Here is a 57,671-nt window from a genome sequence, read left to right on the forward strand (position 1 = left end):
ACAGTTTTTTGGATATTGCCTATAAAAAGGATTTTGTTTTAAAAATCCTTTTTTTATATCTATCAAATTGATAAAATTAGTTTATTAATCGACCCTATTACGTGTTGAATAAAAGTATTGGCAACTGTGTTCGTTTGTCAATTCATTCTTCTTCCATCATTTGTTTCATCTTGATTTGGAAATCCTAAAAAAAATACAGTATAAGAAAAGGTATAAGACTTATTTATCTTAACATGATGAAAGGAATAAGAAATCATTTTTCAAATAGAAAATAAACAATATTTACATTATTAAGGTCTATTAAACATAATCATTATTATACACCAAAGATTTTTAGGTTAAAACACTGATTGCGTGAGAGTGCAGTTTTGAATAAACAAATTTGTAATTTAAAATGCTCTGAAAGACGCATTTTATCGTTGAGTGAAGGTATTCATATCAGACAAAATTATTTTTCTTTCGTACTAATTTTTTACTGCAACATTATTATTTTTTTTTATAAATCTCTACAGAGTTTATTCGTGTTTTCTTCGACCGTTCTTCGACCATTGTCCTCGCAAAGGTGCATTTTTCCGCAAGTTTGTCGAACGATGGTCGAACAAGAGTAAAATGAGCTATTTTTCGAGATGATGTGAAACATAGATATACAGAGGTTTGTATAGGAGTTTCAATTAACTAAAACATATTGTTGATAAAAATACTGGAGGACAGAAGTGGACAAAACCGGACATTTGTGGTCACTTTTTGTAAAAAATGTAATTTGTATTGTTTAAATGATTAAATTACAAATATTTGATTAATTTAAGTATTTTTTTTTTGAATAAAAAATATTTTTGATAAGAATGATGAAATACGATTATCTGTAAATTGTTTAAAATATAAAATAGTGAAGAGTTTTTCGTTTATATGAACGATTATAATGGATTATTCGAGGAAATGTGTTATTTGAGAAAATAGAATTGTTTATATTTGATTGTTTGAACTCACATGATTAGAAAATTAATATGAAAAAATTTATTTTAAGTTTGGCTGTCCTTGCGATGGGCGCTTATTCTTATGCACAACAAATAACCATTGAAGGGATATATGGCGGAAAATACCGCGAAAATTCATTGTACGGTGTGAACTCATTGAACGATGGAGAAAATTATACTATTCTGACAAAAGACGGATTGGTAAAACGTTCGTACGAATCGACATTGAAAAAAGGTCAGACTTCTGATATTGTTGTCGTTCCAGGAAAGTTTGAAGGTTATGAATTTAGTTCTGATGAGCGTTACGTTTTATTGCAAACTAATCCGCACCAAATTTATCGTCATTCGTTTACAGCAAAGTTTGAGGTGTATGATACGCAAACAAAATCGAAAGTATTGTTATTTGATGGAAAAGGAATTCAAGAGCCTTTGTTTTCGCCAGATGCTTCTAAGGTAGCTTTTGCTTTTGAGAATAATTTATACATTCAAGACTTAAAATCGAACAAGGTAACGCAAGTTACGACTGATGGTAAAAAGAATAATATTATCAACGGGATTAATGATTGGGTTTATGAAGAAGAATTTGGTTTCGTAAGAAATTTTGATTGGAATGCTGATGGAACATCTTTGGCTTATGTTCGTTTTGACGAATCGAAAGTGAAAGAAATTAATATTCCGATTTACCACAACAATCTTTATCCACAAGAATTACGTTACAAATATCCAAAGGCAGGGCAAGATAATTCGGAAGTTTCGTTACATGTTTTTGATACGAAGAATAACTCAACTGCAAATGTTAATTTAGGCGGAGTTCAGAATTATTATATTCCTAAAATTAAGTTCTCTACAAAAGCGAATTTATTAACGGTTGTAACGTCTAACCGTCATCAAAATAATGTAGATGTTTCGTTTTATGATATCAACACGAAAAAAGTAAATAAATTATTTACTGAAACAAATAAAGCGTGGATAGAAACGGATAATTTAACGTTAGAGTTTTTAGCAGATAATTCGTTCTTATGGACTTCTGAGCGCGATGGAAATAACCATATTTACCATTATGCAGATAACGGAAAGCTAATTAACCAAGTGACGAAAGGAGATTGGGAGGTAACGAATTACTATGGGTATAATCCTGGTAATAAAACACTTTATTATCAATCTAACTCGAATAATGGAAAACGTATTTCGACAGAAAGACAAATTTCTTCGGTTAGTTTAGATGGTAAGAAAACTACAATGTTGACGAAAAATAATGGAACAAATTCGGCTGCTTTCAGTAAGAATTTTACTTATTTCATTAATACTTTTTCGAATACAACGACTCCAAAAACAATTAGTTTAGTAGAATCTAAATCTGGAAAAGATTTGGGTGTTATCGTTGACAATACTTCTTTAAAAGATAAATTGACTACAGATAATATTGGAACAAAAGAATTATTTGTGTTGAAAACTGCAGCAGGAAATGAATTGAATGCGTATGTAATCAAACCAAAAAACTTTGATCCAAACAAAAAATACCCAGTTTTGATGTATCAATATTCTGGACCAGGTTCTCAGAATGTAAACAATGCTTATTTCAACTCGAATGATTATTGGCACATGATGTTGGCGCAAGAAGGTTACATCGTTTTTTGTGTTGACGGTCGTGGAACGGGATACAAAGGAGAAGCTTTCAAGAAACAAACATATTTGCAATTAGGGAAATATGAGGTAGAGGATCAAATTGCTGCGGCGAAAGAGATTGGTAATTTACCTTATGTAGATAAATCTCGTATCGGAATTTGGGGTTGGTCTTACGGAGGATTCATGGCTTCGAATGTATTATTCAAAGGGAATGATGTGTTCAAAGCGGCGATTGCAGTTGCTCCTGTAACGAATTGGCGTTATTATGATTCTGTTTATACAGAGCGTTTTATGCGTACACCAGAAGAAAATGCAGCTGGTTATGACGATAATTCACCAATTAATTATGCAAATGACTTAAAAGGTAATTTCTTATTAATTTCTGGTTCTGCTGATGATAATGTGCATCCACAAAACACATTCGAATTATCGGAAGCGTTGGTACAAGCGAACAAAGATTTTGATATGGCAATTTATACCGATAAAGATCACGGGATTTATGGTGGAAACACGCGTATTCAGCTTTACCGTAAAATGACAAACTTTATCAAGAAGAATTTGTAAGAAAAAAGCTGTATTTATTAGAATACGCCAATGAATAAGATGAAACATTATTCAAATTGACAAAAATCATACATTAAACAAAAAAAACCTCTGCATTGTCGGAGGTTTTTTTTATTTTCGTTGATTGCTAATAAAATCTAAATGATATATTAGCGCTTAGTTAAAGAAATTATGAGTCAAAAATTAACTTTAGAGCAAATTCAAAACTTTGAAGGGAAATACCCAAAACAGCTTTGGCATTTGTTTATGGTAGAAATGTGGGAGCGTTTCTGCTTCTACGGAATGAGAGGAGTTCTTGCCATTTTTATGGTAGATATGTTGGGATTAACGGATGCAGAATCAAATTTAAAATATGGAGCAATCCAAGCTTTTGTTTATGCATTTACTTTTATCGGAGGTATTTTTGCAGATAGAATCTTAGGATTCAAAAAATCATTAATCTTCGGAGGGTTGGTAATGGTTGCAGGAAACTTATTAATTGCAACAGATCCTCATCAATTTTTCTATTACGGAATTACATTAAGTATTATTGGAACAGGTTTTTTCAAACCAAATATTTCTTCGATGGTTGGAGAACTGTACAAAGCTGATGATCCAAGACGTGATGCTGGATTCGGTTTATTTTATTCAGGGATTAATATAGGTGCATTTTTAGGAGGTATAGTTTGTGTTTATTTAGGTAAACAAGTTGGTTGGAATTATGCTTTCTTAGCGGCTGGTATCGTAATGATAATTGGAGTTGTTTTATTCTTATTTATCCGTAACGAGCTGGGACCAATTGGAGATTCTCCACTTGAAAAAATGGATCCTAAGAAAAGATTAATTAGAGAAGTAGCCGTATATGTAGGAGCATTGGTTTGTATTCCTTTAATTTTTATCATGATTCATAATACAGCATACACAGATATGTTTATGTTTATTGTAGGACCATTGGCAATTATTTATTATTTAATTCAATTATATAAAATACCAAGTTCTAAAGAAAAAAGTAAGTTTATCGCTGCTTTTATCATGATTACGTTCTCTATTTTATTCTTTGCAATTTTTGAGCAAGCAGGAGGTTCTTTAGCTTTGTTTGCAAACAAAAACTTACATTCAACTTTATTTAGCGTTCCATTAGATCCAAACATTGTGAATAATAGTGCAAACTCATTGTATGTTATTATTTTCTCACCTTTATTAGGTTTAGTTTGGTTATGGATGGCGAAAAAGAAAATTGAGCCAAACACAGTTGTAAAATTTGGTTTAGCTTTCTTGATGTTAGCAGGGGCTTATTATATCTTCTATTCTTTAAGATTTTTTGCTGACGAAAATGGATTATCATCATTAGAAATATTTGCATTAGCATATTTTGCAGTTACAATTGCAGAGTTGTGTTTATCACCAATTGGATTATCAATGGTAACAAAATTATCTCCAAAACACTTAGGAGGAATGATGATGGGATTATGGTTCTTAGCATCTGCTTACGGGCAATATTTAGCAGGAATCTTAGGAGCTGGAATGTCAGACCCAAGTCCAACAGCATCTTTAACAGATAAATTAATGGCTTATACAGATGGTTATCAACAATTGGCAATTTACTCTTTAGTTGCAGGTGTTGTTGTCATCGTATTGTCTCCATTTATTCGTAAATTAATGCAAGACGTAAAATAACTTTTAAGATATACTTTTAACAAACAAACATGAGTTCAAAATCAGAAAATTTCTTTGATTCAAAAGTACTTGGGCATCCGTCAGGGTTGTTCGTGCTTTTCTTTACAGAGATGTGGGAGCGTTTTTCATTCTACGGAATGCGCGTTTTATTAATTCAGTTTTTAACAGCTGCAGTTATTGGGTTAAATCCAGGTTGGGAATGGTCTATAGAAAAAGCAACTGCTTTATATGGAACATACGCAATGTTATTATACATTACGCCCATCTTTGGAGGTATTATTGCCGATAAATACATAGGTTATAGATGGGCAGTTGTAATTGGTGCGATTATTATGACTCTTGGTCATGCATTCATGGCCTTTGATACACCTATCTTTTTATATTTAGGATTGGCGTGTTTGGTTATTGGAACAGGATTCTTTAAACCAAATATGACATCTATCTTATCAGAAATGTACAAAGACTTTCCTGAGAAAAAGGATGGTGCTTATACAATTTTCTACATGGGAGTTAACGCTGGTGCATTCTTCGGAATGATGTTGTGTGGATTCTTAGCAGAAAAAGTAGGATGGCACTGGGGATTTGGTTTAGCTGGAATCTTCATGTTATTAGGAACATTACAGTTCTGGTTAGCAAAACCATTATTTGGGTATATCGGTGAGGTTCCTTCAAAAACAGGAAATCAAATTACTGCTGATGATGATACACCAAAATACGAACCAGGAGAAAAACCAAATCCTTTTACAGTATTAGATCAAGTATTGATCGTTATTATGACGCTTTTAGGATTAGGATATGCGTTCAATGATCCGTTAAATGCAATTGGTGGAATTAACTTATTCCCATTCTCTATCGGAGGATTATCAGGACAAAATGTCGTTATTTTAGTAGCACTATTCTTGTTCTTCTTTGTGGTAATTCGTCGTTTGGCAAATTATACAAAAGTGGTTCGTGATCGTATGATTGCGGTAATTATTTTTGCTTTCTTCGTTATCTTCTTCTGGATGTCTTTCGAACAAGGAGCTACATCATTAGTAATCTTTGCGCGTGATAATACAGAACGTAACTTAATTGGAGGTGCTGCAATGGCATTCAACGTTTTCAATACATTATTAACAGTTGTTCCATTATTGTTCATCTCGTATGTATTGATTTTATTAGCAAAACAAACATTTAAAAAAGCGGCTTTATCTAATGTTGTTTTAGCGTTTACTTTCTTAGGAATTTGGGCTGCTGCAATTTGGATGTTAAACTATAACTGGACTTCTCACTCTTACGATGTTTCTTACCAAGCAATTGAAACGGCTAAATTAGACGACGCTGGTAAACAAGTGATGAACGAAGAAGGACAACCTGTTTTTGATAAAACACCAGTTACGGCTTCTTATGTGGCAAACTCTACAGATAAAATTGTAACTGAAACAATTAATTTAGCTTCTCAAGACGCTTTAACAAAAGGATCTGATATTAATATTCACAAAGAAGGAGATAAATTTGTATTAGTTTCTCCAGAAAGTTTAGTGAAATTAGATACTGAATATAAAAATCAAAATAAACCATCTGAAGTTGTTCCTGCGAAAGTAGCAGAGATTAAAGATTCTCAAGTAGAAATTACCGTTTCTTGGTTCTCTACATTAAACTCTTTCTTCATCATTGCATTAGCTTCGTTAGTTTCTCGTGTTTGGGATTCTAAATACAACCCATCAGCTTCTGTAAAATATGGTTTAGGATTAATCATTATGGCAATCGGATTCGGATTCTTAGCTTTCGGTTCTTACGGAATTTCAGAAGGTGTTAGAGTTTCTATCATCTGGTTAGTATTAGCTTATTTATTCCATACATTGGGCGAACTCTGCTTATCTCCAGTTGGACTTTCGTACGTATCGAAATTAGTTCCAGCACGTATGATTGCATTTATGTTCGGAATGTGGTACCTTGCAATTGCAATTGGTAACAAATTGGCAGCCATTTTAGGAGGTCAAATCGAAAATATTACCAAAGAATATTCGTTATCAACTTTCTTCTTAATCTTTACAATTGTACCAATTGTAGCAGGTTTAATCGTTATCGCATTAAATCCAGTCATGAAAAAATTGATGCACGGAGTTAAATAATAAAGATTGAAATTTATGAAATCAAGCTTAGCAATCGCTGCCCTAATTTTATCATCATTTCTTTTTGGACAAGAAATTAAATGGTTATCATTAGACGAAGCAACAAAGGAAATGAAAGCACATCCAGAAAAACCTGTATTGATTAATTTTTATACAACTTGGTGTGGATTCTGTAAGCGTTTGGACAAAGAAACTTTTACAGATAATAAAGTCGCAGATTATGTAAACAAAAATTACATTGCGGTAAAATTTGATGCGGAAACAAAGGATATGGTAAAATTTATGGGAATTCAGTACACCTATATTGCACCTGCTAAAGCGAATTACATGGCGTATGCCTTTACAAACGGACAATTGAGCTATCCTGCAACTGTTTTGATGAACGGAAAAGGAGATGTTAACAAAATTGTTTTGGGCTATCGTAATTCAACAGATTTCATAAACGATATCAAAATTTAATCGAGAAATAACCTTGTTGAGAGGTTTTCAATAAAACAGAATCAGAAGTTTCTTCAAGTTCTCTAACAATAGAAGGGTAGTTGCTGGCATCAGCAATTACCCTTTTTAAATTTTCATTATTTTCGAAAGAATAAAGCTTCGATTGATGAATTAACACATAAAAAGGAGTATCAGAATGTTCTTCATTTAATAAAAGGTTAAATGACTTCGTTTCAATAAAATTTGGATGTTTGATAAAATGTTGATGTTTAAAGTCTGAATCATAAGAGTAGAAACTAACATCTTTGATTCGTTCGTGAATTTTATATGGTTTAATCGTAAAATTATATGTTTTTTCATCCAAAGGATTTTCACTTAAAATGCTTAAACTTCGTTGATTTCTTATGCCGATAATACTATTCTTGTATTGATTAAAAACAATTAATTCATTCGAATGATTGAGTTGATAAACTTGATAATATCGTTCAGATTCCATTAGAAATAAAGAAATTAAACAAACAAATAATGCTAGTTTAGATTTTTTTAGGAATAAAGGTTTCGATGCATATAAAATAACGCCAATCAAAATCGCGGTAAATAAACTGATGTAAACATCTTTCGCAATAAACTTGAAGTTTGCTAACCAATAAATATATTGATTTGAATAATAAATAAAATGATTGAAAATCCACGTATAGATTGGAATATTAAGATCAAAAATGATGAGAAGAATGCTAATTATACCGCCACAAATCATAAAAAAGGAAGCAGGAATCAAGACTAAATTTCCAAATAAAAACAATCCTGAAAATTGATTAAAATACAAGACCGAAATTGGTAAAGTTCCTAATTGAGCAGATAAACTTGTTTCAATCATAATCTTGATTTTCTTCAGGAAACTATTTTTAACTTTCCAATAATACTCAAAAATTGGATTGAGCCAAACAATGAAAAAGACCGCTGAAAAACTCAATTGAAAGCCAACATCAAACAAATAATTAGGTTGAAAAACTAGAATGATAAAAGCAGAAAGTGAAAGTGTGTGGAAAATATTTTTTGGTCGGTTGAGTAATTCGCTAATATAATAAATGGTAATCATCAACGCAGAACGAAAAACTGGCGGTTGTAATTCGACATAAAAAGCAAAGATCCAGATAAATATTAAGCTAATAATTATTCTAATTTTTCGACCTTGTTTTAGCTTTAATAATGGTTGTAAAACGAATTGTAAAATCATGTAAATCATCATCACATGTAAACCAGAAATGGATAAAATATGCACAACTCCTGTTGCTACATAACTTTGATTGAGTTCTTGCGAAAGCTCTGTTCTATCACCCAAAAGCATAGACGAAATAATCGCTCTACTTTCAAGGGAATAACCTTGTTCTGTTAGTTCTTTTCGAATCTTGACTTTCGATTTGGCAACCCAATTTCGAAATCCATTTCCTTCTTTGTGAATAGAAATAATTTCATTTGTAAAGATTTGAGAATAAATTCGTTTTCTGTTTAAGAAACGTTTATAATCAAATTGATATGGATTTAACGGTTCTTGGATTTCTCTTTTTTCTCCTAAAATTATGATTTCATCATTGGGATATAAAATTTGTTGTTGAGGTTTGATATGAAGTAAAATTTGCTCATTCGTTTCAATATCTTTTACAACGTAATTGGTATATTTTTCGGTAGAATTAGAACTATAAACGACTTTTAGTAAATGAATTCTCGAAACAGATTCGAAATCAATTTTTGAATGTCTATTATAATTTTGATGAATATAATAGCCTAAAATCATCGAAATGCCTAAAAAAGTGATTATATTTTGACGATTATTATTTTTTAACAAAGAGATAAAAAGTAGAATAATTAATGAAAAAAATATAATTCGTAAATTTGTAGCAGGAATTAATAATTCGGATAAAATTATTCCGATTGAGAAACAAATTGTTAGGGTAAAAAAGAGATACTTTTTCATCCTAATAATTTATAAATTTTTTTACAAATAGTAGGTTTTAATTATTTGTAAATGAATTGATTAAAAAAATAAAAAAATGAAGAAGATTCTTATATTAATTGTGTTATTTTTTACTCAAATGGCAATGGCTCAAATTGATGTAAAACTATCAATCACAAACCTTAAGAAAATGAAAGGAAATTTGGCTATAGAGTTTTATAGAAATGTAGAAAATTATACAAAAGGTCAAAATGCATTCAAAAAATTGTACGTTCCAGTTGCTGATATAGACAAGTATGAAACGGTTTTTAAAGATATTGAGCCAACATTTTATGCGGTAAAAGTGTATTTGGATACGAACAATAATAAACAGCTTGATAAAAGTTTTTTGGGTGTGCGTAAAGAACCGTATGGTTTTTCTAAGAATTTAGATCCTATTTTGCGTGAGCCAACTTTTGAGGAAGCCAAAGTGGATATGACTGAAGAAAATAATACAATTGTAATCAAATTAAACAATAACAAAGGCGAAGAATAATCTTCGTCTTTTTTTGTTAAAATTTAATTGAAAAACCTATATTCAATCCTAATAAAGAAGGATTTTTAGCATCTACATTTTTCAATGGATTTAGCATATATCTATAATTTGGTTCCAAATTTATACTTGATTTATTTGATAAATTATACTCTAACTTAACTCCAGCGTTAGCGCTATAACTCGAATTATTTAAGTTATTTGCTTCGCCTAATTTATAATTTGATCTTGTATTAGTATCAGCTAATGAAATAGAATTTTTCGTTACAGCAAAATAACTTCCTCCCGCTATTGCTATAATATTGAATTTATCAAAACTTGCCAATTTATATTCAACTTCTAATGGAACTTCGATGTAATGAACTTTTTGTTCCATAGTATTGGTTTCAGAAGACAACATGGTCATTGTTGTATGTGATATATTATCACCTACAACTCGAATATTCGAATGATATGTGATATTGTTAGATGATTTTGGCATGCTTGCAGAAAGTGCATAAACACCTGTATTGATTCCCGAATTTATATTGGTTGTATTTTGTTCCAACTCAACTTTTGCAATTCCCGAACGAACATTTATCTTATCATTTAATCGAACAGAAACTTTTGCGCCATAAGCAACTGTAATGTTATTTTTGATGTTGTAATCATTAAATTCATTTGCTAAAATAGATTTTGATTCTAACACTTTTGTTGGATTGATGTACGAAGAAATCGTCAGAAGTGGAGATTTCTGTTTGATTTCTACTTTCTCTTTCTTTTTTTCCTCTTCTTGAAGAACTAATTCTAATGGTTTTTCTTCTAAAATTTTAGGATTAGTTTCTTTTTCAGAAACTTCATTTTTTGGATTGATTGAAGAATTATTTTGTACAAAATTATCTTTTTGAGTTGAATTCTTTTGAGATAATTCTAGTGTTTTATCTTCTTTTTGATTTGGAATTGTATTCGAAAATAAAGTTGATTCTCCAATTATATTTTCAAAATATGAACTTGAACTTTGAATTGTTTTTTGATTTGATTTAGAAGATTTTTTTACAGAAGAAACAATCTTATTATCAAAAGACTTTTCATTTGTATGTTCAATATTATTCCAATCTTTTTTGATAGATTCTTTAGAAGTCGATTTTGTTTTTACAACTTCATTAGTCGGCATATGATTAACGTTAATTGTATCATTTTGATTAAAATAATAGATAGAAATTCCCACAACTAAACATGCCGCAGTAGAACCAATCCAATAAAATAAAGGAATGATTCGTTTTTTCTTTTCTTTCTCGTCTAATTTCTCCTGAATATTTTTCCAAGCATCCAAAGGAGGAAGTTGTGGTTGCGAGAGTTTATCTTTAATATGTTGATCAAATTTGTTCATCTTCTGTGACAGTTTTTAATTGATTGAGTTTTTGTTTTAATAAATTTCGTGCTCTTGATAAGTTTGATTTTGAAGTTCCAACCGAAATGGTCAGCATTTCTGCAATTTCTTGGTGCGAATATTCTTCAAAAACGTAGAGGTTAAAAACTTGCCTATATTGTGGTGGAAGATTATGAACGGCTTCTAACAACTGTTGATAATCAAAATCTTCTTCAACTTCGTCGTCATCTTCCTGTGTGATAATGAGATTTTCGAAATCTTCAAAAGGTAAATTATTCTTCTTTTTTAGTTTTTCTAAATTAAGATTTACCATTATCCGTTTCATCCAACCTTCAAAAGATCCTTCGAATTTGAATTGATTTATTTTATTGAAGATATGAATAAAACCCTCTTGAAAAATATCTTGCGCATCTTCATAATTTTCGGCATAACGAAGACAGATCGAGAACAAAACAGGTGAAAACTCAACATAAATTTCTTCTTGAGCTTTTCTATTTTGTTCTTGACATTGCTTGATTAAAATTTCAAGAGAGTCACTATTCAAAACTTATTGGACTTTATTTTTCTTTGATATTTAACACAATTGAGTCATAAATTGGTTCAGTTGAATTTGGTTTATTTCCCGTCCAAAATCTTAATGTGTACTCACCAGCTTCTTTAGGTGTAAACTTCAAAGTTTTTGTTTCGTACGAAGTATTTTGCGTGCAGTTTCCATTACTTTGACTTGCATAAACACCAATGTTGTGTTTAAAAGTTGTACTTCCTTGTAAAGAGCTAAATTGAATAAAATTTTGACAAGAATTTGTTTTTTCGTACGTTACTCGAATATTTGTAGTTTTTCCTACTGGCTGAATAGAGTCTTCATGAACATTAATTGCCGTTGTTGCTAAAAAACCATAATTCATATAATCTGAGTCATCATTATTTAAACAACTAAATGTTGATAAACCTAAAATACCTACCAAAGCAAACATGCTTAATCTTTTCATTAATTTCATTGTATGAGTTTTAATCGTTATAAAAATAAGATATAGATTTTAGAAAAGGTTGCGTGAAAGAATAAGAAATTAATATATAGAATAAGAAAACCCCTTGAAAATCAAGAGGATTACTTTGTTAGAATAGGTGTAAACTTTAATTAAGTCAATCCTGAAACATTTTAATAATTAGATCTGAATGACATCTATAGCTTACAAGATTAAAAAAACAATAAAAGGTTGCGTCAAACTTTTACTTTTTTTTAATTATTTTTTTAAGTCCTCAGTAATTAGTGAAGCGGTTCTTTCTGAAGCGCCAATTCCACCAAGTTTATGATACAATTCTTCGTAGCTTTTCATGATTTTTTCACGTTTAGGAGAATTTAAAATTAAATCTAATTCTCGTTTGATATTTTCGTAAGTTAAATCATATTGAATTAACTCTTTCACTACTTCTTCGTCCATAATCAAGTTTACCAACGAAATAAAACGAATGTTTTTTACAACACGTTTTCCGATTTCGTACGAAATAGCATTTCCTTTGTAACAAACAACTTCTGGAACTTTCAGTAAAGCAGTTTCTAATGTTGCTGTTCCTGATGTAACCAAGGCTGCATGAGAAACTCGTAATAAATCATAGGTTCTATTCTCAACAATTTTCAAGTTGTTGCCTGCAATTTTTTTATAATTTTCGATTGGTTGAGATGGTGCACCAGCCACAACAAATTGATAATCGGGAAAATCTTTTTCCACTGAAAGCATCAAAGGTAATTTGACTTTAATTTCTTGTGTTCGACTTCCAGGAAGTAAAGCAATAATTGGTCTTTCGTCTAAATTATGATCTTTTCTAAATTGTTGTTCATCAATTGGCGGAAGATTATTCAACGAATCTAATAATGGATTTCCGACAAAATCTACTTTGTAATTGTAACGTTGATAAAATTCTTCTTCGAACGGAAGAATCACAAACATTTTGTCGACAACTTTTTTGATTTTATGAACTCGACCAGTTTTCCAAGCCCAAATTTGTGGCGAAATATAATAGTAAATTTTAATTCCAAGACTTTTTACAAATTCAGCAATTCTGAGATTAAAACCAGGATAATCAACTAAAATAACTGCATCTGGCTGATAAGCTTCGATGTCTTTTTTAGCAACCGAAATATTTCCTAAAATCGTTCTCAAATTCATTACAACTTCAGCAAAACCCATAAACGCCAAATCTCTGTAATGTTTGACTAAAGTTCCGCCTTGCGTTTGCATCAAATCTCCTCCCCAAAATCTGAATTCAGCTTGTGGATCTTTTAATTTTAATTCTTTCATTAAGTTCGATGCGTGCAAATCGCCCGAAGCTTCACCTGCAATGATATAGTATTTCAATGGAAATCATTTTTCTTCTTACAAAGATAGGAGAAATCTATAAGTGGAGTAGATTTCAATGTTTTTTATTGCGTAAATTTACTCTTTCAAACAAAGAAAAATGTCAGACGAAATTATAAATAAAGTTGCCAATAGTAGTTTAGTAACAATTGATTTACAGGATTATTATCCTGATGGAGATCGTGTTGTTTTTGACTTGAAAGATTGGTTATATGAAGAATTGATTCTTAGAGAAAAGGATTTTAGAGAAAATCTTAAAAATCATGATTGGACACAATATCAAGATAAATATGTAGCGTTAACGTGTACTGCGGATGCGATTGTTCCGTCTTGGGCTTATTTGTTGGTTGCAACCTATTTGTCGCCAATTGCGAAACGAATTGTACATGGAAGTTTGCAAGATTTGGATACGATTTTGTACACAGAAATTGTAGATCATTTGCCTTATGAAGATTATGTTGATGGAAAAATAATAGTGAAAGGTTGCTCTCACAAACCTGTGCCAGAATCGGCTTATATTCAGTTAATTGAACGTTTACAACCAATTGTAAGCTCGTTAATGTTTGGTGAAGCGTGTAGCACTGTTCCGCTTTATAAAAAGAAGAAATAAAAAAATCCGCTCAACGAGCGGATTTTTTACACATGAATAAAATCGTAAAATACTTATTGATTAGTTCTGAAAACTAATTTATTATCTCCAGGTTTTTCTTCGAAATAATCGATTAAAACCGCATCATTATCATTTATTGTTCCTTTTAAAATTTCTTTTGAAAGTTCATTTAATACATCTTGTTGAATAACTCGTTTCAATGGTCTTGCTCCGAATTGAGGATCGTAGCCTTTTCTTGCTAAATAATCGACAGCTTCTGGCGTAATATCTAATGTAATATCGCGTTGTGCTAATTTCTTCGCAACTCCGCTTAAATAGATATTCACGATTCCAGAAATTTGATTTTCACTCAATGGACGGAACAAAATAATTTCATCAATACGATTCAAAAATTCTGGTCTAAAGTTTTGTTTCAATTCCTCAAAAACGACATCTTTTGTTTCATCATAAACTTGTGCCACATTATTTTCGTCAATGTTTGAGAATTTATCCAAAATCGTATGAGAACCAAAATTCGATGTCATAATGATAATCGTATTTTTAAAGTTAACCACACGACCTTTGTTGTCTGTCAAACGTCCGTCATCCAAAACTTGTAACAAAATATTGAAAACATCTGGATGTGCCTTCTCAATTTCGTCCAACAAAATAACTGAATAAGGACGGCGACGAACCGCTTCTGTTAACTGACCACCTTCGTCGTAACCAACGTAACCCGGAGGTGCCCCAACCAAGCGAGAAACTGCATGACGCTCCTGATATTCGGACATGTCGATACGAGTCATTGCATTTTCATCATCGAATAAGAACTCGGCTAAGGCTTTTGCCAACTCAGTTTTCCCAACACCAGTTGAACCTAAGAATAAGAACGAACCGATTGGTTTTCCTTCGTCACTAAGACCTGCACGAGAACGACGAATGGCATCAGAAACTGCTATAATTGCTTCTTCTTGACCTAAAACACGTTTGTGTAATTCGTTTTCTAAATTCAATAATTTTTCGCGATCAGATTGCATCATTTTCTGAGCCGGAACTCCTGTCCATTTCGATACAACTTCTGCAATATCATCCGCATCAACAAACTCTTTTACCAGTTTATTTTGTTTATTTTCTTCTAGATTATGTTCAGCTTCTTCTAAATTATTTTTTGCATTAACTAAATCTTCAAACTCTAATTTGGAAGCTTTTGCATAGTCGTAATCTCGTTTTGCACGCTCAATTTCGAATTTGATATTTTCGATAGATTTTCTTAAATCTTGAACTTCATCGGCACGATTTCTTTCCGCTTCCCATTTCGAATTCAATTGATTTCTTTCATCTTGAAGATTAGATAATTCTTCTTTTAAAAGATTCAATTTTTTCTCGTCATTTTCGCGTTTTATCGCTTCAATTTCGATTTCTAATTGAATAATTCTACGATCTAATTTATCTAAATCTTCTGGTTTAGAATTCATTTCCATTCTCAACTTAGAAGCTGCTTCGTCCATCAAATCGATGGCTTTATCTGGTAAAAAACGATCTGTAATATAACGTGTTGATAATTTTACAGCCGCAATAATTGCTTCGTCTTTAATTCCAATTTTATGGTGTTGCTCGTATTTATCTTTGATTCCACGCAAAATAGAAATAGCCGATTCTTCATCTGGTTCTTCTACCATTACTTTCTGGAAACGACGTTCTAAAGCTTTATCTTTTTCAAAATATTTTTGATATTCATTCAAAGTTGTAGCACCAATCGAACGTAATTCGCCACGAGCCAAAGCAGGTTTCAAGATATTTGCAGCATCCATTGCACCTTCTCCGCCGCCGCCAGCACCAACAAGCGTGTGAATCTCATCGATGAACAAAATTATTTCTCCATTCGAAGCGGTTACTTCTTTCACAACGGCTTTCAAACGCTCTTCGAACTCACCTTTGTATTTTGCACCAGCAACCAAAGCTCCCATATCCAATGAAAAAATTTGTTTATTCAAAAGATTTTCAGGAACATCTCCATTGATGATACGATGTGCTAAACCTTCTGCTATAGCGGTTTTACCAACACCTGGTTCACCAATAAGGATTGGGTTATTTTTTGTACGACGTGATAGAATTTGTAAAACACGACGAATTTCTTCATCACGTCCAATTACAGGATCTAATTTTCCTTCTTTTGCTAAATCTGTTAAGTTTTTAGCGTATTTGTTTAATGAATTATATGTTCCTTCCGCGTTTTCAGAAGTTACTCTTTCTCCGTTTCTCAATTCTGTTACTAATTTTTTTGTGTTGTCGAATGTTACACCTCTATTTTTTAATAATTGACTTACAGGCGATACATTCTTGATTATACCTAATAATAAATGCTCTAAGGTGATAAAATCATCGTTCATCTCTTTTGCAATTTCTTGTGCAGATTGCAAAATTTGGTTAGATGAATTGGAAAGATGATTTCCTTGTTGACCTTCTATTTTTGGATATTTATTGATTTCTAAATCCAACTCAGGTTTCAACATATCCATTTTTACACCTTGTTTTTCTAAGATTAATGATAACACGTTTTCATCAACATCTATCATTCCACCTAAAATATGAGCTGGTTCTATTGCTTGATTTTTTTGTGCAACTGCAATTTGCTGCGCTGCTTGAATCGCTTCACGACCCTTTATTGTAAATTGATTAAAATCCATTGGTTTTTAGTTTTTTATATTGGTTTTGTTTGGTGTATTTCATCAAAAAAAATTCCAAAGTAGAAATAAAACCTAAAAACTGACTTTTTGACTTTGTTGAATAAAAAAAGGAGACATTTTGTCAATATCTCCTTTCGTTTAAAAATTTTTATAGTATTTAAAATAAACCTTCTACTGATAAATAGCGTTCGCCAGTATCGTAGTTGACAGTTAATATTTTCGTGTTTTTGTCTACTTCATTCAAAGTTTTAGCAACTGCAGCCAATGAAGCACCTGTAGAAATTCCGACAAATATACCTTCTACTTTAGCCACTTTTTTTGCAAATTCAAATGCTTCTTCTTTTGTAATCTGAGTAGAAGAATCAACGATTGAAGTATCTAAATTAGTAGGAATAAATCCTGCTCCAATTCCTTGAATCGCGTGTGGACCAGGATTTCCTCCTGAAATGACAGGAGAATCTGTTGGTTCTACAGCGATAACTTTTGTTGAAGAGTTAACTTCTTTTAATGCTTTTCCAATTCCAGAAAGATGTCCGCCTGTTCCAACTCCTGTAATTAAATAATCAACTCCTTGTGGAAAATCTTCAAGGATTTCTTTTGCTGTTGTATTGTAATGGACTGTCGGATTCGAATTATTCTCAAATTGTTGCGGAACCCAAGCGCCTTCTATTGTTTCGGCTAATTCTTGTGCTTTTGCAATAGCGCCTTTCATTCCTAATTCTTTTGGAGTTAAAACAAATTCAGCACCATAAGCTTCCATAATTTTACGACGTTCAATTGACATCGATTCTGGCATTGTGATAATCATTTTGTAACCTTTTACAGCCGCAACAAATGATAAGCCAATTCCTGTATTACCCGAAGTAGGTTCTATAATTGTTCCTCCAGGTTTTAAAATTCCAGCTTTTTCAGCATCTTCAATCATTGCCAAAGCAATACGATCTTTTATTGATCCACCCGGATTTTGTTTTTCTACTTTAATATAAACGTTATGGTTAGGAAATAATTTATTCAGTTTAATAATTGGTGTATTTCCTATGGTTTCTAATACATTATTGTAAATCATTGTTGTAAGGTTTTAGATGATATAATTGATATGTTGTTCTTTTTTTTGTTTTTTTATTTGTGGTTGATTCTCTTGATAGACAACAGAATCTTCTTCTATACTTTCTGTAATCCAAACATTTCCGCCGACTACAGAATTTTTTCCAATAATTGTTGTTCCTCCCAAAATAGTTGCTCCAGCATAAATTGTGACATTATTTTCTATTGTTGGATGACGTTTTTTATTAGCCAAATTCTTCGAAACATAAAACGCTCCTAATGTTACGCCTTGGTAAATTTTCACATTATCACCAATCAATGTTGTTTCTCCAATGACAATTCCTGTACCATGATCGATATAAAAGTTTTTTCCAATTGAAGCACCAGGATGAATATCAATTCCAGTTTTAGAATGTGCATATTCGGAAAAAAAACGAGGAAGAATAGGCGTATTTAAATTGTAGAGAATATGTGCTAAACGATGAATTGCAATTGCAAAAAAACCAGGATAGGCTAAAATGATTTCAATTTCCGATTTAGATGCAGGATCATTTGCATAAAAAACAAAAATTAGTTCCTCTAATTCTTGTCTAAGTTGTGCAAATTGTTCAAAAAAATATAAACTAATTTGATTCGATTTCTCCTCAGGAACAATTTTTAACAAAATAGAATTGAATTGATTGAGTAAATCTTCTTTCTTGTACAAAGGATTTGGTTGTTGAAAAATCTCATCATAAATAATGGATTCTATCAAAGGTTCTACTTCTTGTTTTCTAAATGGTAAACTGTATTTCGTAAGCTGATTCATTCTTCAATCTATAAACTCTATAAAAATAGTAGACAAATGTATTCATTTTTTTATTCTTGAAGAAGAAATTGTCATAAAAATGACAAAAACCATAAAAATGCCTTCGTTTTTATTATTGCTATGTAAGCATAATAATACACTATTTTGACTTTTATGAATAAAATTTATAATTATTTATTTAAAAATATTTATTGAATTAAATGATTGATAATTAATGTTATAAATGAATTTTTATGTTTAAAAGAGATTATTTTTATAAAAAATAAAGCGTAGTGTTTTATTTACACTAAAAAATAGTTATTTTAGTGAAATAAATTTTAAAGGATAAAAATATGAAAAAATCAATTTTATTCGGATTATTCTTTATGTTGACATCTTTAATGTATGCGCAATCACCAATAGGAACTTGGAAAACAATTGATGATGAGACAAAACAGGCGAAGTCTTACGTAGAGATTTTCGAGAAAGATGGAAAACTTTATGGTAAAGTCACTAAGATTTTAACGAAAGGAAAAGAAGATGCAAAATGTACAGATTGTTCAGGAGCATTAAAAAATAAACCAATTTTAGGAATGCAAATTCTTTCTGGTCTTAAAAAAGATGGAAAAGAATGGAATGGTGGAAAAATCATTGATCCTAATAGTGGAAAGGAATACAAAGCAAAAATGTCTCTTAACGGAAATGATAAATTAGACGTAAGAGGTTTTATCGGGATTTCTCTTGTAGGAAGAACGCAAACTTGGCAACGAGTTAAATAAAAATCAAAACAAAAACGAAAAGGTTACTCTGAGTAATCAAACCCACAAAATTTTACTCTATAATGACTATTTCTAAAAGAATAGTCATTATTTTTTTTACGTAAATTTGTAACTTCAAAACTAAGGTTTTGATTTTCTAAAATACATCAATGAGTTTAATTAAAAGAGCGTTCTCATACGCAAAACCATATAGAACTTCGTTTGTTACAGCGATTATATTCAATTTACTCTATGCACTTTTCAATGTAATTGCATTGGCTTTTATGATGCCAATTTTGAGTGTTTTGTTTGGTGAAAAAACAACTGGAGTTATCGCAAAACCTATTTATTCTGGTGATTTGGGTAATCTGAAACAATTTTTTTCAGATTATTCAGCTTATTATATGAATGAGCTTTCTCAAACTCAAGGACCAGTTTATGTGTTAGCGATTTCGTGTGTGATATTTATTATTGCATTTTTATTTCGAAATATTTTCAGTTTTCTTTCAGAAACTTGTTTGGTAGATTTACGTTCGGGTGTGACACGTGATTTACGTGTTGATATTCATAACAAAATTATTGATTTGCCAGTTGCTTATTTTACTGAAAAACGAAAAGGAGATATGTTAAATCGTATTTCTAGTGATGTAAATGAGGTTGAATCTAATATTTTAAATTCAGTCGTAGAAATCATACGTTCACCAATTATGATTATCTTTTTCGTTGTAGTATTATTTACAGTTAGCTATCAATTAACAATTTTCGCTATTTTGGTTTTTCCGATTATGGGAACAATTATTTCGTTGATTGGAAAAAGTCTGAAAAAAGCTGCTGCTCATGCGCAAGACGAATTATCTAACATTATTACTTATGTAGACGAAACACTTTCTTCGCTTAAGATTATCAAAATTTTTAACGCAGAAGATCAAGTAAAAGGTCGTTTTGATGAATCGATTAATCGTTATCGAAAATATCTTCAAAAAGTAATGAAAAAACGTGCTTTGGCTTCACCAACAAGTGAATTTTTAGGTGCTGTTACAATTGGATTAATTGTTTTTTTTGGTGGTAAATTATCGTTAGAAGGAAATGGTTTAACAGGATCACAATTTATTTTTTATATCGCAACATTTTATACATTATTAGATCCGATTAAACGCTTTTCGAAAGCATTATCAGATGTACAAAAAGGAGAGGTTTCTGCAAAGAGAATTTTTGAGGTTTTGGATGCTGATGTTTCGATAAAAGATGTTCCAGATGCAAAAGGAATTGAAGCTTTTGAAGATAAAATTGAGTTTAGAAATGTGACATTTGCTTATGGTAAACATAATGTAATTGAGAATTTTAATTTAACAATTAACAAAGGAGAAACCGTTGCTTTTGTTGGGCAATCTGGTTCTGGAAAATCGACTTTGGCGAATTTAATTACTCGTTTTTGGGATGTGAAATCAGGTCAAATTTTGATTGATGGAATTGATATTAAACATATAAAATTAAATGATTATCGCTTGTTATTTGGTTTGGTTACGCAAGATTCTATTTTGTTTAATGATACAATTTTTAATAATATTTCATTAGGTGATAAATGTCCAAATTTGGAAAAAGTAGAATATGCTGCGCAAATTGCAAATGCGGAAGAGTTTATTGTAAAAATGCCAGAAAAGTATCAAGAGTCAGTAGGAGAGGGAGGTAGCAAGCTTTCTGGTGGACAAAAACAACGTTTAAGTATTGCGCGTGCGGTTTATAAAAATCCACCGATTATGGTTTTGGATGAAGCGACTTCTGCTTTGGATACGAAATCTGAAAAATTGGTACAAGTTGCCTTGAATAATATGATGCAAAATCGTACTTCTTTGGTTATTGCGCACCGTTTATCAACAATTCAGAATGCGGATAAAATTGTAGTAATGGAAGCAGGTAAAATTATTGAACAAGGAAATCATCATTCACTTATTGAGAAAAAAGGCGTTTATGCCAATTTGGTAAATATGCAGAATTTTGAATAAATGAAGTATATACAAACTAAAAAAATCCGCTTATTAAGCGGATTTTTTTGTTATATTTTAAATCGATTTAATTTCAAAACCTAATTGTTTCCAGTCTTCCCAAAATGTTGGGTAAGATTTTTCTACGACCATTTCATTCTCAATTCGAATTGGGTAAATTTGTGCTAAAGGCGCCATACACATTGCCATTCTGTGGTCGTTATATGTTGCTAAAGTTGGCGTTTTTTCAAAATTATTATAACCTTCTATCGTTAATGAATCGTTTGTAATTGTTATAATTGCTCCAAATTTTTCCAACTCATTTTTAAGTGCGACTAAACGGTCTGTTTCCTTGATTTTTAGTGTTTCTAAACCAGTTAAATGACATTTTGTTTTCAATCCCACACAAGTTGCAGAAATCGTCTGTGCAATATCTGGAGTATTGATTAAATTTAATTCGATGATAGATTTTGGTATGAAATTATCTTCATTTTTTAATGTTAAAACTCCATTTTCAAAAGTTGAAATTACACCAAAATTTTCTGCATAAATATGTTTTAAAGCTGAATCTCCTTGTAAAGAATCTTCGAAATAAGTTGAGATTTTAATTTCAGAATTCTGCGATAAAGCAATCAAACTATAATAATATGAAGCTGAACTCCAATCAGATTCTACTTGTAATGTTTGAGCTTTGATGTTTTCAGTAAAAGGAATTTTGATTGTATTTCCTTCGAAAATTGCATTAATTCCAACTTTATTCAATAATTGAATTGTCATTTGAATATAAGGAACAGAAATAATTTTTCCATCCAACTTTATCGTTAATCCATTTTCTAATTTCGTTCCGATCAAACATAAAGCCGAGATATATTGAGAACTAATGTTAGAAGGGATTGTAATAGAATCTTTCGTTATTTTTTTTCCAACAATCGATAAAGGCGGATAACCTTCGTTTTCTTGATACGAAATTTCTGCACCCAACTCATTCAAGGAGTCAACTAAAACTTTTATTGGACGTTGTTTCATTCTTTCAGAACCTGTCAACGTTATTTTTCGTCCATCTTGAATAGAAAAATAAGCCGTTAAAAATCGCATGGCAGTTCCCGCGTGGTGAATATCAACTAAATCACTTTTGTTCGCTAACGCTTTTTGCATTAATTGAGAATCTTCTGAATTTGAAACATTTTCTAATGTCAAAACATTCTCAAATAATTGACTTAATAACAACAAACGATTGCTTTCGCTTTTAGAACCTGTGATGGCTAATTGATTGTTTATCGGAGATTTTAGAGCAGAAATTTCAATCATATTTATTTTAATTTATCATTATTTTGATGACGATCGTGGTCACGTTTTGTTTTATAATCTAATTTTTTGTAAAAAGCTGATTCTAAATCAACACCTGTTTGATTTGCCAAACAAAGCGCTACAAAAATAACATCTGCCAATTCTTCGCCAAGATCTTTGTTTTTATCAGATTCTTTCTCCGATTGTTCACCGTAACGACGTGCAATAATACGTGCAACTTCTCCTACCTCTTCAGTTAATTGTGCCATATTTGTTAATTCGTTAAAATAACGAACACCATGTTCTTTTATCCAATTATCAACGTCTGTTTGTGCTTGTTTAAGGCTCATCTTATTTTAAATTTTAAAAGTTAAAGGTACAAAAATAAAAAGCCAACTCGTATTTGGAGTTGGCTTTATTCGATGTTTAGAATATTTTTTATTATTTTACCAAAATCACTTGCTGACTTTCTGCATTAATGATATTTGTTAAAAATTCTTTCAATGGTTTATAGTATTGTGCAGGTAAAATACTGTATGGAATAACTTTTTGGGCTTGAGCGATAATAAAACCATCTTTTTCAATTACTTTATATGCATATCCACCAGCTTGATCAGGCATTGTAAATTGCTTTTCAGTTGGTAAAGATTCGACTTTGTAACCTTCTGGAATTTTAATTTTAACTGTATTTGTATTCGTAGTTGGTGCACCAAACTCAATATTGTAATTACGTTGATCTAGATTTAAATTATGTTTTGTATTCGCAACAAATAAAAATGGATTGAATAATATTTTATTTCCAGCCACATCTACTTTTACATCATCAAATTTGAATTGATGACGAATTACATTTTGTTTATTATCTTGTGTTTTAAATTCTGAAATTTCAAAATTGTAATCTTCTACAAATTCTTTTTCAAACGCTTTTGGATCATCTGCGATTTCACTTTTATCAAACATATAAAAATAATTATCACGAACATTAGAAAATAAACCTTTCAAATTTCCATCAGCTTTTAAATCTGCCGTAATTGATATTTTATCATTGGTCATAACCGAATTACGAAGAGGAACTTCTTTTATTCCTTTGTCATTTACCATAAACCCACGATCGTTAATTGCCCGAATTGGTAATAAATTAATTTGAGCATTTTTATCAGTTGCATCCATTAAATAAAACTCATTATCTATTGTTGCTCCAACAATCACATAATTCAATTTACTACGAGAAGGAAACGAATAATTGATTAAACCATTTTGCAACGTACTCAAAACAATTGGATTTGCGTCTAATCCAGCTTTACGCAACATAGCTGTTAGCATAAGATTGATATCCGCTGAATTTCCTGATTTTTCGTTAAATGCTTTTCGAATTCCTTTATCTGTATATTGACCTAAATAATCATTCCAAGCCATGTTGTTTTTTACATAATTGTAAATTGCTTGAGCTTTTTCAATATTTGTAGATTTTCCAACAATTGTAGCGTTTACAGTTTCATCTAAAAAATTATTCCCATTTAATTGTCGACCAAATTCTTCGTGATCCATCAAATCTTTTCCAATACGTTCCCAAGTTGTAGAGAAACTTTCTGAAGTTCTACCTGGAGCAACAAAAGAAGCTAACTCAAACTGAATACTTGCTAACATATTTCTCGGATTAAGCACATAAGCTTCGCGAGAATAAGAAGGTAAATTAACTAATGAATAAGTTTGTGTATTGATTTTCATTTTAGCATTATCAATACTTGAATTTTGAGTTGTCCTTCCGTAGATATCACTTTCTCTTTTATTGTGAATTGTATAATTATCTTCTTTAGAATTTGTAGAAATTTTTGGAGCGAAACCGCCTCTCAAATCTTGTTGATAATTAAAATATTCTTGATTTTGCATCGTGAAATTACTTGCAACCACAGGAATCGATTGTTGAAAATACCACGTATCAGTATTTCCATAGAAAGGGGAAATAATTTCGTATGTATATTCTAAGATTGATCCATTTTTTACATTAGGAAATGTAAACGTTTGTTTATCCATAAAACGATGGACTTTATCTAAGAAAATATCTTTTTTCTCAACTTTTTGTTCAACAATTTTTCCATTTTCAAGGTTATAGGTAACCGCTTTTAAAGTAATCAATTTATCTTGATCTGATCCTGAGCTTTTGTAAAGAGGAATTTCTATTTTCAAAACATCATCAGGTGTTTTATCCTTATCAAAAACAATTACTCTATAAAAAACTTTTTTTGTTTGCTCAACACCTCCTTGATTGGTATTAAAACTAACTTTATAATTTCCGTCAGCATATAAAACTTCTGCAGGAGCGTCAGCTTGAATTGTACTTTTTGTTTTCTCGAAATCTTGTTTAGATAGTTTTCCAAATTTTACATCTTGTGCAAAACTCGAAACAGTTGCAACTGTCGCAACAATCGTAAATATTGTTTTCATATTAGTGTTATAATTTTTCTAAAAGTAGTTTTGTGTTGTCGTAACCCGAAATTTGTCTTCTAAATTCTACATATTCGTTGTATTTTTCTTTCGAAAAAGTTCCAGAAAATTGTTTGTAAATACGTTTTATTTCGAATGCATTATTTTCTTTTGGATTGATTTCTAATTGATATTCTCCAAAAGCAGATTTCACAGTTATAGCATCAAATTTTTGTGGTAATTTATAACCAGAAGGAAGTGTCAATGTATACGAAACTTCGTCAACATATCCTGTCTCGATGTTGAAATCAAACTTTCTATCTTTCATTTTTTTGACAGAAGTCTCTTCTTTATTCACTGGAATAATATTCAGAATGATGTTATTTCCTTGAATTTTAGCATAATTTGGTGCTGAAAACTCGAAATTTGAAGTAAAAACAGCATTTTTCCAATCATTATTAAATTCTTTCTTTTTGAATGATATTCCTTGTAAGTAAGAAAATCGATTTTTTAAACGAACATCAAGATCTTTCTCGCTTAATTGATTAAATCTTGCAAAATTCTCATAAATCAAACCTTTGGAAGTTTCAGAAAAATCAAAATTTAATGTTCCATCTGCTAAAAGTGTTGCATTTCCATTGACGAATAATTGATTATCTTCTGTATTGAATTGTTGCGAAGGAATAATTTTTCCGCCTTTTTCATCAACAATTAATACTTTTCTATTTCCTGCAAAATCACCTAAATAATTATAAGGAGCTGTTTGACTTGTTGCTTCTAACCAAATATCTTTTCCATTTAGAGGTATATAAACAATCATGTGATTCCCTTGTTGATACATCATTTGTTCATCAATATCAATTGGATTTCCAGCAAATAATATGGTGTGATACGATTTGATATTCACTGCATCTAACATTCCAATCATATAATTAGATAAGGCTTTGCAATCGCCATAACTTTTGCTCTCAACATAAGAATTCGGAAAAGGCGAAAGTCCTCCAATTCCCAGTTGTACACCAATATATCGAACTTTATTTTGCAAATGTTTGTACAAAATCTGAACTTTTTCTTCATCCGACTTTGCATCTTTTACCATGTTTTGAAAAGTTGATTTTTGAGCTGGAGTAAAATCTAATTTTGTACGAATTAAATTATCAAAAGTCCATTTTCCGTAATCATTCCAATTGTCAAAATTTCCTTTAACACCATCGATATTGATCTGATTTGAAGCTAAAATAGCGCGAGGAAATATTTTTTGACTTCCAACCATTTGATCTTCTTCATTAAATGCCAAAACATTGTTTAATGAATAGCTCAAATTATTGTTATCTCCTGTTTTTGCAATGTCAAAATCTTTAAAATTATCTTCTTTCAATCGAATAGTTGAAGATGTTTTATTTACAAATTGATAAGACGATTTTTCGATTGATAAATTTGCTGCTCGTATAGGTGACCAACGCGGAATCCAAAGTGTATTTTTGTTCGTTGTAACAATTTTATAATGTATCGTGTAAGGATAATTTGTTGGAGTATAATTCAAATATTTTATGCGATCATCCGTGTACATTTGTCCACCTGTAACATAACTTTGGTCACCAAAATCTTTGGTCTTGAATTTTTTAATTTCTTTTCCATTTGCATCATACAAAGTTGCCTCGAATAAGTCAATTTTCGTATTTGCATCATAATTCGCTTGCGCACCAACATAATTATCGCCTGCTTTACTCAAAACTGTTACGACAACGTCTTCCGTATATTTTAATTCATCAACTTTTAGAAGTTCTATTTTTTCTTCATTTTTTCGTACAACAGCATAAGCATCTTTTATCAAATCGGCTGGAATTTGATCGACTGCATAGTTTTGCGCAAAAGAAAATGAACTAATCAAAAAAGTTGAAAAAAGTAGAGTTTGTTTCATTCAATATCTGTTAATCAAGTTATTCTTTATTTTTTGAATCGATAAAAATGGTTACAGGACCATCATTCAATAATTCGACTTTCATATCTGCACCAAAAATTCCTCTTTGTACAGGCTTGAAATTTGATTCTAAAACGTTCAAAAATGTTTCATATTGTACGTTTGCTATGTCCGGTTTTGACGCTTTGATATATGACGGACGATTTCCTTTTTTCGTAGACGCATGCAACGTAAATTGAGACACAACCAAAATATCTCCATTTGTTTGCTGTACATCCAAATTCATCACATCATTTTCATCATTGAAAATTCGGAGTTTAATTATTTTTTTCGAAATCCATTCAAAATCTTCCTTCGTATCATCAGGTTCAAAACCAACCAAGGCCAAAATTCCGCTTTCAATTTTTCCTGTTATTTCTCCATCTACCATTACAGAAGCATGTTGCACACGCTGTAAAATCACTCGCATAATTCTAGTTTTATTGATTTAAAATCGATTTGAATTTAAGAAATTATTAACAAATAAAAAAACGTTACAACTCATCTTTTAAATGTGTTATAACGTTTGTTGTAATTTAAGTTTAGAAAGCAATCGCTATAGGTTTAAGTTAGTTGGTTAAAATAGATTTCCTCATCTGCAATTATCGCATAATATAACTCATAGAGCTTTGACATTTTTTTTGCATTGATGATTTCTTGTTCTATATTTTTTATTCTGTTTTCTTTATTTTCAGAATTATCAAATTCAGCAATCCACAATTTATTTGGATTTAATGGTTTCCAATTTAAATCTTCTAAATGCAATAAAAATCTTTCTTTTTGTTCCTTTGTACATTCCTCAAAATCTAAAGCGATTTTTACGGATAAATTGCTCATTCAATTAATTTTAACAAAAATAAAATGAGAAATTGAATTATTTTTACGTGAAACCGTAATTTGAGAAAATAAAAAAGCCATTTCATAAGAAACGGCTTTTTTATTATTTTTCGGTATAAATATCTTCTTCTAAAAAAGTGAGATAATTTTCGTAGCGAGAAACTGCGATTTCACCAATTTCTACTGCATAACGTACAGCACATTTTGGCTCGTTAACGTGAATACAATTATCAAATTTACAATTGTGTTTCAGTTCTAAAATTTCAGGAAAATAACCTTGTAATTCGGTTTTGTCGATATGAACCAAACCAAATTCCTTAATTCCAGGCGTATCGATAATGAAACCTCCAAAAGGCCATTCGTACATCTGTGCAAAAGTTGTGGTATGTTGTCCTTTGCTATTAAAATCAGAAACTTCGTGCGTTTTTAGGTTCAAATCAGGGTTTAAAGTATTCAACAACGTTGATTTTCCAACGCCAGAATGTCCCGAAACCAAACTCACTTTATCTTTCATTCGATTTTTTACAAGATCTAAATTTAGACCAGTTTCAGCAGAAATATCAAGACTTTCGTAACCGATAGAATTGTAAATTGATTTATAAATTTCTAACTCAGCCATTTCATCTTCCGTGTATGAATCCATTTTGTTGAATAAAATTACAACAGGAATATGATAAGCTTCGGCAGTAATCAAAAAACGGTCAATAAAACCAAACGAAGTTTTGGGATTAGAAAGCGTTACAACCAAAAAAGCAACATCAATGTTAGAGGCAATAATATGCGTTTTTTTGGATAGATTAACAGATTTTCGTATGATGTAATTTTTGCGATCATGAATTTTTGTAATGACTGCAATATCATCTTTGTCAATCTCAAACTCAACCTCATCTCCAACAGCAATTGGATTGGTATGTTTGATATTGGCTATTCTAAATTTTCCCCTAATTCTTGCCTGATAGGTTGCACCATCTTCGGTTAAAAGATGATACCAACTACCAGTAGATTTTATGACAATTCCTTTCAATATTGTTTAAATTTTTTCTTCTTTTTTTACCATAATTTGGTTTTGTTGCGCAACAGATTCTTGGTGAATTGCTTGCAATAATTTGTCAACAAAATCTTCAGATAAACCTAAAGAAACTCCTGCTTTTACAGAATTATCTTTGATTTGTTTCCAACGATCTGGCTGAAAAACTGCCACATTATGTTCTTTTTTCAATTCTCCGATAGAGTTTGCAACTTTCATACGTTGAGCAATTGCATCTAAAATAGAGTTATCTAATTCATCAATTTGATGACGTAAATTCTGAATTCCAGTTTTGTAAATTGCATCTGGATCATCAGAAACACGAATTTCTAAATCTTTTAAGATTTCTAATAAACGAGCTGGTGTTACTTGTTGAGCTGCATCAGACCAAGCTTCATCAGGATTATTGTGTGTTTCGATCATCAATCCATTGTATTCAAAGTTGAAAGCTTGCTGTGCAACATCAAATAATCCTGTTCTGTTTCCGCAAATGTGTGATGGGTCACAAATAATTGGCACGTTTGGTAATTTGTTTTTGAAATCTAATGCAATTTGCCATTGTGGATTGTTACGGTATTTTGTCTTTTTGTACGTTGAAAAACCACGGTGAATAGCACCTAAGTTTTTGATTCCTTGACCTTCTAAACGCTCCAAAGCACCAATCCATAAATCTAAATCTGGATTTACAGGATTTTTAACCAAAACTGTTTTGTCTGTATCACGTAAAGCTTCAGCAATTTCTTGTACTGTAAAAGGGTTTACCGTAGAACGAGCACCAATCCATAAAACGTCAACATCATATTCTAACGCTAATTTTGCGTGATTTGCATTGGCGATTTCAGTTGCGATTTTCATTCCGAATTCGTCTTTTACTTTTTTCAACCAGTTTAATCCGATTGCACCAACTCCTTCGAAACAATTTGGTTTAGTACGAGGCTTCCAAATTCCCGCACGGAAAACTTGCACATAATCTTTGTCCAAATCTTCAGCGATTGTCATCATTTGTTTTTCACTTTCTGCACTACAAGGTCCAGCGATGATCATTGGTTTATCGTATTCTTTTATCCAGTTATTGTTTTCCATAACATTTACAAATTTAAGATTTAATATTTATTTTATTTGAGAGTAATTATTTATTTAATATTCGACGTATGTCGTTTGTGTTTTTTAAATATTGATGAATATCTTCGGCGTCTTTTTCTTCGATCATTTTTCTGATTTTAGAAATTTGAGTTTGATAAGCATCAATAGCATTGAGTAAATTTTCTCGATTCTGAATCAAAATTGGTGTCCACATATCTGGTGAACTTTTTGCTAAACGAACCGTAGATTCGAAACCAGATCCAGCCATGTCAAAAATTGCATCTTCATTCTTTTCTTCTTCCAAAACTGTTTGTCCTAAAGCGAAAGATGTAATGTGCGAAAGATGAGAAACGTACGCAATGTGCGCATCATGCGCTTCCGAAGTCATTGTTTTAACATTCATCCAGAGCGATTGATAAATTTTTCTTACTTTTTTTACTGCTTCTTTTTCGCTTTCTTCAATATCACACAAAATCGCAACTTTGTTTAAAAACAACTCAGGAAAAGCAGCTTTTGGTCCAGAATTTTCCGTTCCTGCGATTGGGTGTGTGGCAACAAATTGTTTTCTTTTGGGATGACTTAAAACTTTTTTACAAATTCCAGCTTTTGTTGATCCCATGTCCATTACAATCGTTTTATCATTAATTTGATCTAAAATCTCTGGTAAAACTTTTTGAATTGAATTAATTGGAACCGCAATCACTACTAAATCTGATTGAGAAAGTGCTTCATTCAAAGGAGCGATTTCATCCACAATTCCTAATTCTAAAGCTTGAATTTGATGTTCAATATTTTGATCAACACCGATTATTTTTTCGGCAACACCAACTTTTTTTAATGCTAAAGCAAAAGAACCTCCGATTAATCCTAAACCGATTACTGAAATTATTTTCATGCTTCTAATCTTCTCTTTACTTCAATCAACTTCTCGACAGGTGCGCAAAGTGAAAATCTTATAAATCCTTCACCATTGCTTCCGAAAATACTTCCTGGTGTAATAAATACTTTTTTATTGTATAAAATTTCATCAATAAATTTTTTATCATCTTTTCCTTCTGGAAGCTTCGCCCAAATAAACATTCCTGCTGCATTGGGATTATATTTTACATTTAAAATATCAGCGATTTCCCAAATGATTCTTCGTCTTTCTGCGTAAATTTTTGTTAATTCATCGTACCAAGAATCATCAACTAAAAGAGCTTTTGTCGCGGCTTTTTGTATCGCAAAATTCATTCCCGAATCCATATTTGACTTTACTTTTAGAATAGAATTAATAAAACTTTCTTTTCCAATCACCATTCCTACTCGCCAACCTGCAATGTTAAAGGTTTTGCTTAATGAATTCAGTTCGATACAAACATCTTTTGCACCTTCAATTCCTAAGATGCTTGTCGGTTCATCGTTCAAAATAAAACTATACGGATTATCATTTACGATTAAGATATTGTGACGAGTTGCAAACTCTACTAATTTTCTAAGAACGTCTTTTGGGGCTTTGGCTCCGGTTGGCATATGTGGATAATTGAGCCACATAATTTTTGGTTTTTGCTCGGCTAATTTTTCTAACTGATCAAAATCTGGAAGCCAATCATTTTCATTTTTCAAATCGTAGAATAAAGGTTCTGCTTGCACTAATTCTGTAACAGATGAATAAGTTGGATATCCAGGATTTGGAATTAAAACTTTATCACCTTCATTCAAAAATGCCATCGAAATGTGCATAATTCCTTCTTTAGAGCCCATAAGTGGCAAAATTTCTGTTGAAGGATTGGCGTCTACATCAAATTTGTTTTTGTAAAAACTTGCCATTGCTTCGCGCATTTCTGGAATTCCGCGATAACTTTGATAGCCATTGATTCCGTTTCGTGAACTTTTGATTAATTCCTCGATCACATCTGGATGAGGTTGTAAATCTGGACTTCCAATTCCTAATGAAATGATTGGAATGTCGGTTTTCATGTTCGCTATTTCTTGTAATTTTTTCGAGAAATAATATTCTTGAACACTTTGTAATCGTTGGGCTTCTGCTATCATTTTTTCCCCAGTTTATATTCGCCTAATATTTCTAAATCCGTTAACTTTCTTGCAATTTTTCCAAGCAATTCATAATATTGTTCTTTTTGCTCGAACGTAATGTCAATATGGAAAGAGTATTCCCAAGGTTTTTCAATAATCGGAACAGATTGTATTTTGTCCATATTTATTCCACATTCTGCAATTTGATTTAATACATCTACTAAAGCACCAGCTTTATGTGGAACAGAAAAACGCATCGAAACTTTATTGAAATCTTCGTAATCGTTGTGCTCGCGTTGCAATACAAAAAAGCGAGTAAAATTATCTTGAAACGTCTGAATACTTGAAGCTAAAATGTCTAATCCATATACTTCTGCCGCTTTTCTTGAGGCAATTGCAGCAACATCATTCAAATCTTGCTCAATAATATCTTTGGCTGTTAATGCAGTGTCGATATCATTTACAACGCGCCATGTTGGATGTTTTTCAAGGAACTTATCACATTGTAACAATGCCATTTGGTGCGAACGAACTTCTTTTATATCATCTAAAGTTTGTCCTTTTTTTACCATCAATTGATGTTGAATTGATAAATAAATTTCTCCAACAACTTTCAAATTATATTTCGTTAGCAATGCATAGTTTGGTAAAATTGCCCCAGCAATTGTGTTTTCAATTGCCATGATTGCTTTTTCAACTTTTCCCTTTGCAAGCGACTTTGCTAAAGTTTTGAATGTGTCGCATTCTACAATTTCGATGTCATTTCCTAAATAATTATTGGCAGCTTCGTGATGATATGAACCAATGTAACCTTGTATTGCAACTCTTTCTTTCATTTTTTTCCACAAAAAAAGTCCCACAAATTGCGGGACTTTATATTATCTTATTATGAATGTTAACAATCAATTTTGACAACGCAGTCCCTGCTCTCCTGGATAATATCCAAAAAAGTAAAAAAAGAATGCGTTAAAATAATTGAATGTTGCCATTTCGTTTTTCTAATTGTTCTACAAATCTAAAAAATAATTTTTCAGTTATCCAAATCTTTTTTGCTAATTTTATCGAAAATTTTTCATCAAATGGGAATAATCATTACAGATTTAGTAAAAAAATACGGTGAACAGATGGCTTTAGACAAAGTTTCGTTTTCTATAAATAATGGCGAAGTTGTTGGTTTACTTGGACCAAATGGAGCAGGAAAATCGACATTGATGAAAAGTATTACCAATGCAATAAATGCAGATTCTGGTGAAATTTCTGTGAATGATTTTAATGTTTCGACGCAACCAATTGAATCGAAAAAGTTGATTGGATTTTTGCAAGAAAATAATCCATTGTACATGGATATGTATGTAAGAGAGTATTTGGAATTTGTAACAAATATTCGAAATGTGCCTAAATCAAAAATTGATGAAGTCATTGAAAAAGTAGGTTTATCACCAGAAAAACATAAGAAAATTCATCAATTATCTAAAGGATATAAACAGCGTGTTGGATTGGCGCAAGCGATTATTTCTAGCCCAGAAATTTTAATTTTAGATGAGCCTACAAATGGTTTGGATCCAAATCAAATTATTGAAATTAGAGAGGTAATTAAAGAAATTGGAAAAGAAAAAACGGTGATACTTTCGACACATATTATGCAAGAAGTAGAAGCGCTTTGTTCGCGTGTAATCCTCTTGAATAAAGGAAAAATTGTAGCCGATCAAGCGATAGAAGAATTTAAAGGACAATATAAAAACTTGGAAGAAGCTTTTCATGTTTTAACACAATAAAAAAAAATCCGTCCATTGAGCGGATTTTTTTGTGAATTATTTCTTTTTCAAGATAAAAACTTCTTTGATTTTTTCTGGATCAACTTTATCGTTTTTCGTTGTTTTTTCAAGTTTTGCAATCAAGTGATTTACTTCTTCTTCAGAAGCTGGACCACCAAGATTTTCTCCATTTACGCGAGAATCTTCTAAAACTTTTCCAGTCGAATCTAAAATTACCCAAAAAGGCAAACCTTGATTTTTTCCTCCTAATTTCTCATTGATAGCATCTCCACCAGGAGTTTCTAAATTTTTCTTCTCTGCACGTTCTTGTACAGTAATAAATGTTTTGACATAATTCGCATCAAAATATGGTTTCACAGCTGGATCGTCCATATTTTTTTCCATCTTTTTACACCATCCGCACCAAGAAGCATGAAAAATTAAAAAGACATTTTTATTTTCAACCTTCGCTTGATTTTGAGCTTTTGTTAATATTTCTGTTGCTGTTTGCGCGTTTACGATTCCTGCGAAAGCAATCATAAAACTTACGATTAAGGCTTTTAATTTCATTGTAATAAGTATTTAAGTAAATGTAAATAAATAATTGTATTTTCAATAAAAAATTAACACTTATGAAACATTTTTTAGGATTTATCTTTTTGCTATTTCTTGTGAGTTGCGCATCCAATAATATAAAAACAATTGAAGGAAAATGGAAACAAGATTTTTTGGATTATAAATCGAAAGTGGTAGAAGTTCCTTTGACAAAGAGTGATGCGGTTATGGATGTTTCAAGAAATAAATCAAAATTAAAAATAGAATTTGATTTTCAAGATGGTTATGAAAAAGATGTGACAGATTCTGTTGTGTTTAATTTTCCTCAACTCAAATTCAGAAAAATAAATCTTGATAAAACTTCTAATTATTATGATTTAACTTATAATGCGACTTGCGATTGTTTTTATGGTGAAATGAAATCATATTCTGGAAATGTATTAAATATAAAATTGAACAGAGTTTCTTCGGTTAAATAAATTTAATGGAAATCATTATCTTTGCACAAAATTATTAGAACATCGTTCTAATATTCAATCATTAAAAAAAGAGACAACATATATGAAATGTGGAATTGTTGGATTGCCTAATGTTGGTAAATCTACTTTATTTAACTGTTTGTCGAATGCAAAGGCGCAATCGGCGAATTATCCTTTCTGTACAATTGAACCAAATGTAGGAACAGTTTCTGTACCAGATACTCGTCTAAATCAGTTAGAAGCAATTGTAAATCCAGAGCGCGTTGTGCCTGCGGTTGTAGAAATTGTAGATATTGCTGGTTTAGTAAAAGGAGCAAGTAAGGGAGAAGGTTTAGGAAATCAATTTTTAGGAAATATCCGCGAGTGTAATGCAATTATTCACGTTTTACGTTGTTTCGAAAACGAAAATATTACACATGTTGATGGTTCTATTAATCCATTGCGTGATAAAGAAACAATTGATATTGAGTTGCAATTGAAAGATTTGGATACAGTTACAAAACGTATCGATAAATCTAAAAAAGCAGCAAAAGCGGGAAATAAAGACGAACAAAAAGTTGTAGAAGTTTTAACAGCTGTAATCGCTCATTTAGAAGAGTTGAAAAATGTTCGTGAGATGGATTTGGACGAAAAAGAGCAAGAAATTGTAGATTCGTTACAATTAATTACTTCTAAACCAGTTTTGTACTTATGTAATGTAGACGAATCTGCTGCAAAAGACGGAAACGAGTGGGTAGAAAAAGTAAAAGAAGCTGTAAAAGATGAGCATGCTGAAGTGTTGATTTTAGCGGCACAAATTGAAGCTGATATCAATGAATTAGAAACGTTTGATGAACGTCAAATTTTCTTAGAAGAATTAGGATTAGAAGAGCCAGGCGTTAATCGTTTGATTCGTTCTGCTTACACACTGTTAGATTTAGAAACTTATTTCACAGCAGGTGTAAAAGAAGTTCGTGCCTGGACAATCAAAAAAGGTTCTACAGGACCACAAGCGGCTGGAGTTATTCATACAGATTTCGAAAAAGGATTTATTCGTGCAGAGGTAATCAAATTTGAGGATTTTATTACATACGGATCAGAATCTAAATGTCGTGAAGCAGGAAAATTAAACGTAGAAGGAAAAGCGTACATCGTACAAGATGGTGATATCATGCATTTCTTGTTTAATGTTTAAGATTTAAATTATATCTATATAAAAAGCTCAATCGAAAGATTGAGCTTTTATTTTTCTACAAACTTTTCAAATTTTCTAAAGCCATTAAAAGTGTTTCATCCTTTTTAGCAAAACAAAATCGAATTACTTTGTTATCTGTTTTATCATGGTAAAATGCTGAAATTGGTATCGTCGCAACTTTATTTTTGATGGTTAACTGTTTTGCAAACTCATCATCAGATAAATCACTTATTTTAGCATAATTTGCACTTACAAAATAAGTTCCTTCGCAAGGCAAAACTTCAAAATTTGTTGAAGCTAAACCTTTAACAAATAAATCTCTTTTTTGTTGAAAAAAATCATTCAAATGCAAGTAATGATCAGGTTTTTCTAAATAATCTGCAATTGCATATTGTGATGGTGTATGCGTAGAAAAAGTATTGAATTGGTGACATTTTCTAAACTCTTTCATCAATTCTTTTTCGGCTAAAATATAACCGATTTTCCAACCAGTTATGTGAAATAATTTTCCGAAAGAACCTACGATGAAAATCTTGTCTTTTACTGATTTTAATTTTGCAAAACTTTGATGCGATTTTCCATCAAATGTAATGTGCTCATAAACTTCATCTGCAAGCAAATAACAATTTGAATCTTTTAGGATTTGTTCAAATTGTTTTAAATCATTTTCGGATAAAATTTTTCCAGTTGGATTATTCGGATTATTAACGATAATCAATTTCGTTTTATCATTAATTTTTTTCTTCAATTCTTCAAAATCGATAGAATATTCAGGATATTTTAGCTGAATTGGAACAATTTTTCCTCCAAATAATTCAACCGTTGGTTGATATAAATCGTAAGCAGGTTCAAAAATAATTACTTCATCATTTGGATGAATTAATGTAGAAACAACATTAAAAATCGCTTGACTTGCACCACTCGTAATGTTAATTTCATTCTGAAAATCGTAATCAGATTGATAAAGATTAGAATATTTTTCTGAAAGTAATACACGCAATTTTTCGACGCCAGTCATTGGCGCGTACTGATTGTAATTTTGTGTTGAATAATAATTTAAACGACTAATTAATTCAGAATCTGCATTAAAGTCAGGAAAACCTTGCGCTAAATTAATCGCTTGATGTTCATTTGCCAATTGACTCATTACCGAAAAAATGGTTGTCGAAACATTGGGTAGTTTAGATTTTATCATATTGGTAAATTAGGTCGTTTTTGCTCAAAATCAAAACAATGAACCTTAATATTTTTAGGAAATTTTTTCTTATTTTTGTAAAACTCGTTTAACACTCAACAACTCAAATGTCAGAATTAGATCAACAAGTAAATTATACGGAAGACAATATCAAAACCCTTGATTGGCGCGAACATATTCGCATGCGACCTGGGATGTATATTGGGAAGCTGGGAGATGGTTCGTCTCAAGATGATGGAATTTATATTTTGTTGAAGGAGATTGTAGATAACTGTATCGATGAATTTGTGATGGGTGCAGGAAAAACAATCGAAATTAATCTGCGCGAAGATGAGGTAACGGTTCGTGATTATGGACGTGGAATTCCGCTTGGAAAAATGGTTGACGCCGTTTCTAAGATGAATACAGGTGGTAAATATGATTCACAAGCTTTCAAAAAATCGGTTGGTTTAAATGGTGTTGGTACAAAAGCTGTAAATGCGTTGTCAACATCGTTTCGAGTGCAATCTATTCGAGATGGAAAAACACGTATTGCAGAGTTTGAGCAAGGGATTTTAGCAAATCAAGAAGATGAAAAAGAAACATCTTTACGAAAAGGAACTAAAATTACATTTATCCCAGATAAATCGATTTTCTTGAATTTTAAATTCAGAAAAGAATATGTAGACAAAATGTTGAAAAACTATGTTTACTTAAATCCAGGATTGAAAATTATTTTCAATGGAGAAGAATTCTTTTCGAAAGACGGATTGAAAGATTTATTGAATGATAATATCGAGGAAGAAACAATTTATGATATCATCCATTTGAAAGGAGAAGATATCGAAATTGCGATGACGCACAGCTCGAAATCATATTCGGAAACGTATTATTCTTTTGTGAATGGTCAAAATACAACGCAAGGAGGAACACATTTAACAGCTTTTAAAGAGGCTGTTGTGAAAACTGTTCGCGAATTTTATAATAAAAATTATGATCCTGCGGATATTAGAAAATCAATTATTGGAGCAATTTCGATCAAAGTAATTGAGCCAGTTTTTGAATCGCAAACAAAAACTAAACTTGGTTCGAATGAAATTGGACCAGGAATGACAACGGTTCGCACGTTTGTAAATGATTTTATCAAAACGAATCTTGACAACTTTTTACATAAAAATACAGAAGTTGCGCAAGCATTAGAACGCAAGATTAAACAATCAGAAACGGAACGAAAAGAGCTTTCTGGAATTCGAAAATTAGCGCGTGATCGCGCCAAAAAAGTTAGTTTACATAACAAGAAATTGCGCGATTGTCGTCAACATTATAATGATCCGAAAGCTGAATTACGTTTAGATACAACTATTTTTATTACCGAGGGAGATTCGGCAAGTGGATCGATTACCAAAAGTAGAAGTGTAGAAACGCAAGCGGTTTTTAGTTTGAGAGGAAAACCGTTGAATTCATACGGTTTGACAAAGAAAATTGTTTATGAAAACGAAGAATTTAATCTTTTACAAGCGGCATTAAACATCGAAGAAGGATTAGAAGATTTACGTTACAATAATGTTGTAATTGCAACTGATGCTGACGTCGATGGAATGCACATTCGTTTGTTGATTATTACATTTTTCTTACAATTTTTCCCAGAATTGATCAAAGAGGGACATTTGTATATTTTGCAAACACCACTTTTTCGTGTGAGAAACAAGAAGGAAACACGTTATTGTTATTCTGAACCAGAACGTATAAAAGCGTTGGAAGAAGTTAAAAATCCAGAGATTACACGATTCAAAGGATTAGGTGAAATTTCGCCAGATGAGTTCAAACATTTTATCGGAAAAGATATTCGTTTAGAACCAGTAATGATTGGAAAAGATCAAACCATCGAAAGTCTTTTAGAATTTTACATGGGAAAAAATACACCAACAAGACAAGAATTTATTATTAACAATTTGGCTGTAGAAGCTATTAAAAATTAGAATATTTTATAAAAAACTTACTTTCTATCTAACCTAAACACCTATTTTATAAATATGAAGAAGAATAATAAAAATGTGATACAGCTCTTTAAAATGCTAAATTTCACCATCGTTATTTTAATCATTCTAAACCTTATTATGTATGCTGGTATTTTACCTTACAAGTATCACATAATACCACCTTATGTTGTTGCAATTTTTATAGCGTTGTTTATTTATGTAAGCTATAAAAGTGGAAATCAATTTTTTGCGATAGACACAAAAGGTGAAACCATAACTTTTGAAACGAAGAATGTTGGATTTTTATCCTTCTTAGATTCAAAAACGAACAAAATCGATTTACCGAAGTATAAATTGATCAAATACGATTTTCAGAAAGGAATTCTTTCAAAAAACGTTGTCTTTTATATTAACAGTAAAAAGAATCCTACCAATTTAACAAAAGTCAAATTTCGTTTAGCATTCATTTCTAACCGAAATATTAATATTATTTTGACTGAATTAGACAAAATTGTGGAGTCTAATTGTATGGTCAAAAACAATGTAGAAGTAGCTATTTAACATGATGCAAGACAATCAAGAGAGCATCAAGAAGGTTTCTGGTATGTACCAAGAATGGTTTCTTGACTATGCCTCTTATGTAATTTTAGAACGAGCAATTCCATCTATTTATGATGGGTTGAAACCAGTTCAGCGTAGAATTTTACATTCAATGCGCGAGTTGGAAGACGGACGATATAACAAAGTTGCGAACATTGTAGGAAATACGATGAAATATCACCCGCATGGTGATATGGCGATTTCTGATGCAATGGTTCAAATTGGTCAAAAAGAATTGTTGATCGATATGCAAGGAAACTGGGGAAATATTTACACTGGTGACCGAGCAGCTGCGTCGCGTTATATCGAAGCTCGATTAACTAAATTTGCGTTAGAAGTTGTCTATAATCCAAAAACTACAAAATGGCAACCATCTTATGATGGTCGAAATAAAGAACCAATTGATCTTCCAATCAAATTTCCTTTGCTTTTGGCACAAGGAGTAGAAGGAATTGCAGTTGGTTTGTCAACAAAGATTTTGCCACACAATTTCAATGAGTTAATTGATGCGTCAATTTTACATCTGAAAGGAAAGAAATTTCAAATTTTCCCAGATTTTTTAACTTCTGGATTGGTTGATGTTTCCGATTATAATGATGGATTGCGTGGTGGTAAAGTGCGTATTCGTGCAAAGATTTTGCAAGAAGATAAAACAACGTTAAAAATTACGGAAATTCCTTACGGCACAACGACAGGATCTTTGATTGATTCAGTTTTAAAAGCCAATGATAAAGGTAAAATCAAGATCAAAAAGATTGAAGATAATACAGCGGCTGAAGTTGAGATTTTAATTCATCTTGTTCCAGGAAGTAGTCCAGACAAAACAATTGATGCATTGTATGCATTCACGGATTGCGAGATTTCTATTTCGCCAAATGCGTGTGTGATTAATGAACAAACACCAGAATTTTTAACAGTTTCTGAAATTTTAATTCACAATACAAACAATACAGTTGAATTGTTGAAAAAAGAGTTAGAAATTGAGTTAGATGAACTGCAAGAACAATGGCATTTTTCTTCGTTGGAACGAATTTTTATCGAGAATAGAATTTATCACGATATCGAAGAAGAAGAAACATGGGAAGGTGTAATTTCTGCGATTGATAAAGGGCTGAAGCCACATATTGCGCATTTAATTCGTCCAGTTACGGAAGAAGATATTACGCGTTTAACAGAAATTCGAATCAAACGTATTTCAAAATTTGATTTAGATAAAGCACAACAATTTATTGAATCATTAGAAGATAAAATCGAGAATGTAAAACATCATTTAGCAAATTTGATTGATTATGCGATCGATTATTTCAAAAACCTAAAGACAAAATACGGAAAAGGAAAAGAACGTAAAACAGAAATTAGAACATTTGATACGATTGATGCGACAAAAGTTGCCGTTGCAAATACACGTTTTTATGTGGATAGAAACGAAGGTTTTATCGGAACTTCATTGAAAAAAGACGAGTATTTATTCGAGTGTTCTGATATTGATGATATTGTGGTTTTCAAACATGATGGTTCGATGATTGTGACAAAAGTTGATGCAAAAACTTTTGTTGGAAAAGGAATTATTCATGTTGGAATTTGGCATAAAAATGATAAACGTACCATTTATAACTTGATTTATCGCGATGGTAAAAATGGTCCGGCTTATCAAAAACGTTTTGCTGTAACGGGAATTACTCGCGATAAAGAATATGATTTAACGGCTGGTAATAAAGGTTCGGAAGTGTTGTATTTTTCAGCAAATCCAAATGGAGAAGCCGAAGTTGTATCAATTATTTTAAAAACTCATCAACGAATCAAAAAATTAAAATTTGATATTAATTTTGCTGATTTAGCGATTAAAGGTCGTGCATCAAAAGGAAATTTAGTAACAAAATATCCAATCAAAAAAGTAGAATTGAAAGAGGAAGGAGTTTCGACTTTAGCACCTCGTCAAATTTGGTTTGATACGGATACAAAACGCCTAAATGCAGATGGATTGGGGATTTTATTAGGTTCTTTTAAGGGTGATGATAAAATTTTAACGATTAATAAAAAAGGTGAAGCAAAATTGGTTTCGTTTGATTTGAGTAATCGTTTTGACGAAGATTTAGAAATTATCGAGAAATGGAAACCTTCAAAACCGATTTCTTGCGTGTATTATGATGCAGAAAAAGATCGTTATTTTGTGAAACGTTTCCTTTTAGAAGATACATTTTCTCCACAAACTTTTTATACGTTAGAAGATGGTAAATCATCAATAAAAGTTGTTTCGACAGATTATTTACCAGTTATTGAGTTGATTTTCCCGAAAGTAAAAGGTTTAGAAAAAGAACCAGAAGTGATAAATTTAGAAGAATTTATTACAGTTAAAGGAATTAAAGCGCAAGGAAATCAATTGACGACATATAAATTAAAACAGATTAATGTGTTAGAACCGCTTCCATTCGAAGAACCAGAAGAAGAGGAGGAGTCAGAAGAAGAGCCGCAGCCGACGCTATTTGATGCGATTGAGGAGGATAATAATGAAGAAGAAAATATAGAAGAATAATGGGAGACATCTCTATTGTGGCATTAGTCGTTATTGGATTGAATGTTTTGGTAAGTTGGAAAGGTTTTAACGATTTAGCTTTTTTTGAAAAATATAAATTCCAAGTAGGGTCGATATTATATAATAAGGAATACTATAGAATTTTAAGTTCAGGATTTTTACATGTTGATTTTACTCATTTGTTATTCAATATGTTAACTCTTTACTTTTTTGCGAATCCTGTTATCGGTTTTTTTGCAAGTCCAGAAGGATTTTTATTAGGAGACTTTTCGAATGCTAAACTAAATGTAGGTTACGGAATGTTTCTTTTAGTTTTTTTTGCAGCGGTTATTGGCGGAAATCTTTTGTCTTTGTTGATTCACAAGAAAGAAACTTTTTATTCGGCAGTAGGAGCTTCTGGAGGAGTCACAGGGATTTTATTCGCTGCAATTGCAGCTTTTCCTGAAATGGAATTAAGATTATTTTTTGCTTTACCAATTCCAGCCTGGATTTTCGGAATTTTATATTTAGGATATTCAGTTTATGGAATGAAAACTAATTTAGGGAACATCGGGCATTCAGCGCATTTAGGTGGAGCAATTGTGGGATTATTATCTGCAATATTATTTTATCCAACAATTTTACAAATCAATACATATTATATTTTAGGAATGATTGTTCCATTAATTGTATTGTTTGTGATGATTTTACGAGAACATCGAAAATAAAAAACAAGACAAAAAAAAGCATCAAGTAATCTTGATGCTTTTTTATATGATAATGAAATTATACTATTATTATAATATTCTTTTTACGTATAAGAATTTTGGTCCCCAATATCTATCATTTAAAGAAGATACCATAACGCCCTGAGAAGTAGATGAATGAATAAATTCTAAAACTCCATCTTTATTTCTTCCATGAACAATTCCTACGTGCGAAACTCTACCGCGACCTCTTGTTGCAAAGAAAACCAAATCTCCTTCTTTTGCTTCGTCTGTACTAACTGTAAAACCTTCTCTTGCCTGATCTGCAGATACACGAGGTAAATTTTTATTGAAAGTCTCGAAAACGTTTCTAACAAAGGCAGAACAATCAATACCACTTCTTGTTGTGCCTCCGTATCGGTAAGGTGTACCAATATACGTTTCTGCTTCTTTTAATAAAAATCCTGCAAACAATTCATTCGTTTCTTCTAAAACGCTGTTTAACACAACCATAGATTTCGCTTCGTCGTTAATTTCTATTGGTGTAACATCTAAATTGGCATGTTTATTGATTATTTTAGCTTGAGCTTCAATAGCTCTTGGTTTCGGTACGAAACTTCTCGAAGAATATTCTGTAGCTTCACTAACTGGGGTTAAAGATGAACATGATGTAATAAACATCGTGCAAACCACTGCAGCTACACCTAATATCGATGCTTTCATATATTGAGTATTCGTTTGTATAAATTTTAATAGCACCGCTAAAGTAATTGTTAAAAATATAACTCATTATATATAAGAGATGTTTTGACAAAATATTAACTTCCTTAACATTTTTTAACAAAAATCTATTCAAAAAAACTTTCAAATAAATTTGGAACTACAAAAAATAGTTCTACATTTGCACTCGCTTTTCACAACAAGTGGTTAAGCCGTCATGCGGCCCATTCGTCTAGTGGTTAGGACATCAGGTTTTCATCCTGGAAACAGGAGTTCGATTCTCCTATGGGCTACATAAAAGTGTTTTAGAAAATTATTAAATTAATTTGGCGAGATAAAATATTTGTTTATATCTTTGCCGAACTAAAATAGAAAGAGATTTAAGTTATGGCAAATCATAAGTCAGCATTAAAAAGAATTAGACAATCAGCGGTAAGACGCGATCGTAATAAATATTATCACAAATCAGCTCGTACAGCTATTAAAGCTTTAAGATCTGAGTCTGATAAAAATGAAGCAGAAACAGTTTTTCCAAAAGTTTCTTCAATGATTGATAAGTTAGCAAAAAGAAACATTATTCACAAGAATAAAGCTTCAAACTTAAAATCAAAGTTAGCAAAACATATTGCGGGATTAGCTTAATAAAATAAAAGTGGTCCCTTCGTCTATCGGTTAGGACACTAGATTTTCATTCTAGAAAGAGGGGTTCGATTCCCCTAGGGACTACAAATTAATAGATGGATTGCATTATTGCAATCTTTTTTTTCCTTGTTCATAGTTGTTGATTTTTTAAACAACCAGTAGAATACTGTGTAAAGGAAATTGTTTTTTGTGTTTTGTTTGTAAAGGTTAATCATAATGTTTAGATGATTAATCGGGAATGAAAATGTCGCTGTATAATTCAACTTGGTTCAAATTATTAGAATTATACATCGACTTTTCTACAACTCCCAACACAAAATGACGTTCATTCAAAATAAAGAATATTCGAATTAATTAATTCATATTAAGTGGTCCCTTCGTCTATCGGTTAGGACACTAGATTTTCATTCTAGAAAGAGGGGTTCGATTCCCCTAGGGACTACAATTTGACTTGATTAAAAAAAATAGTATAAAATTTTCGGAAATTGTTTGGTAATAAAAAATAAACGTTTATTTTTGCACCACAATAATACGAAAGGAGGTCCCTTCGTCTATCGGTTAGGACACTAGATTTTCATTCTAGAAAGAGGGGTTCGATTCCCCTAGGGACTACAAAAAAGCATTCAGATTTGGATGCTTTTTTATTTTGAAATAGTTTAGTTTATATTGATTTATTGCGATCAATAAAAAAGCGTTTGAGGAAATAAACTTCAAACGCTTTTTGCTTTTATACAGATTCATTTTATAGCTTTGGAATCGCTTCTATCAATTCTTTGGTATAGTTTGTTGTCGGATGCGCATAAACCTTGTCCGCATCGTCCAATTCTTTCATTTCTCCGTGTTGCATCACCAATAATTGATCACTCATATATTTTACAACCGCCAAATCGTGCGAGATAAATATATAGGTAAAACCAAATTCGGTTTTCAAATCATTTAATAAATTCAAAACTTGCGCCTGAACAGAAACATCCAACGCAGAAACAGATTCATCACAAATGATAAATTTAGGATTTAAAGCCAAAGCACGAGCAATCCCGATACGTTGACGTTGTCCACCAGAAAATTCGTGCGGATATTTGTTCAAATCTTGATCTGATAAACCTACTTTTTGCAAAAGAGATGAAGCCGTTTGTAATCGTTCCGATTTATTCTGACCAATTTTATGCACTTGCATTGGCTCCGTAATAATTTGCGCAACGGTTTGTCGGGGATTCAAACTTGAATATGGATCTTGAAAAATAATCTGAATTTCTCTTCTTAATTTACGAATTTCCTCTTTTTTCAGTTTCGTAATATCTATACCATTATAATAAATTTCGCCAGCAGTTGGCTTTTCTAATAACAAAACCGTTCTACTCAAGGTTGTTTTTCCAGAACCCGATTCGCCAACCAAGCCCATTGTTTCGCCTGGATAAACTTTGAACGAAATATCATCGACAGCTTTTACATTCGGGATGGTTGCATTTCCAAATAAAGTTGATGGATAGAAATATTTCTTCAAATTCTTAACCTCTAAAATTGGAGGATTTGCATAAATTTTTTCGTGAAAAGCTTCGCGTTCTTCTTCTGTATAGATCTCAGTTTCGAAATTTGGATTTTCTAAGAAGTCTTTTACCGTAGGTAAACGTTTCGCGCGTTCATCCAGTCGAGGTCGACAAGCAATTAATCCTTTTGTATAATTTTCTTTCGGATGATTAAAAATTGTTTCTACATTTCCTTGTTCCACAACATCACCACGAAACATCACCAAAACTTCTTCACAAACATTCGCAATCACGCCCAAATCGTGAGAAATAAACAACATGCTCATGTTATTTTTTTCTTGTAATTCTTTCAACAAATCTAACGTCGCTTTTTGTACCGTAACGTCCAAAGCAGTTGTTGGTTCATCTGCAATCAATAATTTTGGTTCGCAAGAAATCGCCATTGCAATCATTACACGTTGCTTTTGACCACCAGATAATTCGTGTGGATAAGCTTTATAAATACGTTCGGGATTTGGTAATTTCACTTGTTCAAAAAGATGAAGAACTTTCTTTTTAGCTTCTTCTTTCGATAAATTTTGATGCAAACGAATCGCTTCCTCCACTTGTTCTCCGCAACGCAAACTTGGATTTAGAGAAGTCATCGGTTCTTGAAAAATCATTCCGATTTCATTTCCTCTTATTTCTTCCAGTTCTTTAGGTGAAAGTTTAAGCAAATCTATCATTTTATCATCTTGACGAAAAAGAATTTCACTTTCGGGATGAATTATCGCATTAGGAGACAATAAACCCATAATAGCTAATGAAGTTAACGACTTTCCAGATCCAGATTCTCCAACAATTCCTAATGTATCACCTTGTTCTACTTTGAAATTGATGTTATTCAGAACTTGTTTATCTCCAAAAGAAATTGATAAATTTTTGACCTCGATAATATAATGTAAATCTTGCTTTTGCATGGCAAATTGTTGCTTGGTAAATGAAGTGGAAATTTAGTGATTTTTTAGTCATTTTCTCGAATCAATAATTTCTAAGATTTTGTATTTATAAATTTTGTAATTTTGCTACGAATCAAAACGTTGTGATTTTTAATTTTTTTTATTAATTTAGATGTATTGATTTACTGACTTATAAAAACTTATAACAAGTCAGTCTTTTAAATTCGAAGAATGGATACATACTCCCAGATTTCGACATTGTTTTTAGTCGCTAATCACAATGTCGCCGATGAAATTTCTGTAGCAAAACTTTTGCTTACAATTTTCCTTGTTTTATTAAATGGTTTTTTCGTTGCAGCCGAGTTTGCAATTGTAAAAGTACGTTCGTCACAAATTGAAGTTAATCAAGATATTAACGAAAGAACTTCAAATGCTGCAAAACGAATCGTTAATCATTTAGATTCTTATCTTGCCGCAACACAGTTAGGTATTACATTAGCTTCGCTTGGTCTTGGTTGGGTTGGAGAAAGCTCTTTAACGCCTGTAATCGTAAAACTTTTTGAAGTAGTTGGTTTAACTTCTCCTTCTTGGACAGCGATTGCGCATAATGTTGCGTTTCCAGCAGCTTTCGTTATCATTACCATTTTGCACATTGTTTTTGGTGAATTAGCACCGAAATCTATCGCAATTCAGTATCCAACAAAAACTACTTTTACAGTAGCTTGGCCACTTCGTGCATTTTATTTTGTTTTCAAACCGCTTATTGTGTTAATGAATGGTTTTGCAACTGTTATTTTGCGTGCGGTTGGAATTCATCCTATTCATGGAGGTGAAATTCACACAGAAGAAGAGTTGAAAATGATTATTACAGAAAGTTCTGAAGGTGGAGCAATTGAGGAATCTGAACGTAATTTAATTCAAAATGTGTTTGAGTTTGATGATCGTCGTGTGATGAATATTCAAACTTTACGAAAAAATGTTTCTGCAATTAATATTAATACTTCTGTAAAAGATGCATTAGATTATGCGATTAACGAAGGTTATTCGCGTTATCCAGTTTACGAAGAAGAATTTGATAATATAAAAGGTGTCATATACGCAAAAGATTTAATCAAGCAATTGTTAGAAAATCCAAATCAAACTGAAATTGAAGGATTGTTGCGTGAGCCAATTTTTATTTCAGAAAATGCGTTGATTAAAAATGTAATGAAACAATTTCAGAAAAAACATATGCAAATTGCAATTGTAACAAATGAAGTTGGTGAAGTTGCAGGGATTGTTTCGATGGAAGATATTTTGGAGGAATTGGTTGGAGAAATTCAAGACGAATATGATAACGAAGATCCAATTGTTTCTCGTGTTTCTGAAGGCGTTTATAATATAAACGCACACAATGCGATTAGCGATATTAATCGTTTAGTGCCGTTTAGATTTGAAGAAAGCGAACATTATGATACGTTGGCTGGTTTGATTTCTGAATGTTATCCTGATAAGGAATTAACGGAAGGAGATTTGATTGATTTGGAAGAATATACAGGAACAATTATCAAAATGTACCGAAATTCTGTTGAGCAAGTACAATTGAAAGTGAAAGATGAATTGATTGAAAACTTCCGGGATGAACCAGATTCTGCAGAAGATGATGAAAATTAATCATTAAAAAATATAGAATAAAAAATCCGCTCATTAGCGGATTTTTTCGTTTTTATAAATCTTCTTTTCGTTGTAAAGGTTGATCGTAGCGCATTTTTCGGAAAACATTAATCAAGGTTACAACATCTTTTTCACAATAATCTTTGATGCGTTCTACATTGTTTTCATCGTAATAAACTCGTGCAACTTGTGAACCATCGATATCATCTTTTGGTGTTGGAATTTCGAAAACATTTGCCAATAAATCTAACGATGTAAAGTTCTTGTAATCGCCAAATTTCCATAATTCCATTGTATCCAAATGCTGAACTTCCCATGGCTTTTTACCAAATAATTGCAAAATAGCTGGAATTTCAATTTGATTAATCATCATTCGGCGAGCTATATACGGAAAATCAAACTCTTTTCCGTTGTGTGCACATAAAATATGATCAGGCTTGAAAAAATTTTCAATCAACATTGAATTAAAATCTTCTAACAATTTCTTTTCGTCGTGACCATAAAAACTTTTGATATGAATAAAAGAATCTTTAACTACAATTCCGACTGAAATGCATACAATTTTTCCAAATTCAGCCATAATTCCAGCACGTTCGTGGTAAAATTCTTCAGGAGAAATTTCATTATTATTGCGTTGATAAGCTGTTTTCTTTTCCCAAAGAGCTTGTGTTCTTTCAGACAAAAGATTCCAATCATCGGTTTGTGGAACCGTTTCGATATCTAAAAATAATATTTTACTGTAAGGAATTCGTTGGATCATTTTCTTTCACTTTTTGATTAATTCTCATTGCTTCGTCTACCAATCGGTAAACATCGCCATCTGCAATTGGATGATTGTTTGGTTGATCATTATGCGTTTTTCCAGTTCGAACAATAACTAATTTTTCTGAAGGAATTACAATGATACGTTGTCCCAAATGTCCTAACATTGCATAAAAAGGCGTTTTGTAATTGTAATCCATCCAAACTGAATAACCATAAATTTGTGACTCATTTGGTCCGAATGCTTTTTTGTTTGGTAAAACCATTTTCTGAACAAATACTGAATCTAAAATTTGTTTTCCGTACCAATTTCCATCATTCAATAATAATTGTCCAAGTTTGGCAAAATCTCGCGCTGTTGCATTGAAGCAACAATAGGTTTTCTCCATTCCTTTCGGATTATCTTTCGACCATTGTGCATCTAATTCCATACCCATTGGTTGCCAAAATTCTTCTTGAAAATATTGTGATAACGATTTATTTTTTAACGCGCGTTCAATCACAATTCCTAATAATTGCGTGTCACTCGATTGATATTTGAAATGTCCACCAGGTTGAGAAACAAATTTTCGAGCTAACATTTGTTTAACTATATCATCGCCATAATATGCTTTTGCAGTAGGATTTAGAGGAAAATAATAATCTTCGTCCCAATCATAACCAGAAGTCATCGCAGATAAATCACCAACGGTGCATTCAGCTCCAAATTTATCGTTTTTAAATTCGGGAATAAAATCTGTTATTTTTTGATCTAAACCTTTGATATAACCTTGTTCAATCGCTTTTCCTAACATCATTGTCGTGAATGTTTTCGCCATCGAAAAAGAATTGGTAATATCATTTTGCGCATATCCATTGAAATAATATTCGCTCAAAATTTGATTATCTTTTATAATAACTAACCCAGCAGTTCCGAAATCGTTCATCTCCTTTTCGAAATTAGCTGACAACGGAAATTGATTATAATCTAAATGTTGATGCCAAACTCGCGGTGCATCTGCCAAAATTACATTGTTATCAAAATCTTTGTAATCGTTGATATTTGCAGTGCTTTCACCTTTCATATAGGTTAATTTTACGCCACGAAAAATGTAGTCATTCCCTGTTGCATAAAGAATTAGGATTAATACACAAATGATTACGATGAACCATTTTATTATTTTCCAAAGTATTTTCATTTCAAAAATTTAGAATCTTTTACTAAAATAAGCTTTTACTATTAAATAATGTTAAAATTCTATCATTTCGGAATCATATTTGTTGAGTTATTGTGTATCTTTATACAAGAAAATTAAATCTAAAAAATAAATATTATGGCTTTTGAATTAGCAAAATTACCTTATGCATTTGATGCATTAGAACCTCATATTGACGCAAAAACAATGGAAATTCACCATGATAAACACCATGCTGCGTACACAAATAATTTGAATGCTGCTATTGAAGGAACTGATTTAGCAAACGCTACAATCGAAGAAATTTTAGCAAAAGGAACTGACAAACCTGCTGTTCGTAACAATGGTGGAGGTTTCTATAATCACAATTTATTCTGGGAAATTTTAACTCCAGGTGGTGCTAATCAACCAACTGCAGAAGTTGCTGATGCAATTAACGCTGCTTTTGGATCTTTTGAAGCTTTCAAAGATGAGTTTTCTAAAGCTGCTGCAACACGCTTTGGTTCTGGATGGGCTTGGTTAATCGTAAAAGATGGAAAATTAGTTGTTACATCAACTCCAAATCAAGATTCTACTTTGATGCCGGTTGCTGATGTACAAGGATTTCCAGTTTTAGGATTAGATGTTTGGGAACATGCTTATTACTTAAACTACCAAAACCGTCGTCCTGATTATATTGAGGCTTTCTTCTCTGTAATTAACTGGGATAAAGTTGCGGAAAGATATGCATCTGCAAAATAATAAGGTTTAAAAAAATTAAACAATACAAGACTTGTGTAGAAATACGCAAGTCTTTTTTTATCTTTGAACTATGGGAATAATTATTTTAGAAAATATAAAAATATATTCGAATCACGGATGTTTAGATGAAGAAGCACGTATTGGTTCTGATTATTTGGTTGATTTGGAAGCGCATGCAGACTTTACGAAAGCAACAGAATCGGATGAATTGATAGATGCTTTGGATTATGTTTCGTTAAATAAAATTGTGAAGGAAGAAGTAGGTATTCGTTCAAAACTTTTGGAACATGTTTGTAAAAGAGTCTTAGATCGTATAGGTCAAGAACTTACGAATGTCACGTATGCAAAAGTAAAATTATCTAAGCTGAATCCTCCTATTGGTGGGCATGTAGAAAAAGTGAGTGTTATTTTAGAAAAATCGTATTAAACTTTTTTTTTCTGAAATTATTGCTATATTTGCAATCCAAAACAACGGGAATGGTTCCTTGACCGAGAGGCTAGGTAGCGGTCTGCAAAACCGTCCACAGCGGTTCGAATCCGCTAGGAACCTCAAAAAGCACTAATCAATTTGATTAGTGCTTTTTTTATTTTCGTCCATTTATTTTTCCACAAAAAAACCTCACAATAGGTATCGAAAAGCTTTTAAATCTATCAACTATTAACTGCTTTTGATAGTTATTATCTTATGCAATATTGTGAAAACAACAATATTATATATAAGGATGATTTTAGTTGTTTTGAAGTCTGTTTGATTTTTATATTAAGTCATTTTGTAAGAAGCATAAAAATTTATTTTTTACAATTTTTTTCATCTTCTGAAAATCAGGTTGTGCGTTTTAGTACAATTATTATGTTAAAAATAGTTAAAACGTCATGTTTAAAATTTTACTTAATTATTCCATTAAATAATAAACAAAATCATTCATTATTTATGTTAAGTAAATTCTAATTAAAATTGAATGAAAGTTAAAATAATCTCGAAGTTAAAGATGTCAAATATCATTGTAGCATCAATTTATATTAAACATGAGAAAAAAATTAACTTCATTAAGCTTATTCGCTTTTCTTGGTTTTGCTGCATTTTCGTATGGGCAAACGAAAGGAATTATAAATGATGGCAATGGTTTTCCAGAAGCAGATGTGCAAATTAGAATCAAAGGTTCAGACAAAGTAGCTTACACAGATGAAAATGGAGAATTTGATATTGATGCTAAAATTGGTGATATTTTAATCATTAATGGAAAAGATTATGTTGTTTCGAGCAATCATTTAGGTGTTATTAAATTACAGTCTAATACTACTGTAGATCTTGCAGAAACGGTTGTAACCGCTTTTGGTGTACAGAAAAAGGAAACTGTAGTTGGTTCTGTGGGAACTATAAAAGCTGAAGATATAGAAAACAGACCTTTATCTAATGTGGCAAAAGCTTTAGATGGTGCTGTAGCTGGCGTACAAGTTTCAACTGGTTCTGGTCAGCCTGGTTCTGGATTGGAAGTGCAAGTTCGAGGAGTAGGTTCTTATAACTTATCTAGTTCGCCATTGTATGTTGTAGACGGGGTTATCTACACAGGAAGTTTACAAGATTTGAATCCAAATGATATCGAATCATTGACCGTTTTAAAAGATGCTGCTTCAACTTCTTTATATGGAGCATCAGCTGCAAATGGAGTTGTTATGGTGACAACAAAAAAAGGTAAAAAAGGTAAAGGATCTTTTAGATTATCTTCAAATACAGGAGTTGTAACGAGAGCTATACCAGAATATTCGAGAGTTGGAGCAGGAGATTATTATGTTGCTACTTGGGAATCTATGCGAAATGGCTATTTAGCTTCAAATTCTTCTGCAACATTAGCACAAGCGAATGCTTATGCTTCAACGAATTTAATTACAAATAATCTTAAAAATAATATTTACGGAGTTGCCGATAATCAAGTTGTTGTAGATGGAGTTTTAACTTCATCTGATGCTTTATACAATGATTTTGATTGGCAAGATTATATCTCTCGTGTAGGGTCTTTTCAAAAGTATGATATAGATTATTCGGGTGGTGATGAGAAGACAACATATTTTGCAGGTTTTGGTTATAATAAAGAATCTGGTTATGTGATAAAATCTGATTTCGAACGTTATAATGCACGTGTAAATGTAGATTCTCAAGTTACAGATTGGTTAAAATTAGGAACTAATTTATCAGGAAGTTTAATTAAATCGAATCAAGCTGATTCTAGTGGAGGTTCTTCTTATATCAATCCATTTTATTTTACACGAGCAATGGGGCCAATTTATTCGCCTTATTTGTATGATGCAAATGGACAACGTGTTTATGATACAGAAGGAAATCCTGTTTATGATGGAAACGAATCTCGTGGTAGAGGTTCTAGTGCAAGTTCTGGACGAAATGTGTTGCAAGAAACTTTGTTGAATAATCAATATCAAGATTCTAATTCTATTAATTCAAGATTTAATGCAGAGATTAAACTTGCAAAAGGTTTAACATTTACTTCAAACTTATCATATGATGTAAGAAATTACAAATACAAAGAATATGGTAATAAAGAAATTGGAGATGCGTCTGGTACTGCTGCTTTAGAAATTACGGAATATAAGTATACAGGTACAACATTCAATCAAATCTTAAATTATAGAAAATCATTCGGTTTACACAACTTCGATGCAATCTTAGGTCACGAAAGTTTTGAGAGAAAAACTGATTATTCTAATATTCGTAAAACTGGAGAAACTGTTTCTGGTATTTATGAACTAGTCAATTTCTTGAATACAACAAGTGCAACGGTGTACAATTACATCATTAGAAAAGAAGGATATTTTGCACGCGTTAACTATGATTATGCAAGCAAATATTTGTTGTCTGCTTCTGCTCGTTTAGATAAGTCATCTCGTTTTTCGGATGAAAATAATCAAGGTATTTTCTGGTCTGTAGGTGGTGGATGGAATATCCACAAAGAAGATTTCTTAAAAGATTCATCAGTTATTAATGAATTAAAATTACGTGCTTCTTATGGACAAGTTGGGAATGATGGCGGAATTGGCGAAGAACCAGGTTATGAGGTCGATTTAGATTTATATTCTTTGGGATATAACAATGGGACAGAATCGGGAGTCTTACTTGGTCAAGTTGGTAATTCTAACTTAACATGGGAATCTAAAAATTCGTTTGATGTAGGATTAGATTTTGCATTGTTCAGAAATAGAATTTCAGGATCATTAGAATATTATTTACAAGATGTAAAAGATATGATTTTCGCTGTTCCTGTGCCAAATTCTGCTGGAGTTCCAGGAAATTCTATTTATCAAAATATTGGTAAAATGAGAAATCAAGGAATCGAGCTTTCATTAAACTTTGGGATTGTTAGAAATGATAAATTCTCATGGGATTTAGGTCTGATTGCTGCTCATAACGAAAACGAAATGTTGAAAATGGCTAATGGAAAAGATGATGCAATTATCAATGGAACAAAACGTATTGCAGAAGGTCATTCTTTGTATGATTTCTGGTTGCGTCAATGGTATGGTGTAGACTCTTCGGATGGAGCAGCTTTGTATGTTCAAGATCCAACAAAAGCAGACGATTCTAATACACGTACAGTTAACGGAACTAAAGTAACTACTAATTATGCGAATGCATTGTATGATTATTCAGGATCATCATTACCAGATGTTTATGGTAGTATTACAAATAATTTCAGAGTTGGAAATTTTGATGCTTCAATTATGTTGAATTATCAATTAGGAGGAAAAACATATGATAGTAATTATGCGTTATTAATGAGTTCTTATCCACAAGGACAAGCAATTAGTACAGATATGTTATCAGCTTGGAAAAGTCCAGGAGATGTTACAAATGTGCCAATTATGAGTACTGCGAATACAACAAATGCTTCTGCTGCTTCGTCAAGATGGTTGGTTAGTTCAGATTATTTAACAATCAAAACAGTACAATTAGGTTACAATTTCGATAAACGAGCAATTGAAGGAATTGGTTTAAGCAATTTGAGAGTTTATGTTTCTGGTGAGAATTTATATTCTTGGACCGCAAGACAAGGTTTAGAACCAGCGCAGTCATTCAACGGTACAACAACTTATCGTTACACTCCGTCTCGAACAGTAAGTTTAGGACTAAATGTTTCTTTCTAAAAAAATGAATTTACAATGAAAAAGATAAAATTATTACTAGTAGTTATTGGATTATCATCATTTTCGTTATCATCATGTAATGATGATTATTTAGATGTTGTTCCGACATCCTCAGTAAGTGATCAAACAATTTATTCTACAGCAGATAACTTAATGGCTGCAATAAATGGAATGCATAGAAATATGTATGTTAGACAAAATGAATCTCAAGGTAATAATGGTTATACAGCACAACTGATTATTACAGATGTAATGGGAGAAGATGTTGTATTTCCTTCTACTGGAAATGGCTGGTTTGTAAGTGAATTAAGATGGATTTCTCAAAGCAACAATTCTTCTACAACTTCATCTTATCCTTGGACATTTTGGTACGAAATGATCAAAAATGCTAATAACATTATTACATACGGAGATGATGCATCGGGAGATCAGGATATAAAAGATCAAGCTATTGGAGAAGCCTATGCTTACCGTGCATTTGGATATTTTCAATTAGTTCAGTTGTATGGTAAAAGATATGTAGCAGGTGCCGCAAATTCTGATTTAGGAGTTGTTTTAAGAGATGATCCAAAAGATGTTGATCCAAAAACGCGTGCAACTGTACAAGAAGTTTATACTGAAATTTGGAATGATTTAGCCAAAGCAGAAACTTATTTAACACGAAAAAAAGCGTCTAATGCTTCACATTTTTCGATCGAAAATGTAAAAGGTATTATGGCAAGAGTTGCTTTGGTTCAGCAAGATTATGCAAAAGCTGCTGAATATGCTAACGAGGTAAAATCACAATTTTCGTTAATGTCACAAACGCAATACAAAGCTGGGTTTAATGATTATTCAAATCCAGAATGGATGTGGGGCGTAACAATTCAAGAAGATCAATCCGACTATTTCGGAAATTTCCATGCTTATATGTCTCGAAATTACAATTCATCTCAAATTCGTACTGCTCCAAAAGTGATGAATACCAATTTGTACAATGCTTTTCCAACAACAGATGTTCGTACGCAAGTTGTGGATCCGACAGGAAAGCATACAAGTTTAGATTTACCGTCTAACTATTCACTATTTGCATATACATCTCAAAAATTTTTAGCACAAAGTACATCAAGTTCTTTAGGAGATGTACCGTTTATGCGTGTGGCAGAAATGTATTTGATAGAAGCAGAAGCGTTATATAAATTAGGAAAAGAAACAGAATCTAAAGCAGTATTAACAACTTTAGAAAAAGCAAGGGATACATCTTTCACAGGATTTACAACTTCTGGGGATGCATATTATCAACAGATTTTACTGAATAGACGAATCGAATTATGGGGAGAAGGATTTAGATTCTTCGATTTAAAACGATTAGGTCAAAAATTAGATCGTACAGGAGCAAATCACAATGCAACTGTTATTAACAACGTTTATACAATAGAGCCAACAGATTTAAAATGGCAATGGATAATTCCTGTCGCTGAAATCAATTCGAATCCGTTGTGTGAACAGAATCCATCGTGATAACATTTTTTATATATATCTTCTCCTCATAGAGAAATATAACATTTTTAGAGGTTTTCCATTTGGAAAGCCTCGATTTTATTTAAAAAAAAATTATGTATACTAAAATATAGTAAACAAAAAAAAACTCAAGTGATTCACTTGAGGGTTTTTGTTATTTTTCTGCTTTTATGGTATTATTTAAGCTATTCTTTTGATTTTTTTGACGCTCTTTTTCTTCGTCAGATAATTTATCTTCAAGATTTATTTTCACATCATTCAGCATTTCTTTGAATTTTTCAGGTTGCATCATATAATATTTGTAACTCTCAGAAAATTGATGAAATGTGATATCATAATTTTTCATAATATCTACCGCATCTTTTGCTAAATCGATACTTTGATCTTGATTTTGAATAGGAAACATCTGCAATCCTTGTTGACTAATATATAAATCAGTAAGAATATCAATCATTTCAGATTTACCGATGAGATCTTTTGGTTTGTCGTAATTTTTTGGTGCGCAACTAAAAATACTCAAAAAAATCAGTGATAAAAAGATCAAGTTTTTCATAATTTGCCAAATATTTTTCTTAATCGTAACGAAATTACACCAAAAACGGCTTCTCCAATAATATCAGAACTAATTTTTGATTCGCCTAAAGTTCTGTCTGTAAATATAATTGGAACTTCTTTTAGTGTAAATTTTTTAATCCAAGTTTTGTACTTCATTTCAATCTGAAATCCATACCCTTTGAATTGTATTTTATCCAAATCCAGAGACTTCAACACGTTTGCTCTATAACCAACAAACCCTGCTGTAGCATCATGAACAGGTAATCGCGTGATGATGCTCACATATTTCGACGCAAAATAAGACAATAAAACTCTGTTCATTGGCCAATTCACAACATTTACAC

At 31.6% G+C, this 57,671-nt stretch carries 48 protein-coding genes and 5 tRNA genes (1 of these 53 running past the window's edge); 26 read left to right on the forward strand and 27 right to left on the reverse strand.

Translation table 11 applies throughout. The features are described from left to right. Positions 1–1,004 precede the first annotated feature (1,004 nt). The 4 genes from B3792_RS05235 to B3792_RS05250 all read left to right on the forward strand — a co-directional run bounded on the left by B3792_RS05235 (position 1,005) and on the right by B3792_RS05250 (position 7,393). A complete protein-coding gene (locus B3792_RS05235; RefSeq protein ID WP_291069057.1) occupies positions 1,005–3,164 on the forward strand; it encodes a S9 family peptidase in 2,160 nt (719 codons plus the stop codon). 171 nt (positions 3,165–3,335) lie between these two features. Beyond that, on the forward strand, positions 3,336–4,820 hold the full coding sequence (locus B3792_RS05240) for a peptide MFS transporter (RefSeq protein ID WP_125348915.1): 1,485 nt from the start codon (positions 3,336–3,338) through the stop codon (positions 4,818–4,820). Positions 4,821–4,849: 29 nt separating this feature from the next. Then, positions 4,850–6,934 (forward strand): peptide MFS transporter, encoded by a 2,085-nt coding sequence (locus B3792_RS05245; RefSeq protein WP_291051849.1) that lies wholly within the window; start codon positions 4,850–4,852, stop codon positions 6,932–6,934. A 15-nt stretch (positions 6,935–6,949) separates the two neighbouring features. Further along, positions 6,950–7,393, forward strand: coding sequence for a thioredoxin family protein (locus B3792_RS05250; RefSeq protein ID WP_291069059.1), 444 nt, complete (start codon positions 6,950–6,952; stop codon positions 7,391–7,393). On the opposite strand, the gene B3792_RS05255 is transcribed toward B3792_RS05250, so the two are convergent. Continuing rightward, entirely contained in the window at positions 7,383–9,347 is a 1,965-nt protein-coding gene (locus B3792_RS05255; protein ID WP_291069061.1) for a ComEC/Rec2 family competence protein, read from the reverse strand. The genes B3792_RS05250 and B3792_RS05255 overlap by 11 nt on opposite strands. A 76-nt stretch (positions 9,348–9,423) precedes the next feature. Between B3792_RS05255 and B3792_RS05260 the strand changes: the two genes are divergently transcribed. Further along, positions 9,424–9,861 (forward strand): DUF2141 domain-containing protein, encoded by a 438-nt coding sequence (locus B3792_RS05260; protein ID WP_260391932.1) that lies wholly within the window; start codon positions 9,424–9,426, stop codon positions 9,859–9,861. Positions 9,862–9,877: 16 nt separating this feature from the next. Here the strand turns inward: B3792_RS05260 and B3792_RS05265 are convergent, their stop codons facing one another. The 4 genes from B3792_RS05265 to lpxB form a co-directional block, all read right to left on the reverse strand. Then, a complete protein-coding gene (locus tag B3792_RS05265) occupies positions 9,878–11,227 on the reverse strand; it encodes an outer membrane beta-barrel protein (protein ID WP_038333276.1) in 1,350 nt (449 codons plus the stop codon). Then, positions 11,214–11,771 carry an RNA polymerase sigma factor gene (locus B3792_RS05270; protein WP_038333274.1) on the reverse strand — a complete coding sequence of 186 codons (558 nt, stop codon included), beginning with the start codon at positions 11,769–11,771 and terminating at the stop codon, positions 11,214–11,216. The genes B3792_RS05265 and B3792_RS05270 overlap by 14 nt, the downstream gene beginning before the upstream one ends. A 13-nt stretch (positions 11,772–11,784) precedes the next feature. Further along, positions 11,785–12,225 carry a hypothetical protein gene (locus tag B3792_RS05275; protein ID WP_180905443.1) on the reverse strand — a complete coding sequence of 147 codons (441 nt, stop codon included), beginning with the start codon at positions 12,223–12,225 and terminating at the stop codon, positions 11,785–11,787. Positions 12,226–12,471: 246 nt separating this feature from the next. Then, on the reverse strand, positions 12,472–13,584 hold the full coding sequence (gene lpxB, locus B3792_RS05280) for a lipid-A-disaccharide synthase (protein WP_286494960.1): 1,113 nt from the start codon (positions 13,582–13,584) through the stop codon (positions 12,472–12,474). A gap of 100 nt (positions 13,585–13,684) precedes the next feature. On the opposite strand from lpxB, the gene B3792_RS05285 reads away from it, so the two are divergent. Then, positions 13,685–14,194 carry a DUF2480 family protein gene (locus B3792_RS05285; protein ID WP_221855726.1) on the forward strand — a complete coding sequence of 170 codons (510 nt, stop codon included), beginning with the start codon at positions 13,685–13,687 and terminating at the stop codon, positions 14,192–14,194. Between the two features lie 53 nt (positions 14,195–14,247). On the opposite strand, the gene clpB is transcribed toward B3792_RS05285, so the two are convergent. The 3 genes from clpB to epsC all read right to left on the reverse strand — a co-directional run bounded on the left by clpB (position 14,248) and on the right by epsC (position 18,712). Then, positions 14,248–16,860 (reverse strand): ATP-dependent chaperone ClpB, encoded by a 2,613-nt coding sequence (gene clpB / locus B3792_RS05290; RefSeq protein ID WP_180905441.1) that lies wholly within the window; start codon positions 16,858–16,860, stop codon positions 14,248–14,250. Between the two features lie 157 nt (positions 16,861–17,017). Beyond that, positions 17,018–17,926 carry a cysteine synthase A gene (gene cysK / locus B3792_RS05295; protein WP_038333247.1) on the reverse strand — a complete coding sequence of 303 codons (909 nt, stop codon included), beginning with the start codon at positions 17,924–17,926 and terminating at the stop codon, positions 17,018–17,020. Positions 17,927–17,938: 12 nt separating this feature from the next. Continuing rightward, positions 17,939–18,712 (reverse strand): serine O-acetyltransferase EpsC, encoded by a 774-nt coding sequence (gene epsC, locus B3792_RS05300; RefSeq protein WP_125348924.1) that lies wholly within the window; start codon positions 18,710–18,712, stop codon positions 17,939–17,941. A 332-nt stretch (positions 18,713–19,044) separates the two neighbouring features. Between epsC and B3792_RS05305 the strand changes: the two genes are divergently transcribed. After that, entirely contained in the window at positions 19,045–19,470 is a 426-nt protein-coding gene (locus B3792_RS05305) for a DUF2147 domain-containing protein (protein WP_038333244.1), read from the forward strand. Positions 19,471–19,619: 149 nt separating this feature from the next. After that, positions 19,620–21,452, forward strand: a complete 1,833-nt coding sequence (locus tag B3792_RS05310; protein ID WP_286494956.1) for an ABC transporter ATP-binding protein — start codon at positions 19,620–19,622, stop codon at positions 21,450–21,452. A gap of 57 nt (positions 21,453–21,509) precedes the next feature. Here B3792_RS05310 and B3792_RS05315 read toward each other — a convergent pair whose 3' ends face one another. From B3792_RS05315 to B3792_RS05365, 11 genes are all read right to left on the reverse strand, one after another. Beyond that, entirely contained in the window at positions 21,510–22,739 is a 1,230-nt protein-coding gene (locus tag B3792_RS05315; RefSeq protein ID WP_291048024.1) for a 3-phosphoshikimate 1-carboxyvinyltransferase, read from the reverse strand. 2 nt (positions 22,740–22,741) lie between these two features. Continuing rightward, positions 22,742–23,068, reverse strand: coding sequence for a nucleotide pyrophosphohydrolase (locus tag B3792_RS05320; RefSeq protein ID WP_038333238.1), 327 nt, complete (start codon positions 23,066–23,068; stop codon positions 22,742–22,744). A 91-nt stretch (positions 23,069–23,159) separates the two neighbouring features. Then, positions 23,160–25,163 carry a DUF3857 domain-containing protein gene (locus tag B3792_RS05325; protein WP_291048019.1) on the reverse strand — a complete coding sequence of 668 codons (2,004 nt, stop codon included), beginning with the start codon at positions 25,161–25,163 and terminating at the stop codon, positions 23,160–23,162. Positions 25,164–25,170: 7 nt separating this feature from the next. Continuing rightward, positions 25,171–27,063 carry a DUF3857 domain-containing protein gene (locus B3792_RS05330; protein WP_291048016.1) on the reverse strand — a complete coding sequence of 631 codons (1,893 nt, stop codon included), beginning with the start codon at positions 27,061–27,063 and terminating at the stop codon, positions 25,171–25,173. Positions 27,064–27,082: 19 nt separating this feature from the next. After that, on the reverse strand, positions 27,083–27,532 hold the full coding sequence (gene dtd / locus B3792_RS05335) for a D-aminoacyl-tRNA deacylase (RefSeq protein WP_115002146.1): 450 nt from the start codon (positions 27,530–27,532) through the stop codon (positions 27,083–27,085). Between the two features lie 134 nt (positions 27,533–27,666). Then, positions 27,667–27,939 carry a hypothetical protein gene (locus B3792_RS05340; protein ID WP_221854400.1) on the reverse strand — a complete coding sequence of 91 codons (273 nt, stop codon included), beginning with the start codon at positions 27,937–27,939 and terminating at the stop codon, positions 27,667–27,669. Between the two features lie 103 nt (positions 27,940–28,042). Next, positions 28,043–28,963: a ribosome small subunit-dependent GTPase A gene (gene rsgA / locus B3792_RS05345; protein ID WP_291048011.1), complete on the reverse strand. Its 921-nt coding sequence runs from the start codon at positions 28,961–28,963 to the stop codon at positions 28,043–28,045. A 6-nt stretch (positions 28,964–28,969) separates the two neighbouring features. Continuing rightward, a complete protein-coding gene (locus tag B3792_RS05350; RefSeq protein WP_115002148.1) occupies positions 28,970–30,049 on the reverse strand; it encodes a bifunctional 3-deoxy-7-phosphoheptulonate synthase/chorismate mutase type II in 1,080 nt (359 codons plus the stop codon). Between the two features lie 46 nt (positions 30,050–30,095). Then, entirely contained in the window at positions 30,096–30,944 is an 849-nt protein-coding gene (locus tag B3792_RS05355; RefSeq protein ID WP_286494950.1) for a prephenate dehydrogenase, read from the reverse strand. After that, positions 30,941–32,083, reverse strand: coding sequence for a pyridoxal phosphate-dependent aminotransferase (locus B3792_RS05360; protein ID WP_286494949.1), 1,143 nt, complete (start codon positions 32,081–32,083; stop codon positions 30,941–30,943). The genes B3792_RS05355 and B3792_RS05360 overlap by 4 nt, the downstream gene beginning before the upstream one ends. Continuing rightward, a complete protein-coding gene (locus tag B3792_RS05365; RefSeq protein ID WP_219034020.1) occupies positions 32,080–32,901 on the reverse strand; it encodes a prephenate dehydratase in 822 nt (273 codons plus the stop codon). Before B3792_RS05365 ends, B3792_RS05360 begins: the two co-directional genes overlap by 4 nt. Positions 32,902–33,144: 243 nt before the next feature. Between B3792_RS05365 and B3792_RS05370 the strand changes: the two genes are divergently transcribed. Further along, positions 33,145–33,840, forward strand: coding sequence for an ATP-binding cassette domain-containing protein (locus B3792_RS05370; protein ID WP_219034021.1), 696 nt, complete (start codon positions 33,145–33,147; stop codon positions 33,838–33,840). 36 nt (positions 33,841–33,876) lie between these two features. On the opposite strand, the gene B3792_RS05375 is transcribed toward B3792_RS05370, so the two are convergent. Beyond that, on the reverse strand, positions 33,877–34,389 hold the full coding sequence (locus B3792_RS05375; protein WP_286494948.1) for a thioredoxin family protein: 513 nt from the start codon (positions 34,387–34,389) through the stop codon (positions 33,877–33,879). A 62-nt stretch (positions 34,390–34,451) separates the two neighbouring features. Here B3792_RS05375 and B3792_RS05380 point away from each other — a divergent pair, with 62 nt between their 5' ends. Both B3792_RS05380 and ychF read left to right on the forward strand, forming a co-directional pair. Beyond that, positions 34,452–34,853: a hypothetical protein gene (locus tag B3792_RS05380; RefSeq protein ID WP_219034023.1), complete on the forward strand. Its 402-nt coding sequence runs from the start codon at positions 34,452–34,454 to the stop codon at positions 34,851–34,853. An 82-nt stretch (positions 34,854–34,935) separates the two neighbouring features. Beyond that, the gene (gene ychF, locus B3792_RS05385; RefSeq protein WP_125348936.1) at positions 34,936–36,027 is read left to right on the forward strand and encodes a redox-regulated ATPase YchF; all 1,092 of its coding nucleotides are present in this window, start codon (positions 34,936–34,938) and stop codon (positions 36,025–36,027) included. 55 nt (positions 36,028–36,082) lie between these two features. Here the strand turns inward: ychF and B3792_RS05390 are convergent, their stop codons facing one another. Beyond that, positions 36,083–37,222, reverse strand: a complete 1,140-nt coding sequence (locus B3792_RS05390; RefSeq protein ID WP_114998290.1) for a methionine aminotransferase — start codon at positions 37,220–37,222, stop codon at positions 36,083–36,085. A gap of 107 nt (positions 37,223–37,329) precedes the next feature. On the opposite strand from B3792_RS05390, the gene B3792_RS05395 reads away from it, so the two are divergent. Genes B3792_RS05395 through B3792_RS05410 form a run of 4 tightly spaced genes read left to right on the forward strand, consistent with a single transcriptional unit; the run spans position 37,330 to position 43,020 of the window. Next, a complete protein-coding gene (locus tag B3792_RS05395; RefSeq protein ID WP_125348938.1) occupies positions 37,330–39,180 on the forward strand; it encodes a DNA topoisomerase IV subunit B in 1,851 nt (616 codons plus the stop codon). Positions 39,181–39,234: 54 nt separating this feature from the next. After that, entirely contained in the window at positions 39,235–39,741 is a 507-nt protein-coding gene (locus B3792_RS05400) for a hypothetical protein (protein WP_125348939.1), read from the forward strand. A gap of 4 nt (positions 39,742–39,745) precedes the next feature. Next, a complete protein-coding gene (locus tag B3792_RS05405) occupies positions 39,746–42,313 on the forward strand; it encodes a DNA gyrase/topoisomerase IV subunit A (protein ID WP_219034066.1) in 2,568 nt (855 codons plus the stop codon). Next, complete coding sequence (locus B3792_RS05410) at positions 42,313–43,020, forward strand: rhomboid family intramembrane serine protease (RefSeq protein ID WP_291069063.1); 708 nt, start codon at positions 42,313–42,315, stop codon at positions 43,018–43,020. The genes B3792_RS05405 and B3792_RS05410 overlap by 1 nt, the downstream gene beginning before the upstream one ends. A gap of 69 nt (positions 43,021–43,089) precedes the next feature. Here the strand turns inward: B3792_RS05410 and B3792_RS05415 are convergent, their stop codons facing one another. Then, positions 43,090–43,722: a C40 family peptidase gene (locus B3792_RS05415; protein WP_038334971.1), complete on the reverse strand. Its 633-nt coding sequence runs from the start codon at positions 43,720–43,722 to the stop codon at positions 43,090–43,092. Between the two features lie 218 nt (positions 43,723–43,940). Here B3792_RS05415 and B3792_RS05420 point away from each other — a divergent pair. The 5 genes from B3792_RS05420 (at position 43,941) to B3792_RS05440 (ending at position 44,973) form a co-directional block, all read left to right on the forward strand. After that, positions 43,941–44,012 (forward strand) — tRNA-Glu (locus tag B3792_RS05420). 94 nt (positions 44,013–44,106) lie between these two features. Next, positions 44,107–44,361 (forward strand): 30S ribosomal protein S20, encoded by a 255-nt coding sequence (rpsT, locus tag B3792_RS05425; RefSeq protein WP_038334974.1) that lies wholly within the window; start codon positions 44,107–44,109, stop codon positions 44,359–44,361. A gap of 12 nt (positions 44,362–44,373) precedes the next feature. Then, positions 44,374–44,445, forward strand: a tRNA-Glu gene (locus B3792_RS05430). A gap of 286 nt (positions 44,446–44,731) precedes the next feature. Continuing rightward, a tRNA-Glu gene (locus B3792_RS05435) sits at positions 44,732–44,803 on the forward strand. A 98-nt stretch (positions 44,804–44,901) separates the two neighbouring features. Next, positions 44,902–44,973 (forward strand) — tRNA-Glu (locus B3792_RS05440). Between the two features lie 130 nt (positions 44,974–45,103). On the opposite strand, the gene B3792_RS05445 is transcribed toward B3792_RS05440, so the two are convergent. Continuing rightward, positions 45,104–46,840 carry an ABC transporter ATP-binding protein gene (locus B3792_RS05445; protein ID WP_262487867.1) on the reverse strand — a complete coding sequence of 579 codons (1,737 nt, stop codon included), beginning with the start codon at positions 46,838–46,840 and terminating at the stop codon, positions 45,104–45,106. 177 nt (positions 46,841–47,017) lie between these two features. Between B3792_RS05445 and B3792_RS05450 the strand changes: the two genes are divergently transcribed. After that, entirely contained in the window at positions 47,018–48,439 is a 1,422-nt protein-coding gene (locus tag B3792_RS05450) for a hemolysin family protein (RefSeq protein WP_038334979.1), read from the forward strand. Between the two features lie 52 nt (positions 48,440–48,491). Here B3792_RS05450 and B3792_RS05455 read toward each other — a convergent pair whose 3' ends face one another. Further along, complete coding sequence (locus tag B3792_RS05455; protein ID WP_038334981.1) at positions 48,492–49,199, reverse strand: 3'-5' exonuclease; 708 nt, start codon at positions 49,197–49,199, stop codon at positions 48,492–48,494. Next, complete coding sequence (locus tag B3792_RS05460) at positions 49,174–50,379, reverse strand: serine hydrolase domain-containing protein (RefSeq protein ID WP_219034028.1); 1,206 nt, start codon at positions 50,377–50,379, stop codon at positions 49,174–49,176. The genes B3792_RS05455 and B3792_RS05460 overlap by 26 nt, the downstream gene beginning before the upstream one ends. A 135-nt stretch (positions 50,380–50,514) precedes the next feature. Here B3792_RS05460 and B3792_RS05465 point away from each other — a divergent pair, with 135 nt between their 5' ends. From B3792_RS05465 to B3792_RS05485, 5 genes are all read left to right on the forward strand, one after another. Further along, positions 50,515–51,117, forward strand: a complete 603-nt coding sequence (locus B3792_RS05465; RefSeq protein ID WP_219034029.1) for a superoxide dismutase — start codon at positions 50,515–50,517, stop codon at positions 51,115–51,117. Between the two features lie 70 nt (positions 51,118–51,187). Beyond that, entirely contained in the window at positions 51,188–51,544 is a 357-nt protein-coding gene (gene folB / locus B3792_RS05470; protein ID WP_219034030.1) for a dihydroneopterin aldolase, read from the forward strand. Between the two features lie 52 nt (positions 51,545–51,596). Beyond that, positions 51,597–51,667, forward strand: a tRNA-Cys gene (locus tag B3792_RS05475). Between the two features lie 476 nt (positions 51,668–52,143). Then, positions 52,144–55,272 carry a SusC/RagA family TonB-linked outer membrane protein gene (locus B3792_RS05480; RefSeq protein WP_291069065.1) on the forward strand — a complete coding sequence of 1,043 codons (3,129 nt, stop codon included), beginning with the start codon at positions 52,144–52,146 and terminating at the stop codon, positions 55,270–55,272. Positions 55,273–55,287: 15 nt separating this feature from the next. Beyond that, on the forward strand, positions 55,288–56,772 hold the full coding sequence (locus tag B3792_RS05485) for a RagB/SusD family nutrient uptake outer membrane protein (protein WP_291069068.1): 1,485 nt from the start codon (positions 55,288–55,290) through the stop codon (positions 56,770–56,772). A 154-nt stretch (positions 56,773–56,926) separates the two neighbouring features. Here B3792_RS05485 and B3792_RS05490 read toward each other — a convergent pair whose 3' ends face one another. Next, on the reverse strand, positions 56,927–57,325 hold the full coding sequence (locus B3792_RS05490; RefSeq protein ID WP_286495291.1) for a DUF4296 domain-containing protein: 399 nt from the start codon (positions 57,323–57,325) through the stop codon (positions 56,927–56,929). Further along, positions 57,322–57,671 carry the final stretch of a polyprenol monophosphomannose synthase gene (locus tag B3792_RS05495; protein WP_280037302.1) on the reverse strand. It continues 373 nt past the right edge of the window, so the window shows 350 of its 723 coding nt (coding positions 374–723); the start codon falls outside the window, past its right edge — the gene reads right to left on this strand; its stop codon occupies positions 57,322–57,324. Before B3792_RS05495 ends, B3792_RS05490 begins: the two co-directional genes overlap by 4 nt.

The sequence above is a fragment of the Empedobacter sp. UBA5924 genome, assembly GCF_002431085.1.
Classification (GTDB): Bacteria; Bacteroidota; Bacteroidia; order Flavobacteriales; family Weeksellaceae; genus Empedobacter; species Empedobacter falsenii_B.

Bases quoted from the DNA above. Each gene is read 5' to 3' on its own strand.
- B3792_RS05455 (WP_038334981.1), bottom strand. From the start codon at position 49,199: ATGATCCAACGAATTCCTTACAGTAAAATATTATTTTTAGATATCGAA.
- B3792_RS05365 (WP_219034020.1), bottom strand. From the start codon at position 32,901: ATGAAAGAAAGAGTTGCAATACAAGGTTACATTGGTTCATATCATCAC.
- B3792_RS05320 (WP_038333238.1), bottom strand. From the start codon at position 23,068: ATGAGCCTTAAACAAGCACAAACAGACGTTGATAATTGGATAAAAGAA.
- B3792_RS05330 (WP_291048016.1), bottom strand. From the start codon at position 27,063: ATGAAACAAACTCTACTTTTTTCAACTTTTTTGATTAGTTCATTTTCT.
- B3792_RS05415 (WP_038334971.1), bottom strand. From the start codon at position 43,722: ATGAAAGCATCGATATTAGGTGTAGCTGCAGTGGTTTGCACGATGTTT.
- B3792_RS05285 (WP_221855726.1), top strand. From the start codon at position 13,685: ATGTCAGACGAAATTATAAATAAAGTTGCCAATAGTAGTTTAGTAACA.
- folB (WP_219034030.1), top strand. From the start codon at position 51,188: ATGGGAATAATTATTTTAGAAAATATAAAAATATATTCGAATCACGGA.
- B3792_RS05260 (WP_260391932.1), top strand. From the start codon at position 9,424: ATGAAGAAGATTCTTATATTAATTGTGTTATTTTTTACTCAAATGGCA.
- B3792_RS05400 (WP_125348939.1), top strand. From the start codon at position 39,235: ATGAAGAAGAATAATAAAAATGTGATACAGCTCTTTAAAATGCTAAAT.
- B3792_RS05370 (WP_219034021.1), top strand. From the start codon at position 33,145: ATGGGAATAATCATTACAGATTTAGTAAAAAAATACGGTGAACAGATG.
- B3792_RS05235 (WP_291069057.1), top strand. From the start codon at position 1,005: ATGAAAAAATTTATTTTAAGTTTGGCTGTCCTTGCGATGGGCGCTTAT.
- B3792_RS05465 (WP_219034029.1), top strand. From the start codon at position 50,515: ATGGCTTTTGAATTAGCAAAATTACCTTATGCATTTGATGCATTAGAA.
- B3792_RS05375 (WP_286494948.1), bottom strand. From the start codon at position 34,389: ATGAAATTAAAAGCCTTAATCGTAAGTTTTATGATTGCTTTCGCAGGA.
- clpB (WP_180905441.1), bottom strand. From the start codon at position 16,860: ATGGATTTTAATCAATTTACAATAAAGGGTCGTGAAGCGATTCAAGCA.
- rpsT (WP_038334974.1), top strand. From the start codon at position 44,107: ATGGCAAATCATAAGTCAGCATTAAAAAGAATTAGACAATCAGCGGTA.
- B3792_RS05250 (WP_291069059.1), top strand. From the start codon at position 6,950: ATGAAATCAAGCTTAGCAATCGCTGCCCTAATTTTATCATCATTTCTT.
- B3792_RS05315 (WP_291048024.1), bottom strand. From the start codon at position 22,739: ATGATTGAAATTTCTGCTCTAAAATCTCCGATAAACAATCAATTAGCC.
- ychF (WP_125348936.1), top strand. From the start codon at position 34,936: ATGAAATGTGGAATTGTTGGATTGCCTAATGTTGGTAAATCTACTTTA.
- cysK (WP_038333247.1), bottom strand. From the start codon at position 17,926: ATGATTTACAATAATGTATTAGAAACCATAGGAAATACACCAATTATT.
- B3792_RS05395 (WP_125348938.1), top strand. From the start codon at position 37,330: ATGTCAGAATTAGATCAACAAGTAAATTATACGGAAGACAATATCAAA.
- B3792_RS05255 (WP_291069061.1), bottom strand. From the start codon at position 9,347: ATGAAAAAGTATCTCTTTTTTACCCTAACAATTTGTTTCTCAATCGGA.
- B3792_RS05305 (WP_038333244.1), top strand. From the start codon at position 19,045: ATGAAAAAATCAATTTTATTCGGATTATTCTTTATGTTGACATCTTTA.
- B3792_RS05490 (WP_286495291.1), bottom strand. From the start codon at position 57,325: ATGAAAAACTTGATCTTTTTATCACTGATTTTTTTGAGTATTTTTAGT.
- B3792_RS05480 (WP_291069065.1), top strand. From the start codon at position 52,144: ATGAGAAAAAAATTAACTTCATTAAGCTTATTCGCTTTTCTTGGTTTT.
- B3792_RS05275 (WP_180905443.1), bottom strand. From the start codon at position 12,225: ATGAAATTAATGAAAAGATTAAGCATGTTTGCTTTGGTAGGTATTTTA.
- B3792_RS05325 (WP_291048019.1), bottom strand. From the start codon at position 25,163: ATGAAAACAATATTTACGATTGTTGCGACAGTTGCAACTGTTTCGAGT.
- B3792_RS05485 (WP_291069068.1), top strand. From the start codon at position 55,288: ATGAAAAAGATAAAATTATTACTAGTAGTTATTGGATTATCATCATTT.
- B3792_RS05240 (WP_125348915.1), top strand. From the start codon at position 3,336: ATGAGTCAAAAATTAACTTTAGAGCAAATTCAAAACTTTGAAGGGAAA.
- B3792_RS05460 (WP_219034028.1), bottom strand. From the start codon at position 50,379: ATGAAAATACTTTGGAAAATAATAAAATGGTTCATCGTAATCATTTGT.
- B3792_RS05380 (WP_219034023.1), top strand. From the start codon at position 34,452: ATGAAACATTTTTTAGGATTTATCTTTTTGCTATTTCTTGTGAGTTGC.
- B3792_RS05245 (WP_291051849.1), top strand. From the start codon at position 4,850: ATGAGTTCAAAATCAGAAAATTTCTTTGATTCAAAAGTACTTGGGCAT.
- B3792_RS05390 (WP_114998290.1), bottom strand. From the start codon at position 37,222: ATGATAAAATCTAAACTACCCAATGTTTCGACAACCATTTTTTCGGTA.
- epsC (WP_125348924.1), bottom strand. From the start codon at position 18,712: ATGAATCAGCTTACGAAATACAGTTTACCATTTAGAAAACAAGAAGTA.
- B3792_RS05405 (WP_219034066.1), top strand. From the start codon at position 39,746: ATGCAAGACAATCAAGAGAGCATCAAGAAGGTTTCTGGTATGTACCAA.
- B3792_RS05350 (WP_115002148.1), bottom strand. From the start codon at position 30,049: ATGGAAAACAATAACTGGATAAAAGAATACGATAAACCAATGATCATC.
- dtd (WP_115002146.1), bottom strand. From the start codon at position 27,532: ATGCGAGTGATTTTACAGCGTGTGCAACATGCTTCTGTAATGGTAGAT.
- B3792_RS05450 (WP_038334979.1), top strand. From the start codon at position 47,018: ATGGATACATACTCCCAGATTTCGACATTGTTTTTAGTCGCTAATCAC.
- B3792_RS05265 (WP_038333276.1), bottom strand. From the start codon at position 11,227: ATGAACAAATTTGATCAACATATTAAAGATAAACTCTCGCAACCACAA.
- B3792_RS05340 (WP_221854400.1), bottom strand. From the start codon at position 27,939: ATGAGCAATTTATCCGTAAAAATCGCTTTAGATTTTGAGGAATGTACA.
- B3792_RS05410 (WP_291069063.1), top strand. From the start codon at position 42,313: ATGGGAGACATCTCTATTGTGGCATTAGTCGTTATTGGATTGAATGTT.
- B3792_RS05355 (WP_286494950.1), bottom strand. From the start codon at position 30,944: ATGAAAATAATTTCAGTAATCGGTTTAGGATTAATCGGAGGTTCTTTT.
- B3792_RS05360 (WP_286494949.1), bottom strand. From the start codon at position 32,083: ATGATAGCAGAAGCCCAACGATTACAAAGTGTTCAAGAATATTATTTC.
- B3792_RS05310 (WP_286494956.1), top strand. From the start codon at position 19,620: ATGAGTTTAATTAAAAGAGCGTTCTCATACGCAAAACCATATAGAACT.